Below are 55,271 nucleotides of genomic sequence, written 5' to 3' on the forward strand. Positions count from 1 at the left end.
GGTGGGTGATGACGGGATCGAACCGCCGACATTCTGCTTGTAAGGCAGACGCTCTCCCAGCTGAGCTAATCACCCTTCACGTTCGGTGTGGCGCGCATTCTACGGAGCAGCCCCCACTCTGGCAAGCACTTTTTATAATAATTTTTTCAGGCCTTCCAAAGGCTTAGCGAAGGGTTGGCCTGAGCGGCAGCGAAGAGAATAATGCCCTCCTTTGTATAAAGGAGAGATTCACCCCATGTGGTTCAAAAACCTGCTGATCTATCGCCTGACCCAAGATCTGCCTTTTGATGCTGAGGCGCTGGAAACTGCACTGGCGACCAAACTGGCGCGCCCCTGTGCAAGCCAGGAGTTGACCACTTACGGTTTCGTCGCCCCTTTCGGCAAAGGTGAAGACGCCCCGCTGGTTCACGTCAGCCAGGACTTCATGCTGGTAGCCGCGCGCAAGGAGGAACGCATCCTGCCTGGCAGCGTGGTGCGCGATGCGGTGAAGGAAAAGGTCGAAGAGATCGAAGCCGAACAGATGCGCAAGGTCTATAAGAAGGAACGCGACCAGATCAAGGATGAAATCATCCAGGCCTTCCTGCCCCGTGCGTTTATCCGTCGCTCCTCGACCTTCGCCGCCATTGCCCCGAAACAGGGCCTGATCCTGGTCAACTCGGCCAGCCCGAAGCGCGCCGAAGACCTGCTCTCCACCCTGCGCGAAGTCCTCGGCACCCTGCCGGTTCGCCCGCTGACCGTGAAGATCGCTCCCACCGCGATCATGACCGACTGGGTCAAGACCCAGAAAGCCGCCGACGACTTCTTCGTACTCGACGAGTGCGAACTACGCGACACCCACGAGGACGGCGGCATCGTGCGTTGCAAGCGCCAGGACCTGACCGGCGAGGAAATCCAGCTGCACCTGAGCACCGGCAAGGTGGTCACTCAACTGTCCCTGGCCTGGCAGGACAAACTGTCCTTCATGCTCGACGACAAAATGGTGGTCAAGCGCCTGAAGTTCGAAGACCTGCTGCAGGATCAGGCGGAACAGGACGGCGGTGATGAAGCCCTCGGCCAGCAGGATGCCAGCTTCACCCTGATGATGCTGACCTTCGGCGACTTCCTGCCGGCGCTGTTCGAAGCCCTGGGCGGCGAGGAGATTCCGCAGGGCATCTGACGCCTTGCCCGGATAACCGCTACGCACTAGACGCCACCGCCTTCGGTGGCGTTTTCACATAATAAGGAACAGGTCATGCGCGCACTGGCTGCACTGAGCCGCTTTGTCGGCAACACCTTCGCTTACTGGGTACTGATCTTCGCCATCCTGGCATTCTTCCAGCCTGGCTGGTTCGTCGGTCTCAAGGGCGCCATCGTGCCGCTGCTGGGCCTGGTGATGTTCGGCATGGGCCTGACCCTGAAACTCGAAGATTTCGCCGAAGTGGCCCGCCACCCATGGCGCGTGGCACTGGGAGTGGTGGCCCATTTCGTGATCATGCCCGGGGTGGCCTGGGTGCTCTGCCAGGCATTTCACCTGCCGCCGGAAATCGCCGTCGGGGTGATCCTGGTCGGCTGCTGCCCAAGCGGCACCTCTTCCAACGTGATGACCTGGCTGGCCCGCGGCGACCTGGCGCTGTCGGTGGCCATTGCAGCGGTTACCACTCTACTGGCCCCACTGCTGACCCCGGCGCTGATCTGGTTGCTGGCCTCGGCCTGGCTACCGGTCTCGTTCATGGAACTGTTCTGGTCGATCCTGCAAGTGGTGCTGCTACCGATCGTGCTGGGAGTGCTGGCCCAGCGCCTGCTGGGCCAGCGGGTGCAGCACGCGGTGGAAGTACTGCCGCTGGTTTCCGTGGTGAGCATCGTCATCATCGTCACCGCGGTGGTGGCCGCCAGCCAGGCGAAAATCGCCGAGTCGGGCCTGCTGATCATGGCCGTGGTGATGCTGCACAACAGCTTCGGCTACCTGCTGGGCTACTTCACGGGGCGTCTGTTCAAGCTGCCACTGGCGCAGCGAAAATCCCTGGCCCTGGAAGTCGGCATGCAGAACTCCGGCCTGGGCGCGGCCCTGGCCAGCGCTCATTTCTCGCCACTGGCGGCGGTACCCAGCGCCTTGTTCAGCGTCTGGCACAACATTTCCGGGGCCCTGCTCTCGACCTATTTCCGGCGAATGGAAGATCCAGCCGAACAAAAGCTGGAAATACAGCGAGGCCATGACTGAGGAAAAAAATACTCGCCCACGTGAGAGTGGGCAGTATACTGCGCATCGCGAGGACGACCTCGCGACTCATTCGAGCGATCAATTCCGGGGACGACCCCATCAACCGATGAGGTAGGCATGTCCTGGATCATTCTGTTTTTTGCCGGTTTGTTTGAAGTGGGCTGGGCCGTCGGCCTGAAATACACCGATGGCTTCAGCCGCCCGCTGCCCACCGCCCTGACCATCATTGCCATGGCCATCAGCCTCGGCCTGCTGGGCCTGGCGATGAAGGAACTGCCCCTGGGCACGGCCTATGCCATCTGGACCGGAGTCGGCGCCGTCGGCACGGTGATCGCCGGCATCATCCTGTTTGGCGAATCCATGGCTCTGGTGCGTCTGGTCAGCGTGGCGCTGATCATCGCCGGCCTGGTGGGCCTGAAAGTCAGCGCCAGCTGAAAAGCCCAGGCAGAAATGAAAACGCCCGCAAATGTGCGGGCGTTTTCGTATCCGGCAGCTAGCGCCGTGGGCCCCGCAACTGCGCCACCATGACCTGCAACTGCGCCGGTTCGGCTGCGTCCACCGCCACCGATGGCCCGGCCACCAGGGTCACTCGCGACCAGAAGCGGTGGAAGAAACCCTTGCTCGGATCGCGACTGAAGAAGCTGCCCCACAAGCCTTGCAGAGCCATGGGAATCACCGGCACCGGGGTTTCCTCGAGAATCCGTGTCAGCCCGCCCTTGAACTCGTTGATCTGGCCATCGGCAGTCAGCTTGCCCTCGGGAAAAATGCACACCAGTTCGCCATCGCGCAGATACTGGGCAATGCGCTGGAAGGCTTTTTCATAGATCTGCAGGTCTTCATGCCGACCGGCGATGGGAATGGTTCCAGCGGTACGGAAGATGAAGTTCAGCACTGGGAGGTTGTAGATCTTGTAGTACATGACGAAGCGAATCGGCCGACGCACCGCACCACCAATCAGCAAGGCATCGACGAAAGACACGTGGTTGCACACCAGCAGGGCAGCGCCTTCATCAGGGATCAACTCCAGATTGCGATGCTCGACGCGGTACATGGAATGGCTGAGCAGCCAGATCATGAAACGCATGCTGAACTCGGGCACCACCTTGAAGATGTAGACGTTGACCGCAATGTTGAGCAGCGACACCACCAGGAACAGGTGGGGAATGGTCAGCTGGACCATGCTCAGCATCACGATAGAGACAATCGCCGACACCACCATGAACAGCGCATTGAGAATGTTGTTGGCGGCTATCACCCGGGCCCGCTCGTTTTCCGGGGTACGGGACTGGATCAGGGCATACAGCGGCACTATATAGAAGCCGCCGAAGATCCCCAGGCCAAGGACATCGAACAGCACCCACCAGGCATGGGCAAAACCCAGCACTTCAATCCAGCCATGACCCGTGGCGCTTTCCGGGATACCACCGGAATGCCACCACAGCAGCAGGCCGAACACCGTCAGGCCAAAGGAGCCGAACGGTACCAGGCCGATCTCAACTTTTCGCCCCGACAGCTTCTCGCACAGCATCGAGCCTACGGCAATCCCCACCGAGAACACCGTCAGGATCAGGGTTACCACGGTCTCGTCGCCGTGCATCCATTCCTTGGCATAGGCCGGAATCTGGGTCAGGTAGATGGCGCCGACGAACCAGAACCAGGAGTTGCCGACAATCGAGCGCGACACCGCCGGGGTCTGCCCCAGCCCCAGGCGCAAGGTGGCCCAGGACTGGCTGAAGATATTCCAGTTCAGGCGCATCTCCGGGGTCGCCGCGGCAGCCCGGGGAATGGCGCGGCTGGCCAGGTAGCCCAGTACCGCCACACCGATCATGGCGCTGGAGACTATCGGCGCATAATGCTCCGAGGACATCATGACCCCAGCGCCGATAGTGCCGGCCAGGATCGCCAGGAACGTGCCCATTTCCACCAGGCCGTTGCCTCCCACCAATTCCTCTTCACGCAAGGCCTGGGGCAGGATCGAATACTTCACCGGGCCGAACAGCGCCGAGTGGGTGCCCATGGCGAACAGGGCCACCAGCATCAGCGACAGGTGATCGAAGGCGAAGCCCACCGCCCCCACCACCATGATCGCGATCTCCCCCAGTTTGATCAGGCGGATCAGCGAGTCCTTGGCGAACTTCTCGCCAAACTGCCCGGCCAGGGCGGAAAACAGGAAGAACGGCAGGATGAACAGCAAGGCACAGAGGTTGACCCAGATCGACCGGTCACCCTCGATGCTCAGCTTGTAGAGAATGGCCAGGATCAGCGACTGCTTGAATATGTTGTCGTTGAAGGCACCGAGGGATTGCGTGATGAAAAACGGCAGGAACCGCCGCTTGCGAAGCAAGGTGAACTGCGAAGGGTGACTCATCTTCCATGTCCCTGAGTGGCGTGGATACTGTTATTGGAATGTCGAATATCGATCCAGGCCACAACCTTACCTATCTTTGCCGATTATTTCCGTAACCCCGCAATGCACGGCGAGACAAACAGCTCTCCTTTATAAGCCCCCTGCACCGTGCGCTTGGCCACGATCAGCCACATCACCGCCAGCGCCGCCACCAGTACCGCGCCAAACACACTGAAAAACCCCAGGTGCAAGGTGCTGCCCAGTTTCAGGGTGGCCAGCGAATACACGCCCAGAGGAAAGGTAAAGCCCCACCAGCCAAGATTGAAGGGTATGCCTTCGCGCAGGTAACGGCGGGTGATGAGCAGGGCCATCAACATCCACCACAGACCGAACCCCCACAGTGTGAGCCCCGCCACCAGGCCCAGGCCGGCGGCAATCTCACCGACGCCGGGCAAGCCATTGGCGGCGAAGATCGCCGGTGCATCGGCGCCCAGCACCAGCATGCCCAGGGCACCGGTGCCGATTGGCCCCAGGGCCAGCCAGCTCGACGCCGCCATGCTTTCATGGGGCAGTTTGTGCAGCGCCATGCGCAACAGCAGGATGGTCAGGATGCTGAACGCCACCGGCAGCGAAAAGGCCCACAGCACGTAGCTGGTGCTGAGCATTACCAACTGCCCGTGGGCATCCAGCAGATGAGGCGCAAGCAGGCCGCCACTGGCCGCCGCCACTTCGGCCGCCACCACCGGCAGCAACCAGACCGCGGTCATCTGGTCGATGCTGTGTTCCTGGCGGGTGAACATCATGTAGGGAATCAGGATCCCGCAGGCCAGGGACATGGCCACATCCAGCCACCACAGCAGTTGCGCCACCTCCACCACACCATCGCCCCAGCGAGGCATGCCGAACACCAGCAAGCCATTGATGATGGTCGCCAGGCCCATGGGGATGGTGCCGAAGAACATCGAGACCGTGGAGTGCCCGAAAATCCGCCGCGCCTCGTCGAAGAACAGTACCCAGCGCGCGGTATACATCGCGGTAAACAACAGGAACAGGGCGATGGTCAGCCACCAGAAACCCTCTGCCACCTGGTGCAAGCCGGGAACCTCGGCCGGCCACTGGGCCAGCGCCAAGGCCAGAACCCCGGTGCCCATGGTGGCGGCGAACCAGTTGGGGGTGAATTGGCGAATGGCTTCGAGGGGATGCGGCAGATGGCTCAATGGCCAGTGGCCGGTTTTAACGCTATTGGGGCATGTCATGGTCGTGTCTCCTGTCCTCCGATGAGGTAGGAACCATGGTAGAACCTAATCGAATATCTATATAACGGGTAATTTCTCTATCTGTTATCTATTTTGCAGATAAACATCTATGCACGGCCCCAGGAGCGATCACCGCAATCGGACCGCGCCCGGCGACACGCCCGTATCTGATTGGCGTACAGCACCTCTCCCCTGCGGCTTCCCAGGTACAATCCCGCAGCCCTTGAAGCCTCGGGCTCAAAGCCCCGACGCCCCACACGCCGTCACCGGGCGCTGGCGCATCAGGGCCAGCAGTGCCCCGAGGGACAAGAGAACCAGTACCGCACCATAGCCGTCGGTGGTAGCGATCAGGCCGAAGCTGCGGGTCAGGTTGCCAGCCAACAACGCCGGCAGGCAGAAGGCCAGATAGCTCAGCACATAAAACGCCGACATCAGGCCCGCACGCTCATGAGGCAGGGCCAGTGGCACCACACTGCGCAGCGCACCGAGAAAACCGGCACCAAAGCCGCTGCCCAGCACCAAGGTGCCAAAGAAGAACAACGGCAGGCTGGCGCTATGCACCGCAGCGAGGATCAGCATCACTCCCGTCGCCAGCATCCCGGCGCCCAGGCGCAGCACCCTGTCTGCAGGACACTGACGCAGGGAAAAGATCATCAGCGCGCCGCTGAATGTCAGCACCGCCACCAGGCCACCGCCGATCAGGTTCGAGGTGGAGCCGGTCGCCGCACGGACCAGCGAAGGCGCCAGCGACAGATAGAAGCCGCCCACCGCCCACACCGCCACGTCCACCGGCAAGGCCAGCCATAACGCGCGCCGCGCTTGCACCGGCACATGCAGCGTGGGTTTCAGCGACGCCCAGGCACCGGGTTGCGGGCTGACACTTTCCGGCAAGCGCCAGACATACCCGGCCTGGAGCACGAACACCCCGAGCAGCAGCCAGTAGCTCAATTGCAGCGGCCAGGGCGCAAACTCCACCAACAGGCTGGCCCCCATGGCACCACAGGCCATGCCCAATAGCGGCGCAACGCTATTGACCAACGGCCCCTGCTGGCGATCGGTATCCAGCAGGGCCGCCCCCAGCACACTGGTGGCCATGCCGGTGGCAAAGCCTTGCATCACCCGCGCGGCAATCAGCCACTGCACTCCGCTTTCATTGATGAACAGCAACATCGCCAGGATATTGAGCAGCAAGGCGACAAAAATCACCGGTCGCCGCCCCAGGTGATCCGACAGCGACCCTACGGTCAGCAGAGCCGCCAGCAGGCTCATCGCGTAGACCCCGAATATCAGGGTCAGCACCGCCGGGGAAAAGTGCAGGTTTTCCTGATACAGGTGGTACAGCGGGGTCGGTACGCTGGAGGCAGCCAGAAAACTCAACAGGGTAATGGCCAGAAACACCAGACTGCGACGGTTGGACACGCAAGTGTCGATAGCACCGGACATAAGCACGCTCCACTAAAGCTAATATTTTGCTTTTGCGCAGTGTGCTACCCGCCAATGCTTAAAGCAAATTCTTTGTGTTAAGGTGCCGCCCCATGGCTATCAAAGAAGGTCTGCGCCCCGGCGGCCGTAGCGCCCGGGTCCAGGAATCCATTCACACTGCGGTCCGCGAGCTCCTTGAAGAGCAGGATCGCTCGTCCCTCACCGTGCCGCAGATCGCCGCCCGAGCAGGCGTCACTCCGTCGACCATCTACCGGCGCTGGGGCGACCTGTCGGCCCTGCTGGCCGATGTCGCCCTGGAACGAATGCGCCCGGACAGCGAACCGGCCAATACCGGCAACCTGCGCGGCGACCTGCGGGCCTGGGCCGAACAGTATCTGGACGAAATGAGCTCGGAGCCCGGGCGCAACATGATGCGCGATGTGCAATGCAGCGCGACCCCGGGCTATTGCGTGACCATCCTCAGCGGGCAGTTGCAGTGCATCCTCGAGCGCTATCAGGGCCACACGGAAAACCTGCCGGACATCGACCGCCTGCTGAACCTGCTGGTAGCACCGACAGTGTTTCGCATCCTGTTCTCCGCCACGCCACTGCCGGTTCAGGAACTCCATGAACTGATCGAGATCGCTCTGCAGCCGTAGCCCTTCCCCGCCTCGGTTCAGCCCTGCGACATCAGGCCGCGCTGATACCTTGGTCGACACTGACGCCAATCCAACATCGTGCCAGACTGTCTGGCCGGGCTGAGGTGCCCGGTGTCTTTGTTCCGGAGTTTCCATGTCGTTGTCCAGCGGGCTGATCGCCGCCGTTGCCCTGGCCTATATGGCCATCATGTTCGCCATCGCCTTCTACGGTGACCGCCGCAGCGCGCCACTTCCGCCGCGGGTGCGGGCCTGGGTATACAGCCTGTCGCTGGCGGTCTACTGCACCAGCTGGACCTTCTTTGGCGCGGTGGGCCAGGCGGCCGAGCAGCTCTGGGCCTTCCTGCCGATCTACCTCGGCCCCATCCTGCTGCTGGTGTTCGCCCCCTGGGTGCTGCAGAAGATGGTGATGATCAGCAAGCAGGAGAACATCACCTCGATCGCCGACTTCATTGCTGCCCGCTATGGCAAATCCCAGTCGCTGGCGGTGGTGGTGGCGCTGATCTGCCTGGTGGGGGTACTGCCCTACATCGCCCTGCAGCTCAAGGGCATCGTGCTTGGGGTCAACCTGCTGATCGGTGCCGGTGCAGACGCCATGGGCACCCGCGCCCAGGACACGGCGCTGATCGTGTCGCTGATCCTGGCCCTGTTCACCATCGTCTTCGGGACCCGCAACCTCGATGCCACCGAGCACCACCGCGGCATGGTGCTGGCGATTGCCTTCGAATCCCTGGTCAAGCTGTTTGCCTTTCTCGCCGTCGGCGCCTTCGTCACCTTCGGCCTCTATGACGGCTTCGACGACCTGTTCAACCAGGCCATGCTGGCTCCGCGCCTGGAGCAGTACTGGAAGGAAACCATCAACTGGCCGTCGATGGTGGTGCAGACCGGGGTGGCGATGATGGCGATCATCTGCCTGCCGCGGCAGTTTCACGTCACCGTGGTGGAAAACATCGAACCCCAGGACCTGCGCCTGGCCAAATGGGTGTTCCCGGCGTACCTGGCCCTCGCCGCGCTGTTCGTGGTGCCCATCGCCCTCGCCGGGCAGATGCTCCTGCCCAGCAGCGTATTGCCGGACTCCTTCGTCATCAGCCTGCCCCTGGCCCAGGCCCACCCCGCCCTGGCTCTGCTGGCATTCATCGGCGGCGCCTCGGCGGCCACCGGCATGGTGATCGTCGCCAGCGTGGCGCTGTCCACCATGGTCTCCAACGACATGCTGCTGCCCTGGCTGTTGCGCCACAAGAATGCCGAGCGGCCGTTCGAAGTATTCCGCCACTGGATGCTCTCGGTGCGCCGGGTGAGCATCGTGGTCATCCTGTTGCTGGCCTACGTCAGCTATCGCCTGCTGGGCTCCACCGCCAGCCTGGCCACCATCGGCCAGATCGCCTTCGCCGCCGTGACCCAACTGGCACCGGCCATGCTCGGCGCGCTGTACTGGAAACAGGCCAACCGCCGCGGTGTATTCGCGGGCCTGGCTGCCGGCACCTTCATCTGGTTCTACACCCTGATCCTGCCCATCGCCGCCCACAGCCTGGGCTGGTCCCTGAGCAGTTTCCCCGGCCTGGCCTGGCTGCACGGCAATCCGCTGAACCTGCCGATCACCCCGCTGACCCAAGGCGTAGTGCTGTCCCTGGCGGGCAACTTCACCCTGTTCGCCTGGGTTTCGGTGCTCTCGCGCACCCGAGTCTCCGAGCACTGGCAGGCCGGACGCTTCATCGGCCAGGAAATCAGCGGCCGCCTCAGCTCCCGCTCGATGCTGGCGGTACAGATCGACGATCTGCTGAAACTGGCCGCGCGTTTTGTCGGTGAGGAACGTGCGCGCCAGAGCTTCATCCGCTTCGCCTATCGTCAGGGCAAAGGCTTCAACCCGAACCAGAATGCCGACGGCGAGTGGATCGCACATACCGAGCGCCTGCTGGCCGGTGTGCTCGGCGCCTCTTCCACCCGCGCGGTGGTCAAGGCCGCCATTGAAGGCCGGGAGATGCAGCTCGAAGACGTGGTGCGCATCGCCGACGAAGCCTCCGAGGTGCTGCAGTTCAACCGGGCCCTGCTGCAAGGGGCGATTGAAAACATTACCCAGGGCATCAGCGTGGTCGATCAGTCGCTGAAGCTGGTGGCCTGGAACCGCCGCTACCTGGAGCTGTTCAACTACCCCGATGGGCTGATCAGCGTGGGCCGGCCAATTGCCGACATCATTCGTCACAATGCCGAGCGCGGCCTGTGCGGACCTGGCGAGGCGGAAGTCCATGTGGCCCGGCGCCTGCACTGGATGCGCCAGGGTCGGGCTCATACTTCCGAGCGACTGTTCCCCAATGGCCGGGTCATCGAACTGATCGGCAACCCCATGCCCGGCGGCGGCTTTGTCATGAGCTTCACCGACATCACCCCGTTCCGCGAAGCCGAGCAGGCCCTCACCGAGGCCAATGAAGGGCTGGAACAACGAGTGGCGGAGCGTACCCACGAACTGTCGCAACTCAACGCAGCACTGACTGAGGCCAAGGGCACGGCGGAAGCGGCCAACCAGTCGAAGACGCGTTTTCTGGCCGCGGTCAGCCACGATCTGATGCAACCGCTGAACGCCGCGCGCCTGTTCTCCGCGGCCCTGTCCCACCAGGACGACGGCCTGTCCGCCGAAGCCCAGCAACTGGTGCAGCATCTGGACAGTTCGTTGCGCTCCGCCGAGGACCTGATCAGCGACCTGCTGGACATCTCGCGCCTGGAAAACGGCAAGATCACCCCTGATCGCAAGCCCTTTGCCCTCAACGAACTGTTCGACACCCTGGGAGCCGAATTCAAGGCCCTGGCCCAGGAACAGGGCTTGCAGTTCCGGGTGCGCGGCAGCCATCTGCGCATCGACAGCGACAGCAAGCTGCTACGTCGGGTGCTGCAGAACTTTCTGACCAATGCCTTCCGTTACGCCAAGGGCCCCGTTTTGCTGGGAGTGCGCCGCCGTGGTGAAACGTTGAGCCTGGAAGTCTGGGACCGGGGGCCGGGTATTCCCCAGGACAAGCAGCAGGTGATCTTCGAAGAATTCAAGCGCCTGGACAGCCACCAGACCCGCGCCGAGAAAGGCCTGGGCCTGGGCCTGGCGATTGCCGATGGCCTGTGCCGGGTGCTCGGCCATCCGTTGCAGGTACGTTCCTGGCCCGGCAAAGGCAGCGTATTCAGCGTCAGCGTGCCCCTGGCCCGCAGCAGCGTGGTGGCTCCAGGCAAGGCAGCCGAGCTCAACGGCCAGTCCCTCAATGGCGGGCAAGTGCTCTGCGTCGATAATGAAGACAGCATTCTGATCGGCATGAACAGCCTGCTCACCCGCTGGGGCTGCCAGGTCTGGACCGCCCGCAACCGCGAGGAATGCGCGGCGCTGCTCAAAGAAGGCATCCGCCCGCAACTGGCCCTGGTGGACTACCACCTGGATAACGGCGAGACCGGAACCGAGGTCATGGCCTGGCTGCGCACGCAACTGGGCGAGCCGGTACCGGGGGTCGTGATCAGTGCCGATGGGCGCCCTGAAATGGTCGCCCAGGTCCATGCAGCGGGCCTGGACTATCTGGCCAAGCCGGTGAAGCCGGCGGCCTTGCGCGCCCTGCTGAGCCGGCACCTGCCCCTGGGCTGACGGGCCTTTGCCGGATTACTCCGGCAATTCCAGCTCGCGTCCTTCGGCGTCGGTCATGGCCCGCTCCAGCAAGTCCGCCGGCAAGCTCTTGCTGGCCCGGGCACCGAGCAGCTTGAGCTGCTCGCTACGGCTGACCAGGTTGCCACGCCCTTCAGTCAGCTTGTTACGCGCAGCGGCGTAGGCCTTGTCCAGTTGTTGCAGGCGATTGCCCACTTCATCCAGGTCCTGGATAAACAGCACGAACTTGTCGTACAGCCAGCCCGCGCGCTCAGCGATCTCCCGGGCATTCTGGCTCTGGCGTTCCTGCTTCCACAGGCTGTCGATCACCCGCAAGGTGGCCAGCAACGTGGTTGGGCTGACGATCACGATATGCCGGTCAAAGGCTTCCTGGAACAGATTCGGCTCGGCCTGCAGAGCCGCGGAAAACGCTGCCTCGATGGGCACGAACAGCAGCACGAAATCGAGGCTGTGCAAGCCTTCAAGGCGCTTGTAATCCTTGCCGGCCAGACCTTTGACGTGATTGCGCAAGGACAGCACGTGCTGTTTCAGAGCCGCCTGGGCGACCTGCGGATCGTCGCTACCGACGTATTGCTGGTAAGCCGTGAGGCTGACCTTGGAATCCACTACCACCTGCTTGTCACCCGGCAACATGATCAGCACGTCAGGCTGGAAGCGCTCGCCATCCGGGCCCTTGAGGCTGACCTGAGTCTGATACTCGCGGCCCTTTTCCAGGCCGGCGTGCTCCAGCACTCGCTCCAGAATCAGCTCGCCCCAGTTGCCCTGAGTCTTCTGGCCCTTGAGGGCACGGGTCAGGTTGGTGGCCTCATCGCTCAGGCGCAGGTTCAGCTGTTGCAGGCGCTCCAGCTCCTTGGCCAGGGAGAAGCGCTCCCGGGCTTCGGCCTGATAGCTTTCCTCGACCCGCTTCTCGAAGGACTGGATGCGCTCCTTGAGCGGGTCCAGCAACTGCCCAAGGCGCTGCTGGCTGGTCTCGGCGAAACGCTGTTCGCGCTCATCGAAGATCTTCCCCGCCAGCTCGGCGAACTGGGCGCGCAACTCATCCCGCGAGCCTTGCAGATCGGTCAGGCGCTGCTGGTGGCTGTCCTGCTGCTCACGAAGCTCGGCATTCAAGGACGCCGCCAGGGCATCCAGCCGGCGCAATTCGTTTTCTTTGGCGGCCCGTTCCAGGTTCCAGGCGTGGGCGGCATCACGGGCGTTATCGCGCTCGATCTGCAGCAATTCGACCTCGCGGCGCAGGGCTGCCAGGTCCGCCTGCTTCAGAGCATTGGCCTGGCTCAGGTCGCTGACTTCATCGCGGCTGGCATCCAACTGTGCTGCCAACCCCTCCTGGGCCAATTGGGCCGTGGCCAGGCGCTCTTCCAGCAGGCTCAGCTCAGTCTGGCTGGAACTGGCCCGGCGTTGCAGTTGCCAGGCCAGAACCAGTAGCGGCAGCGCCGCTCCCGCCAGGCCAAGCAGCAAGCTGGTCAAGTCCATAGCCATAGCGATTCCTGCCGTAGAAAGAAGAAATGAAGGTTAACCAAGCGTCCGAGTGTTGGACAGCTCAGTCTTCGATCCGGCCCAGCTCCAATTGCGCACGGCGGTCGCCGGCACGGGCAGCCTGACGCAACAGGTCATGGCCGATGCGACGATCACGGGCGTTGCCGCATTCGCGGCACATCAACTGGCCCAGGCGACTCTGCGCCGCGACCACACCTTCCCGGGCCGGCTGCTTGAGCAGGCGTCCAGCAAAATGCTTGACGTTGGGGTTGTGACCAAGGCGTGGGCTGTCCAACAGCCAGAGAGCAACGCGCAGGGAAAACCGCTTGGGTTCGGTAACACTGGCAGGGGTCGCGGTAACAGAAGGTGATACGGAGCGAAACTTCATAAAGCACTGTGGGGCAGATCGGAAGGCGCGCCACTCTACTCCTTTTTTCGCCCGGGTAAAGCCTAAAAGAGCCAGCACGCCCGTCCTAGAGCAAGCGCTTGGGACAATCCACAGAAGCTGTGGATAACTCAGTGGACAACCCCTCCACAACCCTCCCAAAGCCCCATGAGACGGGCCTTGCAGTCAAACTGACGATTTTTTCACCAGTAAAAAAAAGCGATGTTTATCATTGACTTAAATTCTCGAGACAGGCTAAGGGGCGGGCGTTGGGGAAGGTGACAACGGGGTGACACGCTGCGCAACAAGTGTGCACAACCTTGCGCAGATTAACGCCGGTAACGCACTGTTTTCGTACACGCCACAACAGCAACGGTTACACAGCTGATGCTTGAGCCTCTGGCCTCTTCTGAAAGTTTTTTCCTAGCACACTTGCATTATGTCGTTCAACCCAATAGAATCCTCGCCGTTAGTACCAAGCTGAAAGTCAATTCTGGTCGAACAAGTCCCATCGACAGCGTCTCCAACCGAGCACAACGTCGAACACCAAGGACCGACCACCTCGATGGTTTCCAGGTAAAGCTCACCCTTCCGCCCTTGATACGAATTCAACGGCAGTGCTCGAGCCATTTACTCTGACCGAACCAACCTGCAAATTGATCAGGATCTCCACCCTGGGCCCCGAACCTTTGCCCTTGCTGTGTTGCCTGCCCTCCTAAGTACCTACCTGCCAGCCCTAGCGCAACCAATCAACGCGCTGCAACTGGCTGCTTTGTTCCAGTCAGGTTCTTCGTTTGACCAATGCTGGTCGACGTTTACTGGAACGTTTTAACGTTGCACGGTTCTTAACCGTGTCATTTGTAGGAACACCTAATAATTATGTCTACTCAAATCCAGACTCAGGATGCCATTCGCACCCTAACCCACGCCTTTGCACCGTTGAACTGCCTGATCATGGCCGCTCGCAAAGGTTGCTTCAGCTTCACCCTGGTCAACGAACATGGGATCGCCCGTCACAGCGAACGCCTGTATCCCGACCAGTATTCCAGCGCCGAACCGCTGCAGGCAGTGATCGAACGTGCGCGCCAGGCCCTGGTTGCCTGATACGCCGAACTGCTGAAAACCCTGAAAAGCCTCGCCTGATCGCGGGGCTTTTTATTGCCTGCAATTCGCCCATTTACCCTACAGAGAAAAGTACCAATCGATATAAAGCTTATAACAAGAGGACGGAAATATTTTAAAAACAGTCCTTTACAGCACAGATATGACACTACACTTCAACTCAAGCGGCCTGAACCGCTTCCGGCAAACCTGATCCTTTTTTGCTGCCAAGCGCCCTTCAGGTTTCGCCGGCCATTTCACGCTTCGAGGGCTTTATGGGTATCGCCGCCAGCGAGTTGTGCCGCTATGTGATCCGCCCGACGCTGATGTACCTGGGCAGCCATAGCAAAACCGCTGAAGTCCTGCTGCTGGGCATTGCCGCCAGCCAATCAGCGCTGGGCTCAGCCCTGCACGATCGTCGTGGCCACGGCCTCTACCGCATCACCGAATTGCGCCATCAAGCCCTCTGGGACCAGTACCTGGCACTGGATCCGGAACGGGCCAGCCTGGTTCGCGGGCTCGCCAGCCAGCATGCGTTCCTCAGCGGGCCGCACCTGGAACTGACCGTCACCACCGCCATTGCCTGGTTGCTGGTGGAAGAACAACACACGCCGCTCCCCGCTGCCGACGACCTGCTCGGCATGGCCCGCATCTGGAGGAAGACCTTTCAACCACAAGGACGTTTAAGAGATTTCGCCTGCGCCTGGCAGACCTGCATTGCACCGTTAAACCAGGTCGCCTGCTGACAACGACTTTTGCAAAATCGGAGAAAGAAGCCGATTTTGGTCGGATTGTCCTACAAAACCGCTCTAAATCAACTGTTGCAGCCTATAGCGCCGAGATCGAAATGTTGGTAATTTTCGCCTCGGTGATCACCAGGAGTTCTAATAATGAAAAAAGTAATGCTCAAATCCACCATAAGTCTCGCGGTTGCACTTGCCTCTACCCAGCTTTTCGCCAGCGGTTTTGCTCTTAACGAACAAAGCATCAGCGGCATGGGTACCGGCTTCGCGGGTCGTTCCTCTTCTGCCGAAGATGCCAGCACCGTTTACGGTAACCCTGCCGGCATGTCCCTGCTGCAACGTGACCAGGTAACTGTCGGCGTTGCGGCAATCGATGCCAAGACCAACCTGAAAAACGTCAAGGGCGGCCCACCCGGCGGCACCAGCGACGGCGACATGGTTCCGTTCACCAGCGTTCCTATGGGGTTCTTCGTCAAACAACTGGGCAACGGCTGGGCATTGGGTCTGGGCGCCTATGCACCCTTCGGCCTGGTTACCAACTATGAGTCCACTTCTGCCAGCCGCTATTACGGCGACAAGAGCGTAGTCAAGGTCGTCACCCTGCAACCGACCGTCAGCTATGCCTTCAATGACATGGTGTCGATCGGCTTCGGCCCGACCATCAACCGCCTGAGCGGTGAACTGACTTCCGCGACTCCGTTTCCAAACCCTGCGCTCTTCGGCCGCAATGATGGCAGCGTGAAGATCAAGGGTGACGATACCGCCATCGGCTACAACGTCGGCATCATCGTCCAGCCTACCGACACTACTCGCCTGGGCCTGACCTACCACTCGAAGGTCAAGTACAAGCTGGAAGGCCACACCAACATCGCCGGCCCGGGCTTCGGTCCGTTCAATGGCGGCCGTTACGATGCCTCGCTGGACATCACCACTCCGGAAGTCGTCGACTTCTCTGTCACCCAGAAACTGGATGACCAGTGGACCGTCTACGCAGGTAGCACCTGGACTCGCTGGAGCCGCCTGAAAGACATCACCGTCAACAACGAAGGTGTTCCTGCCCTGCTTGGCGGTTCCAGGGGCCCGATCGGCACCATCACCGAGCCACAGAACTGGCACGACACCTGGGCCTCGGCTGTTGGTGTTTCCTACAAGGTCAACAAAGAGTGGGTTCTGCGCAGCGGCCTCTCGGTTGACCAGGCGCCAACCAACAACACCGACCGTTCTGTACGTATCCCTACCGGTGACCGTAAGGCCATCAGCTTCGGTGCCGGCTACAGCCCGACTGAAGACCTGACTCTGGACCTGGCGGTTTCCTACCTGAAGGAAGAAGACGTCAACGTCAACAGGACCGGCAAAGGCAATGCCTACAGCGCTACTTACCAGAACAGCGCATGGGGCTACGGCCTGGGCGCCACCTACAAGTTCTAACGAGCTCTAGGCCGCGCAGTTTCAAACCAATAAAAAACCCGCAGATGCGGGTTTTTTATTGGCTAATGAATAGGCTTTCTCAGGATTTCGACGCCAATGCCTTCTCCACCGCTTCGATGAATTCCGGATTGTCCGGCTTGGTCAGGCTGGAAAAGTTGGCAATCACATTGCCCTGGCGATCCACCACGTATTTATAGAAATTCCACTTCGGCGCGCTACTCTGCTGCGCCAGCACCTTGAACAGGTGCACCGCATCCGCCCCCCGAACCTTCTGTGGCTCGGTCATGGTGAAGGTCACGCCGTAATTGACGTAGCAGACCTTGGCAGTCTCCGCGCCATCCTTGGCCTCTTGCTTGAAGTCATTGGAGGGCACGCCCACCACTTCCAGCCCTTGATCCTTGTAACGCTGGTACAGCGCCTCAAGGCCTTTGAATTGCGGAGCAAACCCGCAGAAGCTCGCCGTATTGACCACCACCAGCGGCTTGCCGGCAAAGCGCTGGCACAAGTCGATGGATTCCTTGGCGTGCAATTTGGGCAAGGAACCCTGCAACAGGGGCGGACAGTCCGCCGCCCATGCCGAGCCGGCCAAGGTCGCGAGTAAAGCTGGAACCGCAAACCAGCGCATAGCCATGTCCAGAATCCTTGTCAAAGTGTCGGGCTACGACGTTACTCGCCCCCTCGCTCCCCTAGCAAGCGCCCATGCCCAGCTGCATCAGCGCCAGCCCGCCCCGGTGCCAGCCCCACCAGGCCAGCAGCAACAATAGAATGCCGAGGCCCAGGCCGGCACCGCGCAGCAGCCAGCGGTTCATGCCGCGCTGGCCTGCAAACGCGCCACCGGCCGCTCGCGCACCGGCCAGTTCAGTGCCGCCGCCAACAGACTAAGGAGAATCGCCACCTGCCAGATCAAGTCGTAGCTCCCGGTACGGTCATACACCACGCCCCCCAGCCAGCCACCAAGGAAAGACCCCAATTGGTGGAACAGGAACACAATGCCGCCGAGCATGGACAGGTTGCGCACGCCAAACAAGGTGGCCACGGTGCCGTTGGTCAAAGGCACGGTGGACAGCCAGAGAAAGCCCATGGCCATGCCGAACAGATAGGCGCTGGTCTGAGTCACCGGCAACCACAGGAACAGCCCGATCACCACCGCCCGTAGCAGATACAGGCCCGTCAGCAGGCGCGGCTTGGACATCCGCCCACCCAGCCAGCCGGCGGTATAGGTACCAAAGATATTGAACAGGCCAATCAGGGCCAGCACCGTGGTGCCCACGGTCGCCGGCAAGTGCTGGTCCACCAGATACGCCGGCAGGTGCACGCCGATGAACACCACCTGGAAGCCACAGACGAAAAAGCCGAATGCCAACAGCCAGAACCCTGAATGGGAACAGGCTTCACGCAAGGCCTCCATGAGGCTCTGCTCATGCCCCAGAGCCGGCAGCGGTTTGTCCTTGAGCATGCTCACCAATGGCACGATCAAGGCCACCAGCAAGCCCAGCACCAGCAGCGCCGTAGACCAGCCCAGCCAGCCGATCAGCCCCAGGGTTCCGGGGAGCATGGCAAATTGGCCGAAGGAACCTGCCGCACTGGCAATCCCCATGCCCATGCTGCGTTTTTCCGGCGGCAAGGCGCGGCCGACAACACCGAGAATTACCGAGAAGGACGTACCCGACAGACCTATGCCGATCAGCAGCCCGGCACTCAGGGACAGGGTCAGGGCCGAATCCGACAGCCCCATGAACACCAGCCCGACCGCGTACAGCACGCCACCCACCAGCACCACTTTCGCCGCACCAAAACGATCGGCCAAGGCTCCGGTAAAAGGCTGGGCCAGCCCCCAGATCAGGTTCTGCAGAGCAATGGCGAAGGCGAAGACTTCGCGCCCCCAGCCAAACTGCGCGCTCATGGGCGGCAGGAACAGGCCGAAGCCATGCCTGATCCCCAGCGACAAGGCCAGGATCAAAGCGCTGCCGAGAAGCACCCAGCCGCTGGTACGCCACATCGATGACATTTTTATTCTCCAGTTACGGGTATATACCCGCTTATAGTCGAACGAAAGGCGCTCAAGACAGTTCGTTCAGCAAGGCCAACAAGGTTTCACGCTTTTCCACACCCAGGCGATCGATCAACCGCTGCTGAGCCGCTTCCCACGCAGGCAAGGCCGCCACCAGCCGCTCATGCCCGGCCTCGGTCAACAGCACCAGCCGGTTTCGCTGATCGTCGCCTTCCTGCAGGCGCACCAGCCCTGCTGCTTCCAGGACCCGCACATTGCGCCCGAGCGTGCTGCGATCCAGCCCCATGGCTTCCGCCAGGCTGGAAATGCTTGGCTGATCAAGGCGCAACAGGTTGTTCAGCAGAGAATACTGGGCAACGTTGATCCCGAAGCCATCAAGGGCACCGTCGTAGTACCTGCTGACGCCACGGGCGGCACGACGCAGGTTGGTGCACAAACACTGAGAGGGAAGCATGATGCGTGTATATACCCGTGATTATTCCAAGGCAAGATTTTTCATGAAAATCATCAATCCCCTGCTCCACTCAAAACAGCGCCACCCCGAGCAATACGGCAGTTTCCAACAGTTCAAGCACAGCCCCGGCAGTGTCTCCAGTGGTACCACCCAGGCGCCGCATCATCACTTGCCGCAGCCAGAAGAACAGCACAGTGGCCAGCAGCACTGCCCATAACCCGCTGTAGCCCCCCAGCAGCAAACAGGCCAGTACGCTCAAGCCCAGCACTTGCCGCCCGGCCACACGTGGCAGGTGGTCAGCCAGCGCCTGCCCCAGCCCACCGGCACGCACATAAGGCGTGCAGAGAAACAGGCCCAGCAATGCCCCGCGGCCGATCAGCGGCGCCAGCAACAAGGCAAAGCCCTGCTGCTGTTCGATCAGCGCCACCAGGGCGGTGAACTTGAGCAGCAGCACCAGCACCAGGGTCACCACGGCGATCGGACCACTACGGGGGTCCTTCATGATGCTCAGGGTCCGCTCTCGATCGCCAAAGCCTCCCAGCCAGGCATCGGCACTGTCCGCCAGGCCATCCAGGTGCAGACCACCGCTGAGCAGAACCCAGGCGGTCAACAGCAAGGCCGCATGCAGCAACAGGGGAACACCGCCCAGCATGGCATTCAGCACCCACAACAGCACGCCGAACAGCAGCCCCACCAACGGATAGAACAACAGCGAGCGGCCCAGCTCTTCAGGCCGAGGCATGCCCGGCAGGCGGACCGGCAGGCTGCTGAGAAACTGCAAGGCAATCCAGAACGGCAACATCTCAGCCCTCCTCGCTCATCCGGCCTTCGCTGGCGACCTGCAGACGAAACAGCGCGCCATGACCCACTTCAACGTTCAACAGCTGCTGGCGCGGCAGCCCTCGAGCCCGGGCCAGCAGCAGGCGCATGACCCCGCCATGGCTGACCAGCAGCACACGCTGCCCGGCGCAGGCCTGGTACAAGCGCTCTATCGCCCCCAGCACCCGCAGGGAGAACAGCTCTACCGGCTCGCCCCCAGGCGGGGTGAATGCATAGGGATCGGCCCAGAAACGCCCCAGGTCATCGGCGTCGGTTTCCATCAGCGCCGCCGCGCTCTGCCCTTCCCAGGCGCCAAAGTGCAGTTCCTGAAGGTCGGGCTCAAGGCTCAGCGGCAACTGCAACTGCTCCGCCATTTCTTGGGCGAAACGCGCGCAGCGCTGCAATGGCGAACTCAGTACCCGGTCCCAGGGGCCCCGCCCCTGGACGGCTTCGCGCATCTGTTGCCAGCCCGTTGCAGTCAACGCATCGTCCAGGCTGCCGCGCAGGCCACCACCCAGTTCGGTTTCACCGTGGCGCAACAGGTCCAGGTACAAGGTCATGCCGGACGATCCGCCACCGCTGCTTCGGCGAAAGTCGCCATCTGCCCGTGCAGGTCACAGGCCAGCCGCAGCAACGGCACTGCCAGGGCGGCGCCGCTGCCTTCACCCAGGCGCAGGCCCAGGTCCAGCAAGGGTTCGGCTTGCAGGGTCTGCAGCACATGCCGGTGCCCGGGCTCGGCGCCCTGGTGGGCGAACAGCAACCAGGGCGCGCAGGCCGGATTCAGACGCACCGCCACCAACGCGGCGACGCTGCAGATGAAACCGTCCACCAGCACCGCAATGCCCTCCTGGGCACACGCCAGGTAAGCCCCCACCAGCGCCGCCACTTCAAAGCCACCCAGGTTGAACAGGGTCTGCAAGGCATCGCCGCGAGAGGCATCGTGCAGCGCCAGGGCACGCTCGATAACCTGCGCCTTGTGATTGACCCCCTCGGCATTCAGGCCGGTGCCCGGCCCGGCCAGTTGTGCCACTGGAATCCCCAGCAGGGCACAGGCAATGGCACTGGCTGCGGTGGTATTGCCGATGCCCATTTCACCGCCGATAAACAGCTGGGCGCCGTCGGCATGAGCCCGCAGCGCGCTGTCGCGGCCGGCTTGCAGGGCCTGCTCGCCTTGTGCACGGGTCATCGCCGGCCCCTGGACAAAATTCTGCGTGCCGGCCCCCAGGTTCAGGTGGCGCACCCCCGGCAGGTTCAAGCCTGGCGTCACTGTGCCCAGATCCACCACCTCCAGTTGCGCCTGCAGTTGCCGGGCCAGCACGCTGATGGCCGCTCCGCCGCTGACGAAGTTCAACAACATCTGCCCGGTGACTTCCTGCGGGTAGGCGGAAACGCCCTCGGCCACCACCCCATGGTCACCGGCGAAGATGGCGATCCATAGCCGCTCGATGCCGGGCTTGAGCCGTCCTTGCAGGCCCGCCAGGCGTACCGCCAGTGGCTCCAGGCGCCCGAGAGAGCCGGCCGGCTTGGTCAGTTGCTGCTGACGCGCCAGGGCCTGCTCGACCATCTGGGTGTCGATTGCCTTGCAGGGTTCCAGCCACCAGGAGTTACTCATAACGCAGTTCCTTTCAAAGTCAGGGGCAGGCCGGCGACCGTCAGCACCACTCGCTGACAACGCTCGGCCAGGGCTTGATGCAGCCAACCGGCTTCATCCACATAGCGGCGAGTCAATTCGCCCAGCGGCACGACACCCATTCCGGTTTCGTTGCTGACAAAAATGATCTCCCCCGGCAAGTTCGCCAGGCACTGCAACAAGGCCTCGCGTTCGGCGGCCAGGCGCTCGGGGTCCTCAAGCATCAGCAGGTTGGTCAGCCACAGGGTCAGGCAGTCCACCAGCAGGCAGCGCCCTTCGCCGGCAGATTCCTGCAGCACCCGGGCCAGCTCCAGCGGCTCCTCGATCAAGCCCCAATGGGCCGGACGCCGCTCGCGATGATGGGCAATGCGTTGATTCATTTCGCCATCCAGGGGCTGGCTGGTGGCGATGTAGGTCACCGCCAGGGCGCTGTCACCGGCGAGCTTTTCAGCGAGGCGGCTCTTGCCGGACCGGGCACCGCCGAGGATCAGTTGCAACATGCTTGGGCACCTCTGATAGGGAAGACGGCCTGGGTTGAGCGCTCAAAGGCCACAGAGCCGACGCAGTGCAGCGGTGTCCAGGTGATGCTCCACCAGGTCCGCCAGACGCTCGATATCGCGTTCACGCAAGGCGTGGTAATCCACCTCCTGCACCGCTTCGAGCCCGGCCCAGCGCAACAGCGCACTGCAGGCCGCAGGGGTTTCGAACAGACCGTGCAGGTAGGTGCCGAGGATCTGCCCGTCGGCGCTGCAGGCGCCATCGCTGCGACCGTCGTCCAGTTGCACGGCGGCCAGCTCCAGGGCCGGCCCGCGAGTGACCCCGGCGTGAATTTCATAACCACTGACCGCGGCATTCTCCAGGCTCAGGCGACCGCTGACGTTACGCAGCTGTTTCTCTTCTTCGAGCACGGTTTCAAATGCCAGCAGGCCCAGGCCGGGGCTGGAGCCCGCAGCGCCTTCGAGCCCGAGCGGGTCATGCACCTGCTCGCCAAGCATTTGCAGGCCACCGCAGATGCCCAGCACTTTGCCGCCGTAGCGCAGGTGGCGGGCAACTGCCCGATCCCAGCCGTTGCTGCGCAGGTAGGCCAGATCGCCCCGTACGCTTTTCGAGCCGGGGAGGATGATCAGATCGGCAGCAGGAATCGCCTGGCCGGGGCCGATGAATTGCAAGTCGACCTGAGGATGCAGGCGCAACGGATCGAAATCCGTGTGATTGCTGATGCGCGGCAGCACCGGCACCACCACCTTGAGCAACTGTTCGACCTTGCCCACCTGGCGTTGGTCGATACCGTCCTCGGCTTCCAGGTGCAGGTCCAGGACATAGGGCAGCACGCCGATCACCGGCTTGCCGGTGCGGGCCTCCAGCCAGTCCAGGCCCGGTTGCAACAACGCCAGGTCGCCACGAAAGCGGTTGATGATGAAGCCCTTTACCCGGGCCTGCTCACTGGGAGACAGCAGTTCCAGGGTGCCCACCAAATGGGCGAAGACCCCACCTCGATTGATGTCGGCGATCAGCAGCACCGGGCAGTCCACCGCCTCGGCAAAGCCCATGTTGGCAATATCGCCGGCCCGCAGGTTGATCTCCGCCGGCGAGCCGGCGCCTTCCACCATCACCACCTGATAAGCGCTTTTCAGGCGCTCATGGGAAGCCAGTACGGCCTGCATGGCGATGGCCTTGTAGTCGTGATAGGCCACGGCGTTCATGCTGGTCACGGCGCGGCCGTGAATGATTACCTGAGAGCCGGTATCGCTGTTGGGCTTGAGCAGCACCGGGTTCATGTCGGTGTGGGGCGCCAGATTGGCCGCCTGGGCCTGGACGGCCTGGGCCCTGCCGATCTCGCCGCCATCGGCAGTCACCGCACTGTTGAGGGCCATGTTCTGGGGCTTGAACGGCACCACGCTGACACCCTGGCGCCGCAGCCAACGGCACAGGGCCGTCACCAGGGTGCTCTTGCCGGCATCCGAGGTGGTGCCTTGAACCATCAGAGTGCTCATGGATATTCCTTGCGATAGGCCTGCAGCGCCTGTTCCAGGCGATCCCAATCGGCCTCCTCGGCGGGCAGGCCGAAGCGCAGGCTGCTGTTATGAGTGAACAGCCGCAGGAGAATGCCGCGGCGCGCCATGAAGTGATAAAGCGATTCGGCCTCGGCACTGATCAGCCACTGAAACAGCGCGCAACCGCCCTGGGGCTTGAGACCATGGCGCTCGAGGACTTCAACCAGACGCTCGCTCGCCGCTTCGCTGCGCAACCTTTGCCGGGCGTGCCCCTGGGTATCGCGCAGGCAGGCCTGCCCCACCACCCGGGTCGGCCCGCTGACCGCCCAGGGTCCGACCTGCTCCGCCAGCAGTTTGAGCAGCCGACGCTCGGCCAGGACAAAACCCAGGCGTACTCCGGCCAGGCCAAAGAACTTGCCGAACGAACGCAACACAATCAGCCCCACCTGATGGGCGTGGCGGGCTAGGCTCAGGTGCGGGGTGTTGTCCATGAAGGCTTCGTCCACCACCAGCCAGCCGCCGCGCTGAGCCAGGCGCGCGTGCCAGTCCAGCAGGCGCTCCGGGGTCAGGCTCAGGCCGGTAGGGTTGTTCGGGTTGACCACCACCAGCACATCGAGGCTGTCGAGGAAGAAATCCACTTCCTGCTCCAGCACTTCGCGTACCCGGTAGCCGCTGCGGCGCCAGGCTTCGGCGTGCTCGGCATAACAGGGCGACAGCACACCGACCTTGCCCGCTCGACGCAAGCGCGGCAGCAACTGGATTGCTGCCTGGGAGCCGGCCACCGGCAGCACTTCACTGGCGCCGTAGTATTCGCGGGCCGCCTGTTCCAGTCCGTCATCGGTTTCCGGCAGGCGCGCCCAGGCACGCAGCGCAATGGGCGGCAGGGGAAACGGCCAGGGCGCCAACCCGCTGGACAAGTCCAGCCAGGCATCTTCGGCAATCCCGTATTGCTCGGCCGCCTTGCGCAGTCGTCCGCCGTGCTCAAGCATAGAATTCAGCCCCCAGGCAAAGAATCAGCAGCCACAGCCAGACACCCCGCTGCACCAGCTGCCAGCCACGATCAATGGAACCGGCACTGGCCGGCTCGCCTTCACCCAGTTGCGGGCGCTGATGCAGCTCACCGTGATAAATCGCTGCGCCACCCAGCTCCACTCCCAGGGCGCCCGCCCCGGCCGCCATCACCGGGCCGGCATTCGGGCTGTCCCAGGTCGGGCCCTGGCGGTGCCAGCACTTGAGTGCCAGCCGGGTCTTGCCCAGCAAGGCGTAAGTCAGGGCCACCAGGCGCGCGGGAATGTAATTGAGCAGGTCGTCAATCTTCGCCGCAGCCCAGCCAAAACGTTCGAAGCGCTCGTTGCGGTAGCCCCACATCGCATCCAGGGTATTGCTCAGACGGTAGAGCACCACCCCGGGCGCGCCGGCCACGGCAAACCAGAACAGCGCGGCGAACACCGCATCGCTGCCGTTTTCCAGCACCGATTCGGTGGCCGCGCGGGCCACTTCGGTGGCGTCCAGCTCGCTGGTCTGGCGACTCACCAGAAAGCCTACCCGGCGGCGCGCTTCTTCCAGATCGTCACTGCGCAACGCCTGGGCCACCGGCTCCACATGCTCGCCGAGGCTGCGCAGGCCCAAGGCGCAGTACAACGCCAGGATTTCCACCAGCCAGCCGACGTAGGGCAACCAGGACAGCGCTGTGGCCACCAGGGTCAGGGGCACCACCGCCAGCACCCAGGCGGTGACGCCATGGCTGCGCCAGCCACGGCCGGCGGAGTTGAAACGTTGCTCGATACGATCGGCCACACGGCCGAACGCCACCAGCGGATGCCAGCGCCTGGGTTCGCCCAGCAGCGCATCCAGCGCGACCCCGGCGACACTCAGCAAGGCCACACTCATTGACTCACTCCCCAGTAATTCTCATACAACAACTCACTCAGCGGCCGCGGTTGCGCCCAGCCTTCCAGTGCCAGCATCGGCGCCGGGTAGAATTCGGAGACCGGGCCCAGGCACAGCACGGCCACGGGCTTGGCACCTGCCGGCAGCCCCAGCAGATCGGCCAGGGCCTGAGGATCGAACAAAGACACCCACCCCATTCCCAGGCCTTCGCTGCGGGCCGCCAGCCACAGGTTCTGGATGGCGCAGGACAGGGACGCCAGGTCCATCTCCGGCAGGGTCCGACGGCCGAAGATGTGTCGTTCGCGGTCATCCATCAAGGCGGCCACCAGCACCTCGGCACAATCGCTGATGCCTTCGACCTTGAGCTTCATGAACTCGTCGGAACGCTCACCCAGGGCTTGGGCGGTGCGCACCCGCTCCGCCTCCACCAACTGCTGGATGTGCTTGCGCAACAGGCGGTCGCTGATGCGAATAAAACGCCAGGGCTGCATCAGCCCGACACTGGGCGCCTGATGCGCTGCTTCCAGCAAGCGCCGCAGCACTGCCGGCTCGACACTGCCACCCGCGAAATGACGCATGTCGCGGCGCTCGGCGATGGCCCGGTAGACCCCCTCGCGCTGCGCCTCAGAGAACCCCTGCTCACTCACCCGCCACGCCCTCGGCTAAAACCGGCTGAACAGGCGCGCCCGGCGCAAACAACGCCGCCACCGCCGCCGGATTGGACGGGAAATAGAAGTGCACATAAGAGGCCGTCATCCGCCCCTGGCGATACACCGCTTCCGCGCCGCGCCCGCCGTTGGGGCTGAGCCCACGGGCGATGGGCAGCAGCTCGGTGCTGGTCAGGGAATGGTGATAGGTGTGGCCGCGCAGACTGCCTTCGGGCAAATCCACCGCTTGCAAGGCCAGTGCCGCCAGGCGCTTCTGCATTACCGCATCTCCGGGCAGCAGGCCCAGGAGCTCGGCACGCTGGCCTTCGACATCGGTCAGGGAGTCCAGCAGGTAGAGCATGCCGCCGCACTCGGCGAGCAGCGGCTTGCCGGCCGCGTGATGGGCACGAATGGCCTGCAGCATGCTGCTGTTGCGGGCCAGGGCCTGATGGTGCAATTCGGGATAGCCGCCGGGCAGGTACAGGCTGTCCGCGTCGGGCAGCTGGGTATCGTGGATCGGCGAGAAGAAGCTCAACTGCGCCCCCATGGCTCGCAACAGATCGAGGCTGGCGCCATAGGTGAAGGCAAACGCCTCGTCCCGCGCCACGGCAATCCGCACGCCCTTGAGCAGTGGCGTGCAAGCCACCGGCGTGGGTGCAGCAAAACTCACCGCTGGCGGCAGTTCCACCTGGCAACTGCTGGCCAGGGCCTCGGCGGCGGCATCCAGGCGCAGGTCCAGATCATTCAGCTCGCTGGCCTGCACCAGCCCCAGATGGCGGCTGGGCAGCTCGATATCGGTTTCCCGGGACAAGGCGCCATACCAGCGCAAGCCTTCCGTCAGGCTGCCTTCCAGCAACTGCGCATGGCGCAGGGTACCAACCCGGTTGGCCAGCACCCCGGCAAACGGCAGGTCCGGCTGGTAGCGCGCCAGGCCCAGAGCCAGGGCGCCGAAGGTCTGGGCCATGGCGGTGCCATCGATCACCCCCAGCACCGGCACGCCGAAATGCCGCGCCAGATCGGCGCTGGAAGGGGTGCCATCGAACAGGCCCATGACCCCTTCGATCAGAATCAGGTCGGCCTCTCCCGCCGCCTCCCAGAGCAGACGGCGGCTTTCCTGCTCGCCCACCATCCACATGTCCAACTGGTACACCGCGGCACCACTGGCGCGCTCAAGAATCATCGGGTCGAGGAAATCCGGGCCGCACTTGAAGACCCGAACCTTGCGCCCCCGGTTGCGGTGCAAGCGGGCCAGGGCCGCGGTCACCGTGGTCTTGCCCTGGCCGGAAGCCGGTGCGGCGATCAACACTGCCGGGCAATGACGAACATCAGTCATGAATTCACGCTCACAGCTCGACACCTTTCTGCGCCTTGATCCCGGCCTGGAAGGCGTGCTTGACCATGCCCATCTCGGTCACGGTATCGGCCAGCTCGATCATCTCCGGCTTGGCGCCGCGACCGGTCACTACCACATGCTGCATGGGCGGACGTGCCTGCAGGTCACTGAGCACCTGATCCAGGTCCAGGTAGCCGTGCTTGAGGGCAATGTTCAGCTCGTCGAGCACCACCAGGCCAATATCCGGGTTGCTCAGCAACTCCCTGGAAACCGCCCAGGCGGCTTCAGCAGCAGCAATATCGCGCTGGCGATCCTGGGTTTCCCAGGTAAAGCCTTCGCCCATCACGTGAAAGCGCACCTGCTCGGGGAAACGCCGGAAGAACAGTTCTTCGCCGGTGCTGTTACGCCCCTTGATGAACTGCACCACGCCACACTGCATGCCGTGGCCCATGGACCGCGCCAGCATGCCGAAGGCCGAGCTGCTCTTGCCCTTGCCGTTGCCGGTCAATACCAGCAGCAGGCCGCATTCGTTGGGCGAGTTGGCAATGCGTTCATCGATCACGGCTTTTTTGCGCAACATGCGCGCCAGATGGCGCTCGTCACGATCGGGGGATTCACTCATGGGGCAGCTCTCCGTTGGGGCTGGGGAACGGGGGGCAGGGAAAAGGAACAGACGGCGCTAGCCTGGCATCGCCCACCGTGATGCCGTTGGATGGATCAGGCCGGTCTCCGGGCTCATGAGCGGCATGGCTGCCGGACTGCGCGCCTTCCCGTGTCATTGACACAGTGGCGTCAGGCGCAGTCTTGACTCATCTACCGTTGCGGGGGCAGCGCCGGAATCGTCGTCGGCTCCATCATTGGAACAGACCCTGACCGGCTTCCCTGTTTCACTCTGTCGGCCACCGGCCACAGAGCACCTGAAACAAGTCGCGAAGGTTAGAGGGTTGGGGGTGGAGCGTCAATTAAAGCCGGCCGTCGCCCCCGGCACAAAACTGCACTGCATCAATAAACTGGCGCCAATCTTGTGCCACACTCAGAGCAATGATATCAAATAGCCACTTTTCAGCGCCCCAGGCGCCAACCACACAACAATAAGGGGTAAGTTCGATGCAAGGCATGATCATCAGCAATCCGAAGCTGGAATTCCTGCGCCCGATGCTGGAACGCTGGTTCGATTGCATCGATCGCTACAACGCGGTTCGCGGCGATAACGAAACGCCCTACTGGTTCGACGAGCAGGCCAATCTCGGGCTGCTCAGCGCGGCGGCCTGGATGGCCGAGATGGTCAGCCTGGAACACAGCCCCAGCAGGAAACAGCAGGAAGAAGGTGCGCGCAACGCCCGCACCGACCTGTACCTGGCCACCAAGGAAGAGCGCGCCTACATCCACGCCACCCAGCGCTGGCCAAGGGTCAACAGCCTGAACCTGACCCAGGCACTGCTGGACGTTGCCCAGGACGCAAGAAAGATCAGCTACGCCAGCGACCTGAGACTGGGGTGCCTGTTCGTTGCCCCACAAAAATCCCAGCACAGCGCTACCCCGGAAGAGCTCCAGGACATGCTCGATGAACTGCAGAAAGAGCACTGCTGCGCCGTGGCCTGGTACTTCCCCTACGCCTATCGCAAGCTGCACAACGAGGCCGGCCACTACCACCCGGGCGTCGCCGTGCTCTTCAAGGAGGCCCGCTGATCGGGCGGAACCATCGACTGGCTATGCTTCTCTATGACTACGACGTCCGTGCACTCATAGGGAAATTCGCATGCTCAAGCTTCAGCACAGCCTACTGATCGCCATCGCCGCCGGCCTCGCCGCCTGCGGCGAAACTTCCAGCCTGCAGGTGTCCGACGGCACCGGCCCCAACCCCAAGCTGCCGGAACCCAACCCGACGCTGATCCCCACGGTCAACATCGCCCCCGCCATCGGCTGGCCGCAAGGCGCAAAACCCCAGGCCGCGGCCGGCACCCAGGTCAAGGCTTTCGCCGAGAACCTCGACCATCCACGCTGGCTCTACGTCCTGCCCAATGGCGATGTGCTGGTGGCGGAAACCAACGCCCCGCCCAAACCGGATGACAGCCAGGGCATTCGCGGCTGGATCGCCGGCAAGGTCATGGGCCGTGCCGGGGCGGCCGTGCCCAGCGCCAACCGCATCACCCTGCTAAGGGACCAGGATCACGATGGTGTGGCGGAGACCCGCACAGTGTTTCTGGAGAACCTCAATTCGCCCTTTGGCATGACCCTGGTGGGCAATGACCTGTATGTGGCCGATACCGACAAGCTACTGCGCTTTCCCTATCAGAGCGGCGACACCCAGATCAGCGCAGCCGCCACCAAGGTGGTCGACCTGCCCGGCGGCACCCTCAACCATCACTGGACCAAGAACGTTATCGCCAGCAAGGACGGCAGCAAGCTCTACGTCACCGTGGGCTCCAACAGCAACGTCGGCGAAAACGGCCTGGACAAGGAGCAAGGCCGAGCGGCGATCTGGGAGGTGGACCGTGAAAGCGGCCAGCACCGCCTGTTCGCCACCGGCCTGCGCAACCCCAATGGCCTGGCCTGGGAGCCGGCCAGCGGCGCACTCTGGACCGCAGTCAACGAGCGGGACGAAATCGGCAGCGACCTGGTGCCGGACTACATCACCTCGGTCAAGGATGGCGCGTTCTATGGCTGGCCCTTCAGCTACTACGGGCAACATGTGGATGTACGGGTCAAGCCGCAGAACCTCGACCTGGTGGCCAAGGCCATCGCCCCGGACTACGCGGTAGGCCCGCACACCGCGTCGCTGGGGCTGACCTTCGCCGACGGCAGCAAGCTCCCCGCCCCCTTCACCGAAGGCGCCTTCATCGGCCAGCACGGTTCCTGGAACCGCAAGCCCCATAGCGGCTACAAGGTAATTTTCGTGCCATTCAGCGCCGGCAAGCCCAATGGAGCGCCGATCGATGTGCTTAGCGGCTTTCTCAATGCCGACGAGAAAGCCATGGGACGCCCGGTCGGAGTGGTGATCGACCAGCAAGGCGGGTTATTGGTGGCCGACGATGTCGGCAACAAGATCTGGCGAGTGTCCGCCGCCAAAGCCCCCTAGGCTCAACGCTTGCGGCACAGCGTCAGACCATCTCCCAGCGGCAGCAGCGACAGATCGATACGCGAGTCATCCTTCAAGGCGCGATTGAGCGCCTGGATGGCTCGGGTATCCTCGCTCAGGGAATCGGTCTCCAGCACGCGCCCGCTCCACAGGGTGTTGTCGAACACCAGCAGCCCGCCAACTCGCAACAGGCCCAGCGCAGCCTCCAGGTAGGCCGGGTAGTTGGCCTTGTCGGCATCGATGAAGATCAGGTCGAAACAGCCAAGCTGCCCCGCTCGCTCCAGGCTGGCCAGGGTATCCAGGGCCGGGGCCAGGCGCAGTTCTATGCGCTGGCCCACCCCCGCCTCCTGCCAGTAGCGCAGGGCCGTAGCGTTGTAGTCGCCGGGAATGTCGCAGCAGATCAGAGAACCGTCTTCAGGCAGCGCCTGGGCCATGCACAGGGCGCTGTAGCCAGTGAAGGTGCCGACCTCCAGCACGCGACGGGCGCCGGTCAACTTCACCAGCAACGCGAGGAACTGGCCCTGCTCGGGCGCCACCTGCCAACGGGCGGTGGGCAATGCCTGGGTTTCATCCCGCAGACGACGCAGCAGGGGCGTTTCACGCAGGGAAACGTCCAGCAGGTAATGGTAGAGGGCATCGTCGAGGTTCAGCGTCCGAGCGGTCACAGGCACCTCGACCAGAGAAGATTAGGGATTGCGCGCCAGGTGTTCTGGCTGCAGGACGCGCTTGGCGCTCAGGTAGGCCTTCTGCCAATAGGCCTTGGACAGGCTGTCGAGCTTCACCGTGCCGCCAGTGGCCGGCGCATGCACGAAGCGCCCTTCCCCCACGTAGATGCCCGCATGGCTGACCTGGGAGCCGCCATTGGTGGCGAAGAAGATCAGGTCGCCGGTCTGCAGTGCGTTCTTGCCCACGTCCGGCGCTTGCATGCCGATCATTTCCCGGGTTGAACGCGGCAGGGAAATACCCGCCGCATCGCGGTAGACGTAACCGATCAGGCCACTGCAGTCGAAACCGGAATCCGGGGTGTTGCCGCCCCAGCGATAAGGCGTGCCCACCAGCCCAAGGGCGCGGAACAGCACGTCTTCGGCAACCGGAGAGAAGGTTTGGGAGGAGTTGAACACCGGAGCACGCACCACAGGCGCAGGCGGCGGGGTACGGCTGGCACAGGCGCTGAGCAGCGCTGCGAGGGCAATGAGAGCGAAACGGGCTGAGGTCGACATAAGCTGGACAATCCTGATCGGGATGCGGCTTTCTCTGCCGTGGCACTGAAAACAAAACCGCGTAAGCAAGGCTTACGCGGTTAGTTTCAACAATAGATCAGGATTCTAGCGCCTACACGCCAAACTTCAAGTAAGACTTTAACTTCGCCCTACAAATAGTCCGCTTATTTGCGTGCAGTGACCACGGTTGGAGCCATGGCAAGTGCGCGCTTGGCTTCGATGAAGGTCTTGCTCCAGTAGCTATCGCCCAGGCTGTCGACCCGCACACCGCCACTGCGACGGCTGCTGGAGTGGATGAACTGGTCATCGCCCAGGTAGATACCTGCGTGGCTGACGCGCCCACGGCCGTTGGTGCTGAAGAACAGCAGATCACCCGGCTTGAGATTGTTGCGTGCTACCAGAGGCGCTTTCACGTTGATCATTTCGCGAGTGGAACGCGGCAGGTTCATGCCCGCCTCTTCACGAAACAGATAACCGATGAAACCGCTGCAATCGAAGCCGGCTTCCGAGGTACCGCCGAAACGGTAACGGGTACCGATCAGGGACATGCCGCGCTCGAGGATGCTGTCAGCCAGAACTGGCAACTGGTAAGGCTTGCTGTCAGAGAACTCTGCCAGTTCCTTTTCAGTTGCAAGCTCTTCCTGATAAACAGCGGAAGACTGGTTTTTGACGGAGACTTGAGCCTGCTGGACAGGTTGCTGCTGGGACACCGGAGTGTGGGAGGCGCAACCAAACAACAGGGTGACGAGTGCGAGAGGCACGAGGGGTGCGAAGCGATTTAGCATGGGCACGACCGTGGCTTGAAATAATAGAAGACGCGACTATGCCTTCTATCGCCCTCATTTGCAAATTCAATCGATCAGAATGTGACTTATGAGTTTCTTCCGTACATCTAAGGCTTTAAGCCCATTTTAAGTCCGCCCGCCTCTGGAAACCCTTCCAAAGGTGCGTTTTCTGGCGCCTGGAATATGCCGAAGGTCGCCCCCGAAAGCCATGGAAGCCTTGTCTTTACCAGCCCAGGGTCTCTTTCAGAAAAGGGATGGTCAGCTTGCGCTGGGCCTGCAACGAAGCCTGGTCGAGGCGCTCGAGAAGCTCGAACAGGGCACTCATGCTGCGGGTACCGCGGGTCAGGATGAAATGCCCGACCTCGTCGGTCAGATGCAGCCCCCGGCGGGATGCCCTTAGCTGCAAGGCACGCAATTTGTCTTCGTCGGAGAGCGGGCGCATCTGAAAGATCAGTGCCAGGGTCAGGCGAGACTTCAAATCCGCCAGTTTCACCGGCAACTCGCGAGGCGAGGTCGAGGCCGCGATCAACAGGCGCCGACCACTGTCGCGCAAGCGGTTGAACAGATGAAACAGCGCTTCTTCCCAATCCGCCTTGCCAGCCACTGCCTGCAGGTCATCCAGGCAGACCAGCTCGTACTGTTCCAGGTTGTCGAGAATCTCGATACCGCGATCCAGAAGCTCCGCCAGCGGCAGATACACCGCCGGCTCCCCCAACTGCTCGAAACGCAGGCACGCGGCCTGCAGCAAGTGCGTGCGGCCCACGCCATCCTTGCCCCAGAGGTAGATCAGGCTTTCGGTCCAACCGGCGTCGGCTTCGCAGAGGCGCTCGACGTAGCCGAGTGCTGCGGCATTGGCGCCTGGGTAGTAGTTGATGAAGGTGGCGTCATCACGCAGACGCACACCTAGGGGCAGCTGAATCGGTTTCATGCTGACTGAACAGTTCCAAAGGAACCGTTAGTGGCCTCTGTGTAAAGTTTGCAAAGTTTATACCCGTGACGCCGAGCGCACAATGCAGCAGACCACAAGCAAAATCAAAGGTTTGCGACAGCCAAACGCAATCGGAGGGCGTTCCTTGACAGCTACCGTGACGGCCGGCCAAGCGTCGCCAACCGTCACGAAGGCCCGCGCGCCCCTTTACAACTCGGGGTCTTCAGCACCGCTGTAGAGATCCGAATCCTTGTACAGATCATGCACATGGCGCACCAGCACCATGATCACAGCTGCCACCGGCAGCGCCAGCAGCACCCCGGTAAAACCGAACAGTTCGCCGCCGGCAAGAATGGCAAAGATCACCGCCACCGGGTGCAGGCCGATGCGATCGCCCACCAGCAACGGCGTCAGCACCATGCCCTCAAGGGCTTGCCCCACCATGAATACCGCGACAATGCCGATCATCGGATACAGGTCGCCACCGAACTGGAACAGCCCGGCAATCAGCGCCGCGCCAATGCCGATGACAAAGCCCATATACGGCACGATTGCCGCCAGACCGGCAATCAGACCGATCAACAGCCCCAGCTCCAGCCCCACCAGCATCAGGCCCGCGGCGTAGATCACCCCGAGAGCCAGCATCACCAGCAATTGCCCGCGAACAAAAGCCCCCAGCACTTCATGGCACTCCCCGGCCAGAGACACCACCTGCTCTTCGCGGCTGCGTGGCAACAGGCTGCGGATCTTGGCCATCATCAAGTCCCAGTCCCGCAGCAGATAGAAGCTGACCACCGGGATCAGCACCAGATTGGCCAGCCAGCCAATCAGCGCCAGGCCCGAAGCCGTTGCCTGGCTCAGCACCACGCCGACGATATCGGTGGTCTGGCCCATGTGCTCGCTGATGGCCGCCTTGACCTTGTCGAACTTCCAGAAGCCGTCCGCCAGACCGAGCTTGGACTGCACCCAGGGCATGGCGCTGTGCTGGACCCAATCGAGCATCTGCGGCGCCAGTTCATAGAGCCGCACCAACTGCTTGGCCAGCATGGGCACCAGCACCAGCAGCAGGGTCATGACGATCAGGGTGAACAAGGCGAATACCGCCACCACGCCCCAGGTCCGCGACAACCCCCATTGCTCCAGCCGGTCCACCAGCGGATCGAACAGGTAGGCCAGCAACAGCGCCACCAGGAACGGACTGAGGATCGGGTGCAGCAGGTAGACGAACCCGCAGGCCAGGAGCACGACACCCAACCAGACCCAACGACGCGTATCAGCCATATACCTCTCCAGCTTCTATATAGAAGGAAACAACCTGCTACCAACGAAAACGCAGTTGGGCCTGCGGCGCCGGCGGCGCCACAGGGGCGGCCCCTTCAGCGCCTTGTACAGGAGCTTGCGGCGCAGGCGCTTCGCCCGCCGGAATCTCTTGCAGCTTGGCCAGCGACAGTTGCGCCCGCAGCTGCTCCGCACTGCCGTTGACGCGATAGACGATCCGATCACCGTCAACGCTCTGCAACTGCGCACCAAAAGGCTCCAGCAAGTGCCCAAGGGCCGCGTAATGCTCCAGAGTCATGCCCTGCACTTCCAGCAACTGCTCGCTGGAAGCACCAGGACGAGTGACGAAACGGGGCGCCAGACGCTGGCTCACCGCCAGCAACACCCCATCGGCCAGGGCCGCGGTATCGGCGCCCTGGACAGTGCCCTGCTCCTTCTGATCGCCCAGCCACAGCCGCCACTTGGCTTGCCATTGGCCACCTTCTTCCCGGGCATGTACCGCCAGCAACGCATCAGCACCGTAACGCTCGGAGGCTTCACGCAGCGGCGCCGGATCGGAACCTTCAAGATTCGGCGCCGTGGCGACGATCTGCTCGTTCAGATCCCCCAGCGGCAGGCGCAGGGGCAAGCCACGATGTTGAGCCGCACGCCGCAAGGGCGCCGCGCTGGCCTGGCCATCCCCCACCAGGCTCGAGCCTTCGGTGGAATCACTCAGCCACCAGCCGATGATCGACGGCCGGTTGTTGCCCCAGAGCGATAGCCCGGCCTGACGCAGGGCGCGATCGGTGGTGACCGGATCGAAATCCACCTGCAGGCTTTCCGGCGGGCCGGCGTCGTAGCCGTACTGACTGATGATCTGCTGCGGGTCCTTGCGGATCGCCGCCAGCCCTGGCCCCTGGGCGGCCTTGGCGTCGCCAGTGAGGCGCAGCACCAGGGTTTCCAGGGCCCGCTGCGTGGCCTGGTCGCGCTCTTCGGGCGACTGGCTGCTCACAGGCTCACGCACTTGATACAGGCCATTGAGGGTTTCGGCATGACTCGCCAGGCTGACCAATGACAAACAGCCCACAAACAGAAATTTACCCAGACGCATGGAAGATTCCCGACGACAGAAAACGATTGAAACAGCGCACTTGAACCGCGGCGAGCAAGGCTGTGACCACAAGCCTGGGCAAAACATTCACCCGGCGCCCGATAGTTTTCGCGCTGTCATAACGATAGCCACTTGAGCGCTATACCTTATACAGGCATGGGCAGGAGCACCAACACGACCAATCGCGGTTTTTTTAACAGGATATGCCTCTCCCCGTCGGCCCGAGGATGGCCGCTGCCCCTCAAGCCTGATAAAATCGCGCGCCTTCGCAGACCGGCATCAGCTGGGCACCCTGAAACACTTTTCCTGTGTTTCCGGCAGTCTCACTGGTTCGGTCGATACCCCTGAATCCCCCCTAAAGGCCTGGATCATGAGCAAGCAACCCTCCCTGAGCTACAAAGACGCCGGTGTAGACATCGACGCCGGTGAAGCATTGGTCGAACGCATCAAGAGCGTCGCCAAGCGCACTGCGCGCCCGGAAGTCATGGGCGGCCTGGGCGGTTTCGGCGCCCTCTGCGAAATCCCGGCCGGCTACAAGCAACCGGTGCTGGTCTCCGGCACTGACGGCGTCGGCACCAAGCTGCGCCTGGCCCTGAACCTGAACAAGCACGACAGCATCGGCATCGACCTGGTGGCCATGTGCGTCAACGACCTGGTGGTCTGCGGCGCCGAACCGCTGTTCTTCCTCGACTACTACGCCACCGGCAAGCTCAACGTCGATACCGCAGCCCAAGTGGTAACCGGCATCGGCGCTGGCTGCGAGCTGTCCGGCTGCTCCCTGGTGGGCGGTGAAACCGCTGAAATGCCCGGCATGTACGAAGGCGAAGACTACGACCTGGCCGGCTTCTGCGTAGGCGTGGTGGAAAAGGCCGAGATCATCGACGGCTCGAAAGTTGCCGCCGGCGATGCCCTGCTGGCCCTGCCCTCCTCCGGCCCGCACTCAAACGGCTACTCGCTGATCCGCAAGATCATCGAAGTCTCCGGCGCCGACATCGAAAGCATCCAGCTGGACGGCAAACCACTGACCGACCTGCTGATGGCGCCGACCCGCATCTACGTCAAGCCACTGCTGAAGCTGATCAAGGACACCGGCGCAGTCAAGGCCATGGCCCACATCACCGGTGGCGGCCTGCTGGACAACATCCCGCGTGTGCTGCCAAAAGGCGCCCAGGCCGTGGTCGACGTGGCGAGCTGGCAGCGCCCGGCGGTCTTCGACTGGCTGCAGGAAAAAGGCAACGTCGACGAGCACGAAATGCACCGCGTGCTGAACTGCGGCGTGGGCATGGTCATCTGCGTGGCCCAGGATCAGGTCGAGAACGCCCTGAAGGTCCTGCGCGAGGCGGGCGAGCAGCCATGGGTCATCGGCCAGATCGCCACCGCAGCCGAAGGCGCGGCCCAGGTCGAGCTGAAGAACCTCAAGGCTCACTGATGCAAGAGCGGATGTCGCCGACCTGTGATGTTGTGGTGCTGTTGTCCGGCACCGGCAGTAACCTGCAAGCCTTGATCGACAGCGTGCACACCGGCGACAGCCCGGTGCGCATCGCCGCCGTGATCTCCAACCGCGCTGACGCCTATGGCCTGCAGCGCGCCAAGGACGCGGGTATCGCTACCCGCTTCCTCGATCACACCGCCTTCGAAGGCCGGGAGGCCTTCGATCAGGGGCTGATCGAGCTGATCGATACCTTCCAACCCAAACTGGTGGTCCTGGCCGGATTCATGCGCATTCTCAGCGCCGGATTCGTCCGCCACTACGAGGGCCGGCTGCTGAATATCCACCCCTCGCTGCTCCCGAAATACAAAGGGTTACACACTCATCAGCGGGCGCTGGAGGCCGGAGATACGGAGCATGGCTGCAGCGTGCACTTCGTCACCGAGGAACTCGATGGCGGCCCTCTGGTCGTACAGGCTGTGATCCCGGTAGAGTTGCACGACTCGCCGCAGAGCCTGGCGCAGCGAGTGCACGTCCAGGAACACCGGATTTACCCCATGGCCGTACGCTGGTTTGCCGAAGGTCGGCTGACGCTCGGCGATCAGGGTGCTTTACTGGATGGTCAAATACTGGCCGCCAGCGGCTATTTGATTCGAACCTAGGAGATTTTATGCGTCGCGCCCTGCTCTTCGCTTGCGCTCTGTTCGCCCTGCCGGCTGTGCAGGCGGCAGACCTTCACCCGTTCTCCGCCAGCTACACCGCCGACTGGAAGCAACTGCCCATGAGCGGCACTGCTGAACGCAGCCTGGAAAAAACCGCCAATGGTGCGTGGAAACTCAGCTTCAAGGCATCGATGATGATCGCCAGCCTGAGCGAGGAAAGCACCCTGACCCTGGACAAGGACACCCTGGTGCCCCAGTCCTATCGCTTCGAGCGTGGTGGTCTGGGCAAAGCCAAGAAAGCCGACCTGGATTTCGACTGGAAAGCCAAGATGGTCACCGGCACCGACCGTGGTGATGCGGTCAAGCTGCCGCTGAACACCGGCATGGTGGATAAATCCACCTACCAGCTGGCCCTGCAGCACGATGTGGCAGCCGGCAAGAAGACCATGAGCTATCAAGTGGTCGACGGCGGTGAAGTCGACACCTATGACTTCCGTGTCCTGGGCTCGGAGAAGGTTGACACCAAGGCTGGCCAGATCGATGCGATCAAGGTCGAGCGCGTTCGCGACCCGACACAGAGCAAACGCATCACCGTGATGTGGTTCGCCAAGGACTGGGATTACCTGCTGGTGCGCCTGCAACAGGTGGAAACCGACGGCAAGGAGTACAACATCATGCTCCTCAACGGCACCGTTGACGGCAAGACGGTCAAAGGCAGCTGAGCCGCAGCAGTCACGAAGCCTCGCGAAAGCGGGGCTTTTTTTTGCCCGGGATTTGGTTCCTCGCCCGCACAGCAAGCCCCGGCACAAGCCCTCGAAGATGAAACTTTTGTCATGAAGCGGTACGCCCTGCGGCGAAATGTCACGGTTTACGCGGGCTGCAGGATTTTCTTCGATTCTGCAAAGGTTTGTTGCAGCGCCAGGCAATTTACTTAGCAAGCTAACAAAATATATAACAGAGTCCTGCACACGCCTTGCTGCAGATCAACAGAGATTGGAGCTAGCAGATGACTGTAAAAGTAACTGAACGCGACGATTCACATATGTCCCATGAAGGCGTAGCCGCGGGTGTACGGATCTGGGATGTACATCAACAAGACATGCTGGTGGGCATGTTCCACTCCGAGAGCGACGCCCACAGCTACAAGGCTGAATTGGAAAAACTCGAGCAGAACCGCGCGCCCCAGAGCTCCTGACTCGACCTCAGTGCCGGAGTGCCGGGATCTCCACGCGGATCAACGGCCTCCCCCACAAACGACAAACCCCGCCATGAGCGGGGTTTGTCGTTATTCAAGGCTTACCACATCAGATCGTCGGGGATCTGGTAGGCCGCGTACGGATCATCTTCATCCGGCGCCTCGGTAGGCGTATTGAGCTGCACGATACGGCGCGGGTCACGCTCCTGGATCTTCAGCGCGGCTTCCCGCGGAATCACCTCGTAGCCGCCGCCATGGTGGACGATGGCCAGGGAGCCGCTGCTCAGCTTGTTGCGCATGAGGGCATTCACCGACAGGCGCTTGACCTTCTTGTCGTCGACGAAGTTGTAGTAGTCCTCGGTGTTCAGCTTGGGCAGCCGCGACACTTCGATCAGTTGCTTGACCTGCGCCGCGCGGGCTTTCTGCTCGGCCTTTTCCTGTTGCTGACGGTTGAGCTCCTGGTCGCGCTTGACCTTCTCGGCCATGGCTTCCTGGGCCGCACGCTGCTGGGAGTCATCGAGTTCGATCTGGCCTTTGTGGGCCAGGCGCTGCTGCTTCTGCTTGTCTTTGCTGACCTGCTTGGCCTGCTTTTGGTTGACCAGCCCTGCTTTGAGCAACTGGTCGCGAAGGGAAAGGCTCATGGTGCTTACTCACTTAGGCAACGGCCTCAGCCGCAGCTGGGCAAATTCTTTTCCTGACGTTTGGCTTCGCCCCACAGGGCATCCAACTCTTCGAGGGTGCAATCTTCCATGGGACGGGCAGTGTCGCGCAATGCCTGCTCGATAAATCGGAAGCGTCGGTCGAATTTGGCGTTGGCACCGCGCAGGGCGGTTTCCGGGTCGACCTTGAGGTGCCGGGCCAGGTTGACCACGACAAACAGCAAGTCGCCGATTTCATCGGTGATCGCCGCCGCATCGTTGTCGGCCATGGCTTCCAGCACTTCATCCAGTTCTTCACGAACCTTGTCCACCACCGGCAGGGCTTCGGGCCAGTCGAAACCGACCTGGGCCGCACGCTTTTGCAACTTGGCGGCGCGGGACAAGGCCGGCAAGGCCACCGGCACATCATCGAGCAGGGACAACTGCTGGGGAGCCTCGGACTTCTCCGCGCGCTCCTCGGCCTTGATCTGCTCCCAGCGCTCCTTGACCTGGTCTTCATCGAGCCGCGGGATGTCCAGCGGCGCGTACAGGTCCCCGGTGGGAAATACATGGGGATGCCGGCGGATCAGCTTGCGCGTGATGCCGTCCACCACCGCGTCGAACTCGAAACGCCCCTCCTCCCGGGCCAGCTGGCTGTAGTACACCACCTGGAACAGCAGGTCCCCCAGCTCGCCCTGCAAGTGGTCGAAGTCGCCGCGCTCGATGGCGTCGGCCACTTCATAGGCCTCTTCCAGGGTATGGGGGACGATGCTGGCGTAGTTCTGCTTGATGTCCCACGGGCAGCCGTACTGCGGGTCGCGCAGGCGCGCCATGAGGTGGAGCAGGTCTTCAAGGCTGTACATCAGTTCATCCATTTCATACAGGCATCAGGGGGTCCGGTTGCGCCGGGTCTCGATGATGTTTGGCAACTGGGAAATCCGCCCCAACAGGCGACCCAACGCGTCCAGCCCCGGGATCTCGATAGTCAGGGACATCAACGCGGTGTTGTCCTCCTTGTTCGAGCGGGTGTTGACCGCCAGCACGTTGATCCGCTCGTTGAGCAGCACCTGGGACACATCACGCAGCAGGCCGGAACGGTCGTAGGCGCGGATGATGATATCCACCGGATAGGTCAGCACCGGCACCGGCCCCCAGCTGACCTGGATGATCCGCTCCGGCTCGCGCCCGGCCAGTTGCAGCACCGAGGCGCAGTCCTGGCGGTGAATGCTCACGCCGCGGCCCTGGGTGATGTAGCCGACGATCGCATCCCCCGGCAATGGCTGGCAGCAGCCGGCCATCTGGGTCATCAGGTTGCCCACGCCCTGGATCTGGATGTCGCCACGCTTGCCCGGCTTGTAGCCGGCAGCCTTGCGCGGAATCAACTCCAGTTGCTCGTTGCCCCGCTCCGGCTCCACCAATTGCTGGGCCAGGTTGACCAGTTGCGCCAGGCGCAGGTCGCCCGCGCCCAGGGCGGCGAACATGTCCTCGGCGATCTTCATGTTGGCCTTCTCGGCCAGCTTGTCGAAATCCACCTGTGGCAGGCCGAGTCGGCTCAGTTCGCGTTCCAGCAGGGTCTTGCCGGCGGCGACGTTCTGATCGCGGGCCTGGAGCTTGAACCAGTGGACGATCTTCGCCCGCGCCCGGGACGTGGTGACATAGCCCAGGTTCGGGTTCAGCCAGTCGCGACTCGGCGTGCCGTGCTTGCTGGTGATGATCTCCACCTGCTCGCCGGTCTGCAGGCTGTAGTTGAGCGGCACGATGCGCCCGTTGATCTTCGCGCCCCGGCAGTTGTGGCCGATCTCGGTGTGCACCCGGTAGGCGAAATCCAGCGGCGTGGCGCCCTTGGGCAGGTCGATGGCGTGACCGTCGGGGGTGAAGATGTACACCCGGTCCGGTTCGATATCCACCCGCAGCTGTTCGGCCAGACCGCCGATATCCCCCAGTTCCTCGTGCCATTCGAGCACCTGGCGCAACCAGGAGATTTTCTCTTCGTAATGGTTGGAGCCGGACTTGACGTCGGTGCCCTTGTACTTCCAGTGCGCGCAAACCCCCAGCTCCGCCTCTTCGTGCATGGCGTGGGTACGGATCTGCACTTCCAGCACCTTGCCCTCAGGGCCGATCACCGCCGTGTGCAACGAGCGGTAGCCGTTCTCCTTGGGGTTGGCGATGTAGTCGTCGAACTCTTTGGGGATGTGCCGCCACAGGGTATGCACGATGCCCAGCGCGGTGTAGCAATCGCGCATTTCCGGCACCAGCACCCGCACCGCGCGCACGTCGTAGATCTGGCTGAATTCCAGGCCCTTGCGCTGCATTTTGCGCCAGATGGAATAGATGTGCTTGGCCCGCCCACTGATGTCGGCGTTGACCCCGGTGGCCTTCAGTTCGTTCTGCAGCTGGTTCATCACGTCGCTGATGAAACGCTCGCGATCCAGGCGCCGCTCATGCAGCAGCTTGGCGATCTGCTTGTACTGCTCGGGCTCCAGGTAACGGAAGGACAGGTCTTCCAGCTCCCACTTGATATGCCCGATACCCAGGCGGTGAGCCAGGGGTGCGTAGATGTCGAAGACTTCCCGGGCAACCCGGTTGCGCTTCTCTTCGTCGGCGCTTTTTACCGCTCGAATCGCACAGGTACGCTCGGCCAGCTTGATCAGTGCAACCCGCACGTCATCCACCATGGCCACCAACATCTTGCGCAGGTTTTCCACCTGGGCCTGGGTGCCCAGCACCAGGGACTGGCGGGGGCTGAGGCTGGCGGTAATGGCCGCCATGCGCAACACGCCATCGATCAGCTTGGTGACCACCGGACCAAACCGCTGGCTGACCGCCGGCAACTGGATCTGGCCCTCGCGGACACCCCGGTAGAGCACCGCGGCAACCAGGGAGTCCTGATCCAGCTTGAGATCGGCGAGGATCTCGGCGATCTCCAGGCCCGTGCTGAAACTCGACACGTCCTCGGGGCTGAGATTCTTCGTTGCTATGTGCTGCAGTTCCGCCTCGCGGGCGAACTCGCAGGCTTCTTTCAAGGCTTCACGGTCCAGTGCCATGTCGACGCTGACCGTATGATCGAGCCATGCCTCGAGATTGATACTGCCGTCGGTGTTGATCGGCTGGTGCGCTCTCACCTGTACCATCTTGCTTTACCTTCCCTACGACGCACATTCAATGCGTCAAATCGCTGACCTTCAACGCTCGGGTGCGGCTCGCAGGGCCAGCGCGCCACTCCCGAAAGACCAGTCGGATTAGACAAGCCATCCTAGCTCGCTTCAAATAACGCCATGGCCTCGACATGCGCCGTCTGAGGAAACATATCGAGGATCCCGGCACGTTTTAATCTATAGCCCTGCTTGATCAGTTCGACCGTGTCACGAGCCAAAGTTGCCGGATTGCATGACACGTACACCAACCGCTTGGCACCCAGGGTCGCCAACTGGCGGACCACCTCGAAAGCACCGTCGCGGGGTGGGTCCAAGAGTACCGCAGAAAAGCCTTCATCAGCCCACTCGGCAGCGCTCAGAGGTTGGGATAAATCGGCTTGAAAAAAGCGCGTGTTATGCAAATTGTTGCTGGCGGCATTCTCCGCCGCGCGCGCCACCATGGTCGCCACGCCCTCTACCGCCACCACTTCCCGCACCTGTCGGGCCAACGGCAAGGCGAAGTTGCCCAGGCCGCAAAACAGGTCCAGCACCCGCTCATCAGATTGCGGCGCCAGCCACTCCAGGGCCTGGGCGACCATCGCTTCATTGACTCCCGCATTGACCTGGACGAAGTCACCCGGCCGATACGCCAGGTGCAGGTCCCAGGTCTCCAGGCGGTAGCCCAGAGCCTGCGATGGATCAAAGGGTTGCGGCTCGCCTTCACCGTGCAGCCACAATTGCGCCTGATGGAAATCGCAGAAGTCCTTGAGGATCGTCAGGTCGCTGTCGGACAACGGCGCCATGTGGCGCAAAAGCACCGCCAGGGCCGAACCGCTGAACAACTCCACATGCCCCAATGCCTGAGGCTTGCTCAAGCGTCGCAGCATGGCGGGCAAACGGTTCATGACAGGTTGCAAGGCCTGTACCAGCACCGGGCAATCGTCGATGGCGACAATGTCCTGGCTACCGGCAGCGCGAAAACCCACCTCAAGTTGCTTGCCCTTGGCGTCCCAGCGCACCGCCACCCGGGCGCGGCGCCGATAGCCGAACTCGGGACCGCTCAAGGGGGCGGCCCAGGCCTCGGGCTCGACACCCGCGACCTTGGACAACTGCTCGGCGAGCATGCGCTGTTTCAGGGCAAGCTGTTCGTCATGGGGCAAATGCTGGACACTGCAACCGCCGCAACGCCCGGCATGGGCACAGGCCGCCGGGCGACGCAGATCACTGGCGTTGAAGATGCGCTCGGCACGGGCCTCCACCACTTTGCCGTGGCTGCCCAACACCCGAGCTTCGACTTCTTCACCGGCCAGGGCACCGCTGACAAACCAGGTACACCCTTCGACAAAGGCAATGCCACGGCCGTCGTTGGCCAGACGCTGAATCGTCAAACGCTGTTTCTTGCCCACTGGAATCTGCGGCGCCCGGCTACCGCCCGCCGGCTGGAAGCGCAGGCCTCTATCGTGCTTAGCCATCAGTTGGGCGCATCGAAAATGCCGGTCGACAGGTAACGATCGCCACGGTCGCAGATGATCGCGACCATGACCGCGTTTTCCACTTCCCGGGACAGGCGCAGCATCGCTGCCACCGCACCGCCGGAAGAGACGCCACAGAAGATCCCTTCTTCACGGGCCAGGCGCCGAGTCACGTCTTCGGCCTCGCTCTGGGCCATGTCGACGATCCGGTCGACCCGACTGGCCTGGTAGATCTTCGGCAGGTATTGCTCGGGCCAGCGGCGAATGCCGGGAATGGCCGAGCCTTCCATCGGCTGCAGACCGACGATCTGCACCGCCGGGTTCTGCTCCTTCAGGTAACGCGAGGTGCCCATGATGGTGCCGGTGGTGCCCATCGAGCTGATGAAGTGGGTAATGCTGCCCTGGGTCTGGCGCCAGATTTCCGGGCCGGTGCCGCTGTAGTGGGCCTCAGGGTTGTCGCCGTTGGCGAACTGGTCGAGCACCTTGCCGCGGCCTTCGGCCTGCATCCGCTCGGCCAGATCGCGGGCGCCTTCCATGCCTTCTTCCTGGCTGACCAGAATCAGCTCGGCGCCGTAGGCGGTCATGGCCGCCTTGCGCTCGGCGCTGGAGTTGTCGGGCATGATCAGGATCATCTTGTAGCCCTTGATCGCTGCAGCCATGGCCAGGGCGATGCCGGTATTGCCCGAGGTCGCTTCGATCAGGGTATCGCCGGCCTGGATCTGCCCGCGCAACTCGGCGCGGGTGATCATCGACAGTGCCGGACGGTCCTTGACCGAACCCGCCGGGTTGTTGCCCTCGAGCTTTAGCAGCAGGGTATTGCTGGTGGCGCCGGGCAGGCGCTGCAGGCGGACCAGGGGGGTGTTGCCGACGCAATCGGCGATGGTTGGGTACTGCAAGGTCATGGCGTATTCGCAATCCAGACTGCGGGGGCGCCTATCATACCGGCAAACGACCGAGCGCCATATCACGCAAAGTGCGAGCCTTATGGCTTATTGGAATAAGACAGCCCAGGGCAAGCCTCAGGCCGCCAGCAGGCGCACGTGGATGCGCAAGCCCTGGGCCAGGTTCTGCGCCCACAACTGCCCACCCTGGCGCCCTACGGCATTGCGGGCGATGCTCAGGCCCAGGCCGAAACCGCCATCCCCCGGTCGCGACCCATCCAGACGAGTGAAGGGAGCGAAGATCCTTTCCAGATCCTCTTCAGCCACCCCCGGCCCTTCGTCATCCAGCCACAGGTGCCAGTACTTGCCGTCGCGCTGGCCTCCGAGGCTGACCCGTGCTCCGGCCGGAGAATGCCGAATAGCGTTGCGCAGGATGTTTTCCAGGGCCTGGGCCAGGGTATTGAGGTGCCCGCGAACCCAGCAATCGGCCTCCAGCTCGCAACGCAGCTGGTGCGCGGACCAGCCACTCTCGAAGCAGGCATTTTCGCTGAGCATCTCCCACAACGCCTGGACCTGGATCTGCTCTTGCGGCAGTGGCGCACGCTCGGTGTCCAGCCAGGCCAGTTGCAGGCTGTCCTCCACCAGGCGCTGCATGCCGTCGACCTCCCGCGCCAAGCGTTCGCGCAGCGCGGCAAGATCACGCTCGCCATCGCAGGCCACGCGCAGGCGGCTCAGGGGGGTGCGCAACTCGTGGGACAGGTCCCGCAACAACTGCTGCTGCACCGCCACGGTACTCTGCAGACGTTCGGACATCTGATCGAACGCCCGTCCCAGTTCGCCCAGCTCGTCCCGACGCTGAGTGGTTTCACTGGACAGCCGCACGTTCAACTGCTCCGCCCGCCAGGCGTTGGCCTGCTCGCGCAACTGGTTCAGCGGCACCACCAGCAAGCGATACAGGCCGACACACAGCAACAAGGTGAACAGCCCGGGAATCACCCCATTGGTGATCACCTGCCAGAACACCCGGTAGCGCCCCGGCATGAAACGTTGCGGCAACTCGATCACCAGGCTGCCCAGGGACGGATCCTCGGGAAAGGGTACTTTCAGCCACGGCAGGCCCCGGGCGTGCCGGCTCACCGGCCAGTCGGCACCGCGCAGGAAGGTCAGGCGCTGGGCCTCCGCCGGCGTCAACGGGTAGCTGCTCAGGGATTGCAGGTCACTGCCAATCACGCCGATCCAGGTTTTCTCGCGGCTGGCGATCTGCTGGATCCAGGCATCGACACCGGCACTCTGGCCGCCCTTCCAGGCCTGCTCGGCCTCGCGGGCGTAGCTGCCCAAGGTGGCTCTGGCCTCATCGGAGAGGTAGAGGTTCTTCTGCTCCACATAACGCCCCCAGGACCAGCTCAGCCAGATCATCAACAGGCAGAAAGCTACCAACAGGCACGCCAGCTTCCAGAACAGCGAATGCCGCCCCGGCAGATCAGACCAGTTCATCTAAGGCGCTCAGCACATAACCCTTGCCCCACACGGTTCGCAGCTCACGCTCGCTGTAGCCCAGCGCCTTGAGCTTGCGGCGGATCTGGCTGACATGCATGTCCAGGCTGCGGTCGTGGGCCGCATAACCGCGTTGCAGTACATGCTGATAAAGGAAGGCCTTGCTCAACACCTCGTCGCCATTGCGGTGCAAGGTATCCAGCAGGCGGTATTCACTGCGGGTCAGGCCGGCCCATTGCTCGGCAAAGAACACGTCGCTGCGCTCATCGTCGAAGCGCAGGCTCTGGGCCAGGCTGACGGGTACCGGCGGCATCGGTCGCCGGTCCAGGGCGACCCGGCGCAGGATGGCCTCGATGCGCACACGCAGCTCGGCCATGCTGAATGGCTTGGGCAGGTAATCGTCGGCCCCCAGGCGGAAACCGCTGATTCGGTCGGCTTCCGCTCCCAGGGCGGACATCAGCAGCACCGGCGTGGAATGGCTCTGGCGAAAGTGCGTGAGCACTTCCAGGCCATCCATTCCGGGCAACAGGATATCCAGCAGCACCACATCGAAAGGTCGGCGCCGGGCAATGCCCAGCCCTTCCGGGCCGTTCTGGCACCAGGTCACGGCAAAGCCACAATGCTCCAGTTGCTCGCGCACATAGGCACCCAGCACCGGGTCATCTTCAATGGTCAGAATACGTGGTGGCTCAACAGATACGGGAGTCATTGACTTCTGCAAGTGATTCTCAGTTGGGCGATTATTCAAGATTGCCCGGATCGCGGCAACCAGTGCCTTGGTCGCAGCCCGGCTTCAGGCATTTCAGGCGACGGCCGCCCTGGCGCAATTTGCCAAGATCAGCCCCCGGCAAATCGTTACACTGCGCAGGTGGCGCATCACGGACGTGCCCGTAGACCTTTCAAAACAGCGTGGAAGCAGGAGAGTTGCGTGCTCAAGAAACTGGGAATCAAAGGCCGCGTACTGTTGCTGACCTTGTTGCCAACCAGCCTGATGGCTTTGGTGCTGGGCGGCTACTTCACCTGGATGCAGCTCTCGGACCTGCAGACCCAGCTCCTGCAGCGTGGCGAGATGATCGCGGAACAACTGGCCTCCCTGGTGGCCCCGGCCATGGGCAACCACAACACCCAGATGCTCGAGCGCATTGCCACCCAGGCGCTGGAACAGCAAGACGTGCGCGCCGTATCGCTCCTTGCCCCGGATCGCAGCCTGCTGGCCCATGCCGGCCCCAGCATGCTCAACCCGCCTCCCGCCGGTAACAGCAGCCACATGATGCAACGCTCCGGCAGCGACGCGACCCGCTATCAACTGCCGGTCTTCGGCCGGCACCGCAACCTGGCCGGCGACCTGATTCCCGATGAGTCCGACCGCCTGCTGGGCTGGGTGGAACTGGAGCTGTCCCACAGCGGCATGCTGCTGCGCGGCTACCGCAGCCTGTTCGCCAGCCTGCTGTTGATTGCCGCCGGGCTTGCCGGCACCGCCCTACTGGCAGTGCGCATGGGTCGCACCATCAACAACCCGCTGACCCAGATCAAGCAGGCCGTGGCGCAACTCAAGGACGGCAACCTGGAAACCCGCCTGCCACCCCTGGGCAGCCAGGAGCTGGATGAGCTGGCCTCGGGCATCAACCGCATGGCCAGCACCCTGCAGAATGCCCAGGAAGAATTGCAGCACAGCATCGACCAGGCCACCGAAGACGTGCGCCAGAACCTGGAAACCATCGAGATCCAGAACATCGAGCTGGACCTGGCGCGCAAGGAGGCCCTGGAGGCCAGCCGGATCAAGTCGGAATTCCTGGCCAACATGAGCCATGAAATCCGTACACCGCTCAACGGCATTCTCGGCTTCACCCACCTGTTGCAGAAAAGCGAGCTGACACCACGCCAGCTGGACTACCTGGGCACCATCGAGAAATCCGCCGACAGCCTGTTGGGCATCATCAACGAAATCCTCGACTTCTCGAAAATCGAAGCCGGCAAACTGGTGCTCGACAGCATCCCGTTCAACCTGCGGGACTTGCTGCAAGACACCCTGACCATCCTCGCTCCGGCCGCCCACGCCAAGCAGCTGGAACTGGTGAGCCTGGTCTATCGCGATACGCCGCTGTCGCTGGTGGGCGACCCGCTGCGGCTCAAGCAGATTCTTACCAACCTGGTGAGCAACGCCATCAAGTTCACCCGCGAAGGCACTATCGTCGCCCGGGCCATGCTGGAAGAAGAACACGAAGACAGCGTGCAACTGCGCATCAGCATCCAGGACACCGGTATCGGCCTGTCGAACCAGGATGTGCGCGCCCTGTTCCAGGCCTTCAGCCAGGCTGACAACTCGCTGTCGCGGCAACCCGGCGGCACGGGACTTGGGCTGGTGATTTCCAAGCGCCTGATCGAACAGATGGGCGGCGAGATCGGTGTCGACAGCACCCCGGGCGAAGGTTCGGAGTTCTGGATCAGCCTCAACCTGCCGAAAACCCGCGACGACGCCGAGGACCTGCCCGGCCCGCCGCTGCTGGGGCGGCGCGTGGCGGTACTGGAAAACCACGAGCTGGCGCGCCAGGCCTTGCAACACCAGTTGGAGGACTGCGGCCTGGAGGTGACCCCGTTCAATACCCTGGAGGCCCTGACCAACGGCATTACCGGCGTGCACCAGAGCGAACAGGCCATCGACCTGGCGGTATTGGGCATCACCACCAACGACATGTCGCCGGAACGCCTGAGCCAGCATATCTGGGACCTCGAACACCTGGGCTGCAAGGTCCTGGTACTGTGCCCGACCACCGAACAGACACTGTTCCATCTGTCGGTGCCCAACCCTCACAGCCAGTTGCAGGCCAAGCCCGCGTGCACCCGCAAGCTGCGCCGGGCCCTGTCCGACCTGGTGACCCCGCGCCGGGCTCGCAGCGAACCGGAGGAAACCCTTTCCAGCCGCGCGCCGCGAGTGCTGTGTGTCGATGACAACCCGGCCAACCTGCTGCTGATCCAGACCCTGCTGGAGGACATGGGCGCCAAGGTGCTGGCGGTGGACAACGGTTACGCCGCGCTGAACGCGATCCAGACCGAACCCTTCGACCTGGTAATGATGGACGTGCAGATGCCCGGCATGGACGGCCGGCAGAGTACCGAGGCGATCCGCCAGTGGGAAAGCGAGCGACACGGTACGCCGCTGCCCATCGTCGCCCTTACCGCCCACGCCATGGCCAACGAGAAGCGCGCCCTGCTGCAAAGCGGCATGGACGACTACCTGACCAAGCCCATCAGTGAGCGCCAACTGGCCCAGGTGGTGTTGAAATGGACCGGCCTGGCCCTGCGCAACCAGGGCCCGGAGCGGGCCAGCGAGCGCCCGGAACTGGGGCTGGAACTGCAGGTACTGGATCAGGACGAAGGCCTGCGCCTGGCCGCCGGCAAGGCCGATCTGGCGGCGGACATGCTGGCCATGTTGCTGGCATCCCTGGACGCTGACCGCGAAGCCATCAAGGCAGCGCGGGCCGCCAATGACCAGAACGCCCTGATCGAACGGGTCCACCGCCTGCACGGCGCCACCCGCTACTGCGGTGTGCCGCAATTGCGCGCCGCCTGCCAGCGCAGCGAGACCCTGCTCAAGCAGGAAGATGCCAAAGCCTTTGCCGCCCTGGATGAACTGGACCACGCCATCGGCCGCCTGGCTGCCGAAGCGCGGACCAACGCCTGACCCAGGGCAAGACCTGCCCGGCGCCCAGCCGCCATGCTGGGCGCCCCGAACAAGGATGCAGCCATGCGTACGATTCTTTTCAGCAGCCAGAACTACGACCGCGAGAGTTTCCTCGGCGCTCAACGGCCAGCAGGCATCGAACTGCAATTCCAGGCCGCACGCCTGAGCCTGGATACCGCCGCCCTGGCTGAACGCCATGAAGTGGTCTGTGCCTTTATCAACGACGACCTCAGTGCCCCGGTACTGGAACAGCTGGCTGCCGGTGGCACCCGCCTGATCGCTCTGCGCTCGGCCGGCTACAACCACGTCGACCTGAGCGCGGCCCAGCGCCTGGGGCTGGATGTGGTGCGGGTCCCGGCCTATTCCCCCCATGCGGTCGCCGAACATGCCGTGGCCCTGATCCTGGCGCTCAACCGCCGCCTGCACCGGGCCTACAACCGCACCCGCGAAGGCGACTTCACCCTGCACGGCCTGACCGGCTTCGACCTGGTGGGCAAGACCGTGGGCATTGTCGGCACCGGCCAGATCGGCGCCACCTTCGCCCGGATCATGGCCGGCTTCGGCTGCCAGCTGCTGGCGTACGACCCCTTCCCCAATCCCGCCGTAGAAGCCCTCGGTGCCCGTTACCTGGACCTGCCCGAGCTGCTGGCCCAGTCGCAGATCATCAGCCTGCACTGCCCGTTGACCGAGGACAGTCGTTACCTGATCAACCAGCAGAGCCTGGCCCACATGCAACCGGGAGCAATGCTGATCAACACCGGGCGTGGCGGCCTGGTGGACACCCCGGCGCTGATCGAGGCGCTCAAGAGCGGCCAACTGGGCTACCTGGGGCTGGATGTCTATGAAGAAGAGGCGCAACTGTTCTTCGAGGACCGCTCCGATCTACCCCTGCAGGATGACGTGCTGGCGCGGCTGCTGACCTTTCCCAACGTGATAGTCACTGCGCACCAGGCGTTCCTGACCCGCGAAGCCCTGGCGGCCATCGCCGAGACCACCTTGCACAACATCGCCAGCTGGGCAGCTGGCCAGCCGCAGAACCGGGTCCACGGCTGAAATCCGCGCCACGGGCTGATCGAAGGTCACCTGCCCGCAACCTGCGCCGCAGGGGCCCGTGCTAGCATACGCGGCAGATTTGGAGGACCCATGGTCGAACACGATTTCCGCTACAACCTGATGAACCCGCAACATACCCTGATCGAATGCCGTGCCCTGGTGCCCGGCCGCTATCAAGTCACCGGCAACGGTGGCTCGATCCGTACCGACGACGTGCTTCTGGTCACCCTCAAGGGCAGCAAGGACCTCTCCATGCGCCTGACCGTGGACACCGTGCGCCACTTGATCAACCCCGTCGGCCAGTGGGTCGCCGTGGCGCGTGGCCCGGTATTCGGCGAACTGGCGATCCACCAGTGGCAGGTCAATTGCGACAGCTGCGACGCCACCCTGGACTTCGAGTTCGCAGTGGATGCCAAGCTGGGCAGCAAGGCCCAGAAGCCTGCCGCCAGCGCGCGCATTGCCGAGCTCGGCTGGCGTAGCGAGGGTGAGCATCACCGCTGCCCGAAATGCCAGCAGGCCGGCCAATGAAACGCCTGATACTGACTGCGGCGCTGGGGGCCGGCCTGCTGGGCTGCGCCGCCGAGCCGCTGAAGTTGCAGCAGGACCGCAGTTACGTCCTGGAATGGATTGGCGAGCGTCCGCTGATCGATTACAGCCACCTGACCATCACCCTTGGCGAGGACGGTCGGGCCTATGGCAATGGCGGCTGCAACCACTGGTTCGCGCCCTACACCCTGGACGGCGAAAAACTCAGCTTCGGCAAGGTCGGCAGTACCCGCAAACTCTGTGCACCGGCGTTGATGGAGCAGGAGCGGCGCTTCCTTCAGGCGCTGGAAACCGTTGAGCGCTGGGACATCTCGCCGATCGAGCAGGTGCGGTTCTGGCCTGCCGAGGGCAAGCCGTTGCGCTGGTGGCTGGAAGAAGGCTGATAGTGCGCTAGCCGCTGCCGAGCCCGCGAGGCTGCGAACGGGACTCCAGGATGTTCCTGGATGAATCTCTGGCGAGTTTCAGGCCCCCCGCGTCACTTGAGGGCGCCCGCACTGCGCGGCAGCGGCTCCAGATCCTCGCGCCCTCAATGCCCGCGCAAGGCCTGCAGTTTCGCCAGCACGCCGGCTGCAGTCTGCTCGCCCATCATCTGCTCACGTACCTTGCCCTTGTCGTCGATGATGTAGGTCACCGGCAGCGCCTCGCTGCGTGGCAGATCGAAGAGCTCCGCGGGGTTCCGTGCCAGCACGGTGAACTTGATCCCCAGCTTCTCGCTGGCGCTCTTTAGCTCTTCACCCTGCACATTGTCGAAGTTGACCCCCATCACCGATGCCGACTGCCCCTTGAGCTGCTCGTTCAGGGCGTTGAGCTCCGGGATCTCGGTACGGCAAGGCCCGCACCACTCGGCCCAGTAGTTGAGCACCAGCCACTGCTTGTCGATACGCTCGGCGGCGACTTTCTGGCCATACTGGTCGACCCCGTAGTCATTGCCACAGCCGCCCAGCAGCAGGGTTGTAATGATCGCCAATACCGCCGCCAATTGCCTTGCCATGCGCTGTTTCCTGTCTTGAAAGATGTCTTGAAAAATAACCGTCGACCCAGGGTCGCTGCGACCTAACGACTCCCAAGGTTCAGGAGTGCCCGTCGCGCGGGTAGAATAGCCGCCACCTTACGCAAGATGCGACCCGCACATGAACGATCTGACGCTTTATCACAACCCGCGCTGCTCGAAATCCCGCGGTGCGCTGGAACTTCTGGAACAACGCGGCCTGGCCCCGACCGTGGTCCGCTACCTGGAAACCCCACTGGATGCCGCCCAGTTGCGCAGCCTTCTGGCCAAGCTCGGCCTCAACGCGCGCCAGCTATTGCGCACCGGCGAGGACGAGTACAAGACCCTCAACCTGGCCGACCCGAGCCTCAGCGAAGAGCAACTGGTCGCCGCCATTGCCCAGCACCCGAAACTCATGGAGCGGCCGATCCTCGAAGCCGGCGACAAGGCCATCATTGGCCGGCCGCCGGAGAGCGTGCTGGAGATCCTGCCTTGAGCGCGCCCTATATCCTGGTCCTGTACTACAGCCGCAACGGCTCGACCAACGAGATGGCCCGGCAGATCGCCCGCGGCGTCGAGCAGGCCGGCCTGGAGGCTCGTCTGCGCACTGTCCCGGCGATCTCCGCGGAATGCGAGGCGGTCACCCCGGACATCCCCGACAGCGGCGCCCTGTACGCCAGCCTCGACGATCTGAAGCACTGCTCAGGCCTGGCCCTGGGCAGCCCGACCCGCTTCGGCAACATGGCAGCGCCGCTGAAGTATTTTCTCGACGGTACCAGCAACCTCTGGCTGACCGGTGCCCTGGTGGGCAAGCCTGCCGGCGTGTTCACCTCGACCGCCAGCCTGCATGGCGGCCAGGAAGCCACCCTGCTATCGATGATGCTGCCATTGCTGCATCACGGCATGCTGATCACCGGCCTGCCCTACAGCGAGTCGGCCCTGCTGGAAACCCGCGGTGGCGGCACGCCGTATGGCGCCAGCCACCATGCCGGAGCAGATGGCAAGAGCCCACTGGACGAACACGAGATTGCGCTGTGCCGGGCCCTGGGCCTGCGTCTGGCGAAAACCGCCCTGCGACTGGAGAACGGCCGTGGCTAAGAAGCCGAAGATCCTGCCCCCGGTGGAATGGCTGGAGCCCCGGGTCCGCCTGATGCGAATCCTCAGCCTGGTCTGCTTCTTCGGCCTGGTGGGGCTGCTTTGCGGGTATTACCTGCTGGTGGCCGATCTGCACGGTGCCCGCCCCTGGGTCATCCTGCTGATCGAGCTGGTGCCGCTGCTGCTGATGGCCCCCGGCATGCTCAGCGGCAGTGCCCGTGGCCATTCGTGGATGTGCTTCGTGGTCAACCTGTACTTCATCAAGGGCGCCCTGGCGGCCTACGACCCGAACCGCCAAATGTTCGGCCTGCTGGAGATGTTCGCCAGCCTGGCCGTGTTCACTTCGGCGCTGCTCTACGTGCGCTGGCGCTTCCAGCTTAATCGCCGGCTCGCGGGCGAAGGCGCCAGCCCGGCCTGAATCCGCCCCAGGTTCCCCGGCTCCCGGGGAACTTGTAATGCCGCCAAAGGCCCCAACCTTGGTCAACAGACTTTCCGACCCTCCCGACCGTCCCGGAGCAGGCATGCACGATTACAAATGGCTGAATGAATACTGTCTCAACCGCTTCGGTTCCGCTGCGGCCCTGGAAGCCCAGTTGCCCACCCCGGCCAGCGACGACTACCTGCGCGCATTGAGCGCCGACCGCTACCTCTCGACCCTGGCCCTGCGGGTTTTCCGCGCCGGCCTCAAACACAGCCTGGTGGACGCCAAATGGCCGGCGTTCGAGCAGGTGTTTTTCGGCTTCGATCCGGACAAGGTGGTGCTGATGGGCGCCGAGCACCTGGAGCGGCTGATGCAGGACACGCGGATCATCCGCCACTTGGGCAAGCTCAAGAGCGTGCCGCGCAACGCGCAGATGATCCTCGATGTGCAAAAGCAGCACGGCAGCTTTGGCGCCTTCATCGCCGACTGGCCGGTGCAGGACATCACCGGGCTCTGGCAGTACCTGGCCAAACATGGCAACCAGATGGGCGGGCTGTCTGCCCCGCGCTTCCTGCGCATGGTGGGCAAGGACACCTTTATCCCCACCTGGGACGTGGTCGCGGCCCTCAATGCCCAGAACATCATCGACAAGGTGCCCAGCAGCAAACGCGACCAGGCCCTGGTGCAGGAAGTATTCAACCAATGGCAGCAGGAGAGCGGCCGGCCACTGTGCCAGCTGTCGGCAATGCTGGCCTACACCGTCAATCACTGAGCCGCCCGCTCC

55 protein-coding genes, 1 tRNA gene and 1 riboswitch are annotated in these 55,271 nt (G+C 63.0%); of the genes, 22 read left to right on the forward strand and 34 right to left on the reverse strand.

The features are described from left to right. Positions 1-2 precede the first annotated feature (2 nt). Positions 3-75: transfer RNA gene (locus tag AC1RCO_RS16770), tRNA-Val, on the reverse strand. A 160-nt stretch (positions 76-235) separates the two neighbouring features. On the opposite strand from AC1RCO_RS16770, the gene rdgC reads away from it, so the two are divergent. The 3 genes from rdgC to sugE all read left to right on the forward strand — a co-directional run bounded on the left by rdgC (position 236) and on the right by sugE (position 2,632). Further along, positions 236-1,156 carry a recombination-associated protein RdgC gene (gene rdgC, locus AC1RCO_RS16775; RefSeq protein ID WP_011062670.1) on the forward strand — a complete coding sequence of 307 codons (921 nt, stop codon included), beginning with the start codon at positions 236-238 and terminating at the stop codon, positions 1,154-1,156. Between the two features lie 75 nt (positions 1,157-1,231). Beyond that, positions 1,232-2,197 carry a bile acid:sodium symporter family protein gene (locus tag AC1RCO_RS16780; protein WP_011062671.1) on the forward strand — a complete coding sequence of 322 codons (966 nt, stop codon included), beginning with the start codon at positions 1,232-1,234 and terminating at the stop codon, positions 2,195-2,197. 117 nt (positions 2,198-2,314) lie between these two features. Then, positions 2,315-2,632: a quaternary ammonium compound efflux SMR transporter SugE gene (gene sugE / locus AC1RCO_RS16785; protein WP_011062672.1), complete on the forward strand. Its 318-nt coding sequence runs from the start codon at positions 2,315-2,317 to the stop codon at positions 2,630-2,632. Positions 2,633-2,690: 58 nt separating this feature from the next. Here the strand turns inward: sugE and AC1RCO_RS16790 are convergent, their stop codons facing one another. The 3 genes from AC1RCO_RS16790 to AC1RCO_RS16800 all read right to left on the reverse strand — a co-directional run bounded on the left by AC1RCO_RS16790 (position 2,691) and on the right by AC1RCO_RS16800 (position 7,243). Then, positions 2,691-4,565, reverse strand: a complete 1,875-nt coding sequence (locus tag AC1RCO_RS16790) for an MFS transporter (RefSeq protein ID WP_065365431.1) — start codon at positions 4,563-4,565, stop codon at positions 2,691-2,693. An 83-nt stretch (positions 4,566-4,648) separates the two neighbouring features. Next, a complete protein-coding gene (locus AC1RCO_RS16795; RefSeq protein WP_492617883.1) occupies positions 4,649-5,800 on the reverse strand; it encodes a TDT family transporter in 1,152 nt (383 codons plus the stop codon). Positions 5,801-6,037: 237 nt separating this feature from the next. Continuing rightward, a complete protein-coding gene (locus AC1RCO_RS16800; protein WP_492617884.1) occupies positions 6,038-7,243 on the reverse strand; it encodes an MFS transporter in 1,206 nt (401 codons plus the stop codon). Positions 7,244-7,335: 92 nt separating this feature from the next. On the opposite strand from AC1RCO_RS16800, the gene AC1RCO_RS16805 reads away from it, so the two are divergent. Then, a complete protein-coding gene (locus AC1RCO_RS16805; RefSeq protein ID WP_053153242.1) occupies positions 7,336-7,881 on the forward strand; it encodes a TetR/AcrR family transcriptional regulator in 546 nt (181 codons plus the stop codon). Between the two features lie 133 nt (positions 7,882-8,014). Beyond that, the gene (locus AC1RCO_RS16810) at positions 8,015-11,488 is read left to right on the forward strand and encodes a hybrid sensor histidine kinase/response regulator (RefSeq protein WP_011062677.1); all 3,474 of its coding nucleotides are present in this window, start codon (positions 8,015-8,017) and stop codon (positions 11,486-11,488) included. A gap of 15 nt (positions 11,489-11,503) precedes the next feature. Here the strand turns inward: AC1RCO_RS16810 and AC1RCO_RS16815 are convergent, their stop codons facing one another. Continuing rightward, a complete protein-coding gene (locus AC1RCO_RS16815; protein WP_162865008.1) occupies positions 11,504-12,871 on the reverse strand; it encodes a DNA recombination protein RmuC in 1,368 nt (455 codons plus the stop codon). 175 nt (positions 12,872-13,046) lie between these two features. After that, positions 13,047-13,370, reverse strand: coding sequence for an SEL1-like repeat protein (locus AC1RCO_RS16820; protein WP_011062679.1), 324 nt, complete (start codon positions 13,368-13,370; stop codon positions 13,047-13,049). An 876-nt stretch (positions 13,371-14,246) separates the two neighbouring features. Here AC1RCO_RS16820 and AC1RCO_RS16825 point away from each other — a divergent pair. From AC1RCO_RS16825 to AC1RCO_RS16835, 3 genes are all read left to right on the forward strand, one after another. Then, on the forward strand, positions 14,247-14,471 hold the full coding sequence (locus tag AC1RCO_RS16825; RefSeq protein WP_011062680.1) for a hypothetical protein: 225 nt from the start codon (positions 14,247-14,249) through the stop codon (positions 14,469-14,471). A gap of 272 nt (positions 14,472-14,743) precedes the next feature. Next, positions 14,744-15,214, forward strand: coding sequence for a hypothetical protein (locus AC1RCO_RS16830; protein ID WP_492617885.1), 471 nt, complete (start codon positions 14,744-14,746; stop codon positions 15,212-15,214). Between the two features lie 144 nt (positions 15,215-15,358). Further along, positions 15,359-16,639 carry an OmpP1/FadL family transporter gene (locus AC1RCO_RS16835; RefSeq protein WP_011062682.1) on the forward strand — a complete coding sequence of 427 codons (1,281 nt, stop codon included), beginning with the start codon at positions 15,359-15,361 and terminating at the stop codon, positions 16,637-16,639. 79 nt (positions 16,640-16,718) lie between these two features. On the opposite strand, the gene AC1RCO_RS16840 is transcribed toward AC1RCO_RS16835, so the two are convergent. The 14 genes from AC1RCO_RS16840 to cobO all read right to left on the reverse strand — a co-directional run bounded on the left by AC1RCO_RS16840 (position 16,719) and on the right by cobO (position 28,039). Continuing rightward, positions 16,719-17,270, reverse strand: a complete 552-nt coding sequence (locus AC1RCO_RS16840) for a glutathione peroxidase (protein WP_220223112.1) — start codon at positions 17,268-17,270, stop codon at positions 16,719-16,721. A gap of 55 nt (positions 17,271-17,325) precedes the next feature. Further along, positions 17,326-17,448, reverse strand: coding sequence for a hypothetical protein (locus AC1RCO_RS16845; RefSeq protein ID WP_015636629.1), 123 nt, complete (start codon positions 17,446-17,448; stop codon positions 17,326-17,328). Continuing rightward, positions 17,445-18,647 (reverse strand): MFS transporter, encoded by a 1,203-nt coding sequence (locus AC1RCO_RS16850; RefSeq protein ID WP_047337533.1) that lies wholly within the window; start codon positions 18,645-18,647, stop codon positions 17,445-17,447. The genes AC1RCO_RS16845 and AC1RCO_RS16850 overlap by 4 nt, the downstream gene beginning before the upstream one ends. Positions 18,648-18,699: 52 nt before the next feature. Then, positions 18,700-19,104: a MarR family winged helix-turn-helix transcriptional regulator gene (locus AC1RCO_RS16855; RefSeq protein ID WP_015636631.1), complete on the reverse strand. Its 405-nt coding sequence runs from the start codon at positions 19,102-19,104 to the stop codon at positions 18,700-18,702. A 70-nt stretch (positions 19,105-19,174) separates the two neighbouring features. After that, positions 19,175-19,906: an adenosylcobinamide-GDP ribazoletransferase gene (locus AC1RCO_RS16860; protein ID WP_011062686.1), complete on the reverse strand. Its 732-nt coding sequence runs from the start codon at positions 19,904-19,906 to the stop codon at positions 19,175-19,177. Between the two features lies 1 nt (position 19,907). Continuing rightward, on the reverse strand, positions 19,908-20,483 hold the full coding sequence (gene cobC / locus AC1RCO_RS16865; protein WP_041119472.1) for an alpha-ribazole phosphatase family protein: 576 nt from the start codon (positions 20,481-20,483) through the stop codon (positions 19,908-19,910). Then, positions 20,480-21,535 carry a nicotinate-nucleotide--dimethylbenzimidazole phosphoribosyltransferase gene (gene cobT / locus AC1RCO_RS16870; RefSeq protein WP_019094580.1) on the reverse strand — a complete coding sequence of 352 codons (1,056 nt, stop codon included), beginning with the start codon at positions 21,533-21,535 and terminating at the stop codon, positions 20,480-20,482. Before cobT ends, cobC begins: the two co-directional genes overlap by 4 nt. Next, entirely contained in the window at positions 21,532-22,053 is a 522-nt protein-coding gene (gene cobU / locus AC1RCO_RS16875) for a bifunctional adenosylcobinamide kinase/adenosylcobinamide-phosphate guanylyltransferase (protein WP_065365426.1), read from the reverse strand. Before cobU ends, cobT begins: the two co-directional genes overlap by 4 nt. A 42-nt stretch (positions 22,054-22,095) precedes the next feature. Then, the gene (locus AC1RCO_RS16880; RefSeq protein ID WP_093407693.1) at positions 22,096-23,547 is read right to left on the reverse strand and encodes a cobyric acid synthase; all 1,452 of its coding nucleotides are present in this window, start codon (positions 23,545-23,547) and stop codon (positions 22,096-22,098) included. Next, the gene (gene cobD / locus AC1RCO_RS16885; protein ID WP_011062691.1) at positions 23,544-24,536 is read right to left on the reverse strand and encodes a threonine-phosphate decarboxylase CobD; all 993 of its coding nucleotides are present in this window, start codon (positions 24,534-24,536) and stop codon (positions 23,544-23,546) included. The genes AC1RCO_RS16880 and cobD overlap by 4 nt, the downstream gene beginning before the upstream one ends. Then, positions 24,529-25,437 carry an adenosylcobinamide-phosphate synthase CbiB gene (cbiB, locus tag AC1RCO_RS16890; RefSeq protein ID WP_015636637.1) on the reverse strand — a complete coding sequence of 303 codons (909 nt, stop codon included), beginning with the start codon at positions 25,435-25,437 and terminating at the stop codon, positions 24,529-24,531. Before cbiB ends, cobD begins: the two co-directional genes overlap by 8 nt. After that, positions 25,434-26,084, reverse strand: coding sequence for a 5,6-dimethylbenzimidazole synthase (gene bluB / locus AC1RCO_RS16895; RefSeq protein WP_053159772.1), 651 nt, complete (start codon positions 26,082-26,084; stop codon positions 25,434-25,436). Before bluB ends, cbiB begins: the two co-directional genes overlap by 4 nt. Further along, the gene (locus AC1RCO_RS16900; protein ID WP_065365423.1) at positions 26,077-27,417 is read right to left on the reverse strand and encodes a cobyrinic acid a,c-diamide synthase CobB; all 1,341 of its coding nucleotides are present in this window, start codon (positions 27,415-27,417) and stop codon (positions 26,077-26,079) included. Before AC1RCO_RS16900 ends, bluB begins: the two co-directional genes overlap by 8 nt. 10 nt (positions 27,418-27,427) lie before the next feature. Then, entirely contained in the window at positions 27,428-28,039 is a 612-nt protein-coding gene (gene cobO / locus AC1RCO_RS16905) for a cob(I)yrinic acid a,c-diamide adenosyltransferase (protein ID WP_015636640.1), read from the reverse strand. Between the two features lie 81 nt (positions 28,040-28,120). Beyond that, positions 28,121-28,353, reverse strand: a riboswitch (cobalamin riboswitch). 171 nt (positions 28,354-28,524) lie between these two features. On the opposite strand from cobO, the gene AC1RCO_RS16910 reads away from it, so the two are divergent. Together AC1RCO_RS16910 and AC1RCO_RS16915 are read left to right on the forward strand one after the other, a co-directional pair. Continuing rightward, the gene (locus tag AC1RCO_RS16910; RefSeq protein WP_047288455.1) at positions 28,525-29,106 is read left to right on the forward strand and encodes a hypothetical protein; all 582 of its coding nucleotides are present in this window, start codon (positions 28,525-28,527) and stop codon (positions 29,104-29,106) included. 70 nt (positions 29,107-29,176) lie between these two features. Further along, positions 29,177-30,496, forward strand: coding sequence for a PQQ-dependent sugar dehydrogenase (locus tag AC1RCO_RS16915; protein ID WP_072442785.1), 1,320 nt, complete (start codon positions 29,177-29,179; stop codon positions 30,494-30,496). Between the two features lie 2 nt (positions 30,497-30,498). On the opposite strand, the gene AC1RCO_RS16920 is transcribed toward AC1RCO_RS16915, so the two are convergent. The 6 genes from AC1RCO_RS16920 to AC1RCO_RS16945 form a co-directional block, all read right to left on the reverse strand. Continuing rightward, positions 30,499-31,161, reverse strand: coding sequence for a class I SAM-dependent methyltransferase (locus tag AC1RCO_RS16920; RefSeq protein ID WP_011062698.1), 663 nt, complete (start codon positions 31,159-31,161; stop codon positions 30,499-30,501). Between the two features lie 21 nt (positions 31,162-31,182). After that, positions 31,183-31,716, reverse strand: coding sequence for a C40 family peptidase (locus tag AC1RCO_RS16925; RefSeq protein WP_011062699.1), 534 nt, complete (start codon positions 31,714-31,716; stop codon positions 31,183-31,185). A gap of 164 nt (positions 31,717-31,880) precedes the next feature. Continuing rightward, positions 31,881-32,501 (reverse strand): C40 family peptidase, encoded by a 621-nt coding sequence (locus AC1RCO_RS16930; protein ID WP_015636644.1) that lies wholly within the window; start codon positions 32,499-32,501, stop codon positions 31,881-31,883. A gap of 223 nt (positions 32,502-32,724) precedes the next feature. Further along, complete coding sequence (gene hda, locus AC1RCO_RS16935; protein WP_007898944.1) at positions 32,725-33,429, reverse strand: DnaA regulatory inactivator Hda; 705 nt, start codon at positions 33,427-33,429, stop codon at positions 32,725-32,727. Between the two features lie 207 nt (positions 33,430-33,636). Next, a complete protein-coding gene (locus tag AC1RCO_RS16940; protein ID WP_011062701.1) occupies positions 33,637-34,710 on the reverse strand; it encodes an AI-2E family transporter in 1,074 nt (357 codons plus the stop codon). Positions 34,711-34,747: 37 nt separating this feature from the next. After that, complete coding sequence (locus tag AC1RCO_RS16945) at positions 34,748-35,797, reverse strand: DUF2066 domain-containing protein (protein WP_065365420.1); 1,050 nt, start codon at positions 35,795-35,797, stop codon at positions 34,748-34,750. 370 nt (positions 35,798-36,167) lie between these two features. Between AC1RCO_RS16945 and purM the strand changes: the two genes are divergently transcribed. The 4 genes from purM to AC1RCO_RS16965 all read left to right on the forward strand — a co-directional run bounded on the left by purM (position 36,168) and on the right by AC1RCO_RS16965 (position 39,083). Further along, positions 36,168-37,226 carry a phosphoribosylformylglycinamidine cyclo-ligase gene (purM, locus tag AC1RCO_RS16950; protein WP_011062703.1) on the forward strand — a complete coding sequence of 353 codons (1,059 nt, stop codon included), beginning with the start codon at positions 36,168-36,170 and terminating at the stop codon, positions 37,224-37,226. Positions 37,227-37,237: 11 nt separating this feature from the next. Continuing rightward, entirely contained in the window at positions 37,238-37,888 is a 651-nt protein-coding gene (gene purN / locus AC1RCO_RS16955; RefSeq protein WP_123576908.1) for a phosphoribosylglycinamide formyltransferase, read from the forward strand. Positions 37,889-37,896: 8 nt separating this feature from the next. After that, the gene (locus tag AC1RCO_RS16960; RefSeq protein WP_011062705.1) at positions 37,897-38,610 is read left to right on the forward strand and encodes a DUF3108 domain-containing protein; all 714 of its coding nucleotides are present in this window, start codon (positions 37,897-37,899) and stop codon (positions 38,608-38,610) included. Between the two features lie 284 nt (positions 38,611-38,894). Then, complete coding sequence (locus AC1RCO_RS16965) at positions 38,895-39,083, forward strand: hypothetical protein (RefSeq protein WP_011062706.1); 189 nt, start codon at positions 38,895-38,897, stop codon at positions 39,081-39,083. Between the two features lie 101 nt (positions 39,084-39,184). On the opposite strand, the gene AC1RCO_RS16970 is transcribed toward AC1RCO_RS16965, so the two are convergent. The 7 genes from AC1RCO_RS16970 to AC1RCO_RS17000 all read right to left on the reverse strand — a co-directional run bounded on the left by AC1RCO_RS16970 (position 39,185) and on the right by AC1RCO_RS17000 (position 47,411). After that, positions 39,185-39,724: a DUF2058 domain-containing protein gene (locus AC1RCO_RS16970; RefSeq protein WP_103289446.1), complete on the reverse strand. Its 540-nt coding sequence runs from the start codon at positions 39,722-39,724 to the stop codon at positions 39,185-39,187. A 26-nt stretch (positions 39,725-39,750) separates the two neighbouring features. Then, the gene (gene mazG / locus AC1RCO_RS16975; protein WP_011062708.1) at positions 39,751-40,584 is read right to left on the reverse strand and encodes a nucleoside triphosphate pyrophosphohydrolase; all 834 of its coding nucleotides are present in this window, start codon (positions 40,582-40,584) and stop codon (positions 39,751-39,753) included. 24 nt (positions 40,585-40,608) lie between these two features. Then, positions 40,609-42,852: a GTP diphosphokinase gene (relA, locus tag AC1RCO_RS16980; RefSeq protein WP_011062709.1), complete on the reverse strand. Its 2,244-nt coding sequence runs from the start codon at positions 42,850-42,852 to the stop codon at positions 40,609-40,611. A gap of 122 nt (positions 42,853-42,974) precedes the next feature. Continuing rightward, the gene (rlmD, locus tag AC1RCO_RS16985) at positions 42,975-44,327 is read right to left on the reverse strand and encodes a 23S rRNA (uracil(1939)-C(5))-methyltransferase RlmD (protein ID WP_492617886.1); all 1,353 of its coding nucleotides are present in this window, start codon (positions 44,325-44,327) and stop codon (positions 42,975-42,977) included. After that, on the reverse strand, positions 44,327-45,229 hold the full coding sequence (gene cysM, locus AC1RCO_RS16990; RefSeq protein WP_011062711.1) for a cysteine synthase CysM: 903 nt from the start codon (positions 45,227-45,229) through the stop codon (positions 44,327-44,329). The genes rlmD and cysM overlap by 1 nt, the downstream gene beginning before the upstream one ends. A gap of 117 nt (positions 45,230-45,346) precedes the next feature. Further along, entirely contained in the window at positions 45,347-46,702 is a 1,356-nt protein-coding gene (locus tag AC1RCO_RS16995; protein WP_492575159.1) for a histidine kinase sensor domain-containing protein, read from the reverse strand. Beyond that, entirely contained in the window at positions 46,689-47,411 is a 723-nt protein-coding gene (locus tag AC1RCO_RS17000; protein ID WP_011062713.1) for a response regulator transcription factor, read from the reverse strand. Before AC1RCO_RS17000 ends, AC1RCO_RS16995 begins: the two co-directional genes overlap by 14 nt. Positions 47,412-47,630: 219 nt before the next feature. Between AC1RCO_RS17000 and AC1RCO_RS17005 the strand changes: the two genes are divergently transcribed. The 4 genes from AC1RCO_RS17005 to AC1RCO_RS17020 all read left to right on the forward strand — a co-directional run bounded on the left by AC1RCO_RS17005 (position 47,631) and on the right by AC1RCO_RS17020 (position 52,366). Continuing rightward, positions 47,631-50,384, forward strand: coding sequence for a response regulator (locus AC1RCO_RS17005; protein ID WP_011062714.1), 2,754 nt, complete (start codon positions 47,631-47,633; stop codon positions 50,382-50,384). A gap of 63 nt (positions 50,385-50,447) precedes the next feature. Beyond that, entirely contained in the window at positions 50,448-51,437 is a 990-nt protein-coding gene (locus AC1RCO_RS17010; RefSeq protein ID WP_041752476.1) for a 2-hydroxyacid dehydrogenase, read from the forward strand. Between the two features lie 90 nt (positions 51,438-51,527). Further along, positions 51,528-51,965: a hypothetical protein gene (locus tag AC1RCO_RS17015; RefSeq protein WP_011062716.1), complete on the forward strand. Its 438-nt coding sequence runs from the start codon at positions 51,528-51,530 to the stop codon at positions 51,963-51,965. Continuing rightward, complete coding sequence (locus AC1RCO_RS17020; protein ID WP_019094589.1) at positions 51,962-52,366, forward strand: META domain-containing protein; 405 nt, start codon at positions 51,962-51,964, stop codon at positions 52,364-52,366. Before AC1RCO_RS17015 ends, AC1RCO_RS17020 begins: the two co-directional genes overlap by 4 nt. 143 nt (positions 52,367-52,509) lie before the next feature. Here the strand turns inward: AC1RCO_RS17020 and AC1RCO_RS17025 are convergent, their stop codons facing one another. After that, positions 52,510-52,974, reverse strand: coding sequence for a TlpA disulfide reductase family protein (locus tag AC1RCO_RS17025; protein WP_011062718.1), 465 nt, complete (start codon positions 52,972-52,974; stop codon positions 52,510-52,512). A gap of 139 nt (positions 52,975-53,113) precedes the next feature. Between AC1RCO_RS17025 and arsC the strand changes: the two genes are divergently transcribed. The 4 genes from arsC to AC1RCO_RS17045 all read left to right on the forward strand — a co-directional run bounded on the left by arsC (position 53,114) and on the right by AC1RCO_RS17045 (position 55,259). Then, positions 53,114-53,467: an arsenate reductase (glutaredoxin) gene (gene arsC, locus AC1RCO_RS17030; RefSeq protein ID WP_492617887.1), complete on the forward strand. Its 354-nt coding sequence runs from the start codon at positions 53,114-53,116 to the stop codon at positions 53,465-53,467. Then, positions 53,464-54,069 carry an NAD(P)H:quinone oxidoreductase gene (gene wrbA / locus AC1RCO_RS17035; protein ID WP_041752480.1) on the forward strand — a complete coding sequence of 202 codons (606 nt, stop codon included), beginning with the start codon at positions 53,464-53,466 and terminating at the stop codon, positions 54,067-54,069. Before arsC ends, wrbA begins: the two co-directional genes overlap by 4 nt. Continuing rightward, complete coding sequence (locus AC1RCO_RS17040; RefSeq protein ID WP_077934632.1) at positions 54,062-54,484, forward strand: DUF2069 domain-containing protein; 423 nt, start codon at positions 54,062-54,064, stop codon at positions 54,482-54,484. The genes wrbA and AC1RCO_RS17040 overlap by 8 nt, the downstream gene beginning before the upstream one ends. A gap of 103 nt (positions 54,485-54,587) precedes the next feature. Further along, positions 54,588-55,259 carry a DNA-3-methyladenine glycosylase I gene (locus AC1RCO_RS17045; protein WP_011062722.1) on the forward strand — a complete coding sequence of 224 codons (672 nt, stop codon included), beginning with the start codon at positions 54,588-54,590 and terminating at the stop codon, positions 55,257-55,259. Positions 55,260-55,271: the final 12 nt, after the last annotated feature.

This window comes from Pseudomonas sp. GW823-FHT03E05 (assembly GCF_058796855.1).

What these genes read in the sequence shown, in the direction of transcription:
- AC1RCO_RS16835 (WP_011062682.1), top strand. Translation starts at nt 15,359, where the DNA reads ATGAAAAAAGTAATGCTCAAATCCACCATAAGTCTCGCGGTTGCACTT.
- relA (WP_011062709.1), bottom strand. Translation starts at nt 42,852, where the DNA reads ATGGTACAGGTGAGAGCGCACCAGCCGATCAACACCGACGGCAGTATC.
- AC1RCO_RS16960 (WP_011062705.1), top strand. Translation starts at nt 37,897, where the DNA reads ATGCGTCGCGCCCTGCTCTTCGCTTGCGCTCTGTTCGCCCTGCCGGCT.
- AC1RCO_RS16845 (WP_015636629.1), bottom strand. Translation starts at nt 17,448, where the DNA reads ATGAACCGCTGGCTGCTGCGCGGTGCCGGCCTGGGCCTCGGCATTCTA.
- AC1RCO_RS16900 (WP_065365423.1), bottom strand. Translation starts at nt 27,417, where the DNA reads ATGACTGATGTTCGTCATTGCCCGGCAGTGTTGATCGCCGCACCGGCT.
- AC1RCO_RS16855 (WP_015636631.1), bottom strand. Translation starts at nt 19,104, where the DNA reads ATGCTTCCCTCTCAGTGTTTGTGCACCAACCTGCGTCGTGCCGCCCGT.
- AC1RCO_RS16830 (WP_492617885.1), top strand. Translation starts at nt 14,744, where the DNA reads ATGGGTATCGCCGCCAGCGAGTTGTGCCGCTATGTGATCCGCCCGACG.
- AC1RCO_RS16820 (WP_011062679.1), bottom strand. Translation starts at nt 13,370, where the DNA reads ATGAAGTTTCGCTCCGTATCACCTTCTGTTACCGCGACCCCTGCCAGT.
- AC1RCO_RS17045 (WP_011062722.1), top strand. Translation starts at nt 54,588, where the DNA reads ATGCACGATTACAAATGGCTGAATGAATACTGTCTCAACCGCTTCGGT.
- AC1RCO_RS16810 (WP_011062677.1), top strand. Translation starts at nt 8,015, where the DNA reads ATGTCGTTGTCCAGCGGGCTGATCGCCGCCGTTGCCCTGGCCTATATG.
- AC1RCO_RS16995 (WP_492575159.1), bottom strand. Translation starts at nt 46,702, where the DNA reads ATGAACTGGTCTGATCTGCCGGGGCGGCATTCGCTGTTCTGGAAGCTG.
- cobC (WP_041119472.1), bottom strand. Translation starts at nt 20,483, where the DNA reads ATGACCTTGTACCTGGACCTGTTGCGCCACGGTGAAACCGAACTGGGT.
- AC1RCO_RS16825 (WP_011062680.1), top strand. Translation starts at nt 14,247, where the DNA reads ATGTCTACTCAAATCCAGACTCAGGATGCCATTCGCACCCTAACCCAC.
- AC1RCO_RS17020 (WP_019094589.1), top strand. Translation starts at nt 51,962, where the DNA reads ATGAAACGCCTGATACTGACTGCGGCGCTGGGGGCCGGCCTGCTGGGC.
- AC1RCO_RS16790 (WP_065365431.1), bottom strand. Translation starts at nt 4,565, where the DNA reads ATGAGTCACCCTTCGCAGTTCACCTTGCTTCGCAAGCGGCGGTTCCTG.
- AC1RCO_RS17010 (WP_041752476.1), top strand. Translation starts at nt 50,448, where the DNA reads ATGCGTACGATTCTTTTCAGCAGCCAGAACTACGACCGCGAGAGTTTC.
- cobD (WP_011062691.1), bottom strand. Translation starts at nt 24,536, where the DNA reads ATGCTTGAGCACGGCGGACGACTGCGCAAGGCGGCCGAGCAATACGGG.
- rlmD (WP_492617886.1), bottom strand. Translation starts at nt 44,327, where the DNA reads ATGGCTAAGCACGATAGAGGCCTGCGCTTCCAGCCGGCGGGCGGTAGC.
- cobT (WP_019094580.1), bottom strand. Translation starts at nt 21,535, where the DNA reads ATGAGTAACTCCTGGTGGCTGGAACCCTGCAAGGCAATCGACACCCAG.
- cysM (WP_011062711.1), bottom strand. Translation starts at nt 45,229, where the DNA reads ATGACCTTGCAGTACCCAACCATCGCCGATTGCGTCGGCAACACCCCC.
- AC1RCO_RS16945 (WP_065365420.1), bottom strand. Translation starts at nt 35,797, where the DNA reads ATGCGTCTGGGTAAATTTCTGTTTGTGGGCTGTTTGTCATTGGTCAGC.
- AC1RCO_RS16940 (WP_011062701.1), bottom strand. Translation starts at nt 34,710, where the DNA reads ATGGCTGATACGCGTCGTTGGGTCTGGTTGGGTGTCGTGCTCCTGGCC.
- AC1RCO_RS16780 (WP_011062671.1), top strand. Translation starts at nt 1,232, where the DNA reads ATGCGCGCACTGGCTGCACTGAGCCGCTTTGTCGGCAACACCTTCGCT.
- purM (WP_011062703.1), top strand. Translation starts at nt 36,168, where the DNA reads ATGAGCAAGCAACCCTCCCTGAGCTACAAAGACGCCGGTGTAGACATC.
- AC1RCO_RS16910 (WP_047288455.1), top strand. Translation starts at nt 28,525, where the DNA reads ATGCAAGGCATGATCATCAGCAATCCGAAGCTGGAATTCCTGCGCCCG.
- cobO (WP_015636640.1), bottom strand. Translation starts at nt 28,039, where the DNA reads ATGAGTGAATCCCCCGATCGTGACGAGCGCCATCTGGCGCGCATGTTG.
- purN (WP_123576908.1), top strand. Translation starts at nt 37,238, where the DNA reads ATGTCGCCGACCTGTGATGTTGTGGTGCTGTTGTCCGGCACCGGCAGT.
- AC1RCO_RS16970 (WP_103289446.1), bottom strand. Translation starts at nt 39,724, where the DNA reads ATGAGCCTTTCCCTTCGCGACCAGTTGCTCAAAGCAGGGCTGGTCAAC.
- AC1RCO_RS16965 (WP_011062706.1), top strand. Translation starts at nt 38,895, where the DNA reads ATGACTGTAAAAGTAACTGAACGCGACGATTCACATATGTCCCATGAA.
- AC1RCO_RS17015 (WP_011062716.1), top strand. Translation starts at nt 51,528, where the DNA reads ATGGTCGAACACGATTTCCGCTACAACCTGATGAACCCGCAACATACC.
- AC1RCO_RS16880 (WP_093407693.1), bottom strand. Translation starts at nt 23,547, where the DNA reads ATGAGCACTCTGATGGTTCAAGGCACCACCTCGGATGCCGGCAAGAGC.
- AC1RCO_RS16925 (WP_011062699.1), bottom strand. Translation starts at nt 31,716, where the DNA reads ATGTCGACCTCAGCCCGTTTCGCTCTCATTGCCCTCGCAGCGCTGCTC.
- cobU (WP_065365426.1), bottom strand. Translation starts at nt 22,053, where the DNA reads ATGTTGCAACTGATCCTCGGCGGTGCCCGGTCCGGCAAGAGCCGCCTC.
- hda (WP_007898944.1), bottom strand. Translation starts at nt 33,429, where the DNA reads ATGAAACCGATTCAGCTGCCCCTAGGTGTGCGTCTGCGTGATGACGCC.
- rdgC (WP_011062670.1), top strand. Translation starts at nt 236, where the DNA reads ATGTGGTTCAAAAACCTGCTGATCTATCGCCTGACCCAAGATCTGCCT.
- AC1RCO_RS16930 (WP_015636644.1), bottom strand. Translation starts at nt 32,501, where the DNA reads ATGCTAAATCGCTTCGCACCCCTCGTGCCTCTCGCACTCGTCACCCTG.
- sugE (WP_011062672.1), top strand. Translation starts at nt 2,315, where the DNA reads ATGTCCTGGATCATTCTGTTTTTTGCCGGTTTGTTTGAAGTGGGCTGG.
- cbiB (WP_015636637.1), bottom strand. Translation starts at nt 25,437, where the DNA reads ATGAGTGTGGCCTTGCTGAGTGTCGCCGGGGTCGCGCTGGATGCGCTG.
- AC1RCO_RS17000 (WP_011062713.1), bottom strand. Translation starts at nt 47,411, where the DNA reads ATGACTCCCGTATCTGTTGAGCCACCACGTATTCTGACCATTGAAGAT.
- AC1RCO_RS16850 (WP_047337533.1), bottom strand. Translation starts at nt 18,647, where the DNA reads ATGTCATCGATGTGGCGTACCAGCGGCTGGGTGCTTCTCGGCAGCGCT.
- AC1RCO_RS16840 (WP_220223112.1), bottom strand. Translation starts at nt 17,270, where the DNA reads ATGGCTATGCGCTGGTTTGCGGTTCCAGCTTTACTCGCGACCTTGGCC.
- AC1RCO_RS16795 (WP_492617883.1), bottom strand. Translation starts at nt 5,800, where the DNA reads ATGACATGCCCCAATAGCGTTAAAACCGGCCACTGGCCATTGAGCCAT.
- AC1RCO_RS16805 (WP_053153242.1), top strand. Translation starts at nt 7,336, where the DNA reads ATGGCTATCAAAGAAGGTCTGCGCCCCGGCGGCCGTAGCGCCCGGGTC.
- AC1RCO_RS16860 (WP_011062686.1), bottom strand. Translation starts at nt 19,906, where the DNA reads ATGTTGCCGTTCTGGATTGCCTTGCAGTTTCTCAGCAGCCTGCCGGTC.
- arsC (WP_492617887.1), top strand. Translation starts at nt 53,114, where the DNA reads ATGAACGATCTGACGCTTTATCACAACCCGCGCTGCTCGAAATCCCGC.
- AC1RCO_RS17025 (WP_011062718.1), bottom strand. Translation starts at nt 52,974, where the DNA reads ATGGCAAGGCAATTGGCGGCGGTATTGGCGATCATTACAACCCTGCTG.
- mazG (WP_011062708.1), bottom strand. Translation starts at nt 40,584, where the DNA reads ATGTACAGCCTTGAAGACCTGCTCCACCTCATGGCGCGCCTGCGCGAC.
- AC1RCO_RS16800 (WP_492617884.1), bottom strand. Translation starts at nt 7,243, where the DNA reads ATGTCCGGTGCTATCGACACTTGCGTGTCCAACCGTCGCAGTCTGGTG.
- AC1RCO_RS16915 (WP_072442785.1), top strand. Translation starts at nt 29,177, where the DNA reads ATGCTCAAGCTTCAGCACAGCCTACTGATCGCCATCGCCGCCGGCCTC.